Origin of the sequence: Streptomyces sp. NBC_01723 (assembly GCF_036246005.1) — a bacterium.
In the GTDB taxonomy this organism is placed as follows: Bacteria; Actinomycetota; Actinomycetes; order Streptomycetales; family Streptomycetaceae; genus Streptomyces.
In genome coordinates this window covers 2,891,727-2,947,771 of the sequence record NZ_CP109171.1, presented here as the reverse complement: position 1 = coordinate 2,947,771, position 56,045 = coordinate 2,891,727, and the positions used below count along the sequence as shown (strand labels likewise).

Genomic DNA, 56,045 nt, shown 5'->3' with positions numbered 1-56,045 from the left:
CGGGTTCGTGCTCGCGCTGGTGATCGCGTTCGTGCCGTTTCCCGGGGCGCGGGCGGTGTCGCGGTTCATCGACGTCTTCCTGTCCTTCCCGTCCTTCCTGATCACGCTGGCCCTGCTGTTCGTCTACGGCTCCGTCGGCATGGCCAACGGGCTGTGGACGGACGCCACCGGGGCGTCCGAGGGACCCTTCCAGTTCCTCACCACGCCCTGGGGCGTGCTGCTCGCGGAGATCACGTACTTCACGCCGTTCGTGGTGCGCCCGCTGCTCGCCGCGTTCTCGCAGCTGGACACCGCCCAGCTGGAGGCGGCCAGTTCGCTGGGGGCCCGCGCGCCGCGCGTCATCCGCCGGATCGTCCTGCCCGAGGCGCTGCCCGCGCTCGCGGCCGGCGGCAGCCTCGTCCTGGTGCTGTGCCTCAACGAGTTCGGCATCGTGCTCTTCACCGGCGCCAAGGGCGTCACCACCCTGCCGACGCTCGTGTACGGCAAGGCCATGCTGGAGTCCGACTACCCGGGCGCCTGCGTGGTCGCCGTCGTCAACGTCCTGATCTCCGTGGGCCTGTACGGCCTCTACCGGGTGGTGAGCCGCCGTGCTGGTGCATAGCCGCAAGGCGAGGTGGGCCCTGTGGGCGGTCTTCCTCGTCCTCTTCCTGCCCCTCTTCGCCCTCCCCCTGCTCGTCGTCCTGGGCGCGTCCTTCGCCACCCACTGGTCCAGCGTCCTGCCGTCCGGCCTGACGACCGCCAACTACCGGGCGGCGACCCGTGGCGAGGCCCTCCAGGCCCTCACCACCAGCCTGGTCACCGCGCTCGTCGCGAGCCTGCTGGCGCTGGCCGCCAGCACCTGGGCCGCGCTCGCCGCCGCCGCGCTGCGGAAGAGCCACCGCAAGGTCATGGACGCCCTGTTCGTCCTGCCGGTGGCCGTGCCCTCCGTCGTGGTCGGCCTGGCGGTCCTGGTCGCCTTCTCCCAGCCGCCGTTCCTCCTCAACGGCACCCGCTGGATCGTGATCGTCGCCCACACCGTGCTCGTCACCGCCTTCGCCCACCAGTCCGTGTCCGCGGCGATCACCCGTCTCGACCCGGCGTACGAGCAGGCCGCCGCCTCCCTCGGCGCCTCCCCGGCGCGCGTCCTGCTGCGGGTGCGGCTGCCGCTGCTGCTGCCGTCCCTGACCGGCGCCGCCGGCCTCTGCTTCGCCCTGTCCATGGGCGAGCTGAGCGCCACGATGATGCTCTACCCGCCGGACTGGACCCCGCTGCCGGTCCTCGTCTACGCGGCCACCGACCGCGGCGCCCTGTTCACCGGCTCCGCCGTCGCCGTGGTCCTGATGGCGGCCACCCTGCTGGTGCTGCTCGCCGTCTCCCGCATCCGCACCAAGGCCGCCTACCGCTAGCCGACCGTCGTTCGCCCGTCCCTCTTCTCCGGTCTCCCCTCTCCCTTCTCCCGCAAGGAGTTCACCTCGCCATGCCCGGAAAGCCCCTCCTGCCGCTCGCCGCCGTCTGTCTCCTCGCCCTCCCCCTGACCGCCTGCGGCGGCAACTCCGCTGCCTCCGACGAGAACGTCGTCACCGTCTACAGCGCCGACGGCCTCAAGGGCGAGAACGGTGACGGCTGGTACGACCAGGTTTTCGAGGACTTCGAGAACGAGACCGGCATCAAGGTCGAGTACGTGGAGGGCGGCTCGGGCGAGATGGTCCAGCGCGCCACCCGCGAGAAGCGCAACGCGCAGGCCGACGTACTCGTCACCCTCCCGCCCTTCATCCAGCAGGCCGACAGCAAGGGCCTGCTCCAGAAGTACGCCCCCGAGGGGGTCGACCGGGTCAGCGGCGCCGACAAGGCGGCGAACGGCACCTGGACCGCCGTCGTCAACAACTACTTCGGCTTCGTCCACAACACCAAGGAGCTGAAGCAGGCCCCCGCCACCTGGGAGGACCTGCTCGACGGCAGGTACGAGAACAAGCTCCAGTACTCCACCCCCGGCGTCGCCGGCGACGGCACCGCCGTCCTCATCAAGGCCATGCACGACTTCGGCGGCGAGCGGCCCGCCATGGAGTACCTCAAGAAGCTCCAGGCCAACAACGTCGGCCCGTCCGCCTCCACCGGCAAGCTCGCCCCGAAGGTCGACAAGGGTGAGCTGCTGGCCGCCAACGGCGACGTGCAGATGAACTTCGCCCAGTCCAAGTCCATGCCCAACCTCGGCATCTGGTTCCCCGCCCGCGAAGGCGGCAAGCCCACCACGTTCGCCCTGCCGTACGCGGCCGGCCTGGTCTCCGACGCCCCGCACGGCGAGAACGGCAGGAAGCTCCTCGACCACATGCTCGGCCAGAAGGCCCAGCGGCAGGTCAGCGAGATCGGCGGCGGCTTCGCGGCCCGCCAGGACGTCAAGGCCACCGACGCCAACGCCGTCGAACTGGCCAAGCTGATGGACGGCGTCGAGATCTTCGAACCCGACTGGAACGACATCGAGGAGAACCTCACCTCGTACGTCGACGCGTGGAAGTCGGCCACCGGCAGCTGAGCCGTCCCGCGTCGGACCGGTCCTGATTAGGCTGTGGGGCGTCGGTACGCCGTGGTTCCGGCGCCCCCGCCCATGCCCCACCGCACGCCAGGAGTTCGTCGCAATGGCAGACCGCAAGCCCATCGAGTCGTGGCTCACCGACATGGACGGGGTCCTCATCCACGAGGGCGTGCCGATTCCCGGGGCCGACGCCTTCATCAAGAGGCTCCGGGAGTCCGGCAAGCCCTTCCTGGTCCTCACCAACAACTCGATCTACACCCCGCGCGACCTGCACGCCCGGCTGCGGCGGATGGGCCTGGAGGTGCCGATCGAGTCGATCTGGACGTCGGCGCTGGCCACCGCCCAGTTCCTGGACGACCAGCGGCCCGGAGGGTCGGCGTACGTCATCGGCGAGGCCGGTCTGACCACGGCCCTGCACGACATCGGCTACATCCTCACCGACCACGATCCCGACTACGTGGTCCTCGGCGAGACCCGCACGTACTCCTTCGAGGCCATGACCAAGGCGGTCCGGCTGATCAACGCCGGCGCCCGGTTCATCTGCACCAACCCCGACGAGACCGGCCCCTCCACCGAGGGTCCGCTCCCGGCGACGGGCGCGGTCGCCGCGCTGATCACCAAGGCGACCGGCAAGCAGCCCTACTTCGCCGGCAAGCCCAACCCGCTGATGATGCGCACCGGGCTCAACGCGATCGGCGCCCACTCCGAGACCAGCGCGATGATCGGCGACCGCATGGACACCGACGTGCTGGCCGGCATGGAGGCGGGCATGCAGACCTTCCTGGTCCTGACCGGCCTGACCCGGCCCGAGCAGGTCGAGCACTTCCCGTACCGCCCCTCCAAGGTGGTCGACTCCATCGCGGACCTCGTCGAACGGGTCTGACACGACCTTCGGCAAACCCGAGATCGCCCGGTGTAACCCGAACGGAGCAGCCCGACCCTCGCGCAGGATGCGGGGGCGGGCCCCGCGGGGGAGTCTCCAGACAACTGGAGGTACACGATGGGCTCACTGAAGGTCACTCTCTGTGCCGGAGCCGCCCTGGCGGCGGCGCTCGCACCGGTCGCGCCCGCCGCGTACGCGACCGACGGCGGGGGCGTCTCGGTGTCTCCGTCCTCGCCCGTGCCCGGCGGCGACGTCGAGCTGCGCGTGCCCGACTGCACCGAGAAGACGGCCGTCGCCGTGTCCGCGGCGTTCGTCTCCGAGGCACGGCTGACCGTGGCCGCGGAGGACGGCGTCCTCGTCGGCACCGGCACGGTCCGCTCCGGCATGGAGGCCGGCGTCTACGCCGTGCGGGTCACGTGCGGCGCCGACGCCCGCGAGGGCACCGTCAACGTCGAGCGCCGGCGCCCGGCCGCACCCGCCTCTCCCGTCGCCCCCGTCCACGCGGGCGGCGGCGGCAGCGCCCGGCTGGCCGCCGCCGACGGCGGTGACGAGGCCCGCCCCGAGCCCCCCGGCACCGCGCACACCGTGACCGGCCTGGTCCTCGCGGGCATCGCCGCCGTCGCCGTCGCGCTGCGCGGTGTCCGCAGCCGGAGCCGCGGGACGGACTGACCATGTCCGAACAGGACGCGCGAGGCACCACCGCCCCCGGCGGCCGCCTGGTGACCGGCATCGCCTGGACCGTGCTGCTCCTCGGGCTGTGGCTGTGGGGCCGCGAGGCCACCGACGTGCGCGAGGGCATATCCCGGCCCGCCACCGGCGACATGGCGGCGGCCGGCCGGCCCCCCGACGTACCGCTGCCGCCCGCCCACGCACCCCTCGACGACGCCCGCCCGCAGCGGCTCGACGTCCCCGGCCTCGACATCAGCGCCCCGGTCCTGCCCAGCGGACTCGACGCCCAGGGCGCCATCGAACCACCGCCGTTCGAGCGGGCGGGCTCCGTCGGCTGGTACGCGGCCGGGGTCACCCCGGGCGCGGCCGGGACGGCGCTGATGGTGGGCCACGTCGATACCGAGACCCGGCCCGCCGTCTTCTACGAGCTGAGCGCCCTGGAGCCCGGCGAGACGGTCCGGGTGGCCCGCGACGACGGCGGGACCGCCGAGTTCACCGTCGACGACGTCCAGGTCCTCACCCGCACCGGCTTCGACGCCCAGCAGGCCTACGGCCCCCGCACCACGGGCCGCGCCGAACTCCGCCTGATCACCTGCGGCGGCACCTTCGACCGCACCACCGACAGCTACACGGCCAACGTCATCGTCTCCGCCTACCTCACCGGAACCGGCTCCTAGCACAGGAACCGGTGCCCGGTCCCGGAACCGCTCGAGCGCCGGAGGCGTATGTCAGGATTGAGCCTCGCAACGCACCCAGGGGGGTTGGATGTACGGCAGCAGGGGGGCCGCGACGTTGTCCACGAGGCGGACGTCGGCGGCGGTGCTCGGCGCGGCACTGCTGCTCGCGGGCTGCTCCTCCTCCGGCGACGGAGAGGACAAGGGCGGCAGCGCGGGCGCCGGGATCACGCAGCAGCCCAAGGAGGCCGACCCGTTCTGGGTCAACCCCGACGGCACCGCCGCGCAGCAGGTGGCGTCGCTGGCCGAGGCCGGCAAGAAGGACCAGGCCGAGCAGATCCGCAAGATCGCCCAGCAGCCGACCGGCGAGTGGCTCAGCCCGGAGAACCCCGAGGAGCAGGCCCGCGGCTTCACCGAGGCCGCCGACGAGGCCGGGCGTACCGCGCTGCTCGTCCTCTACAACATCCCGCACCGCGACTGCGGCCAGTACTCGGGCGGCGGCGCCGCCGACGGCAACGCCTACCGCGACTTCGTCGACGGCGTGGCCAAGGGCATCGGCGACCGCTCCGCCACGGTCGTCCTGGAACCGGACGCCGTGCTCCACCTGGTGGACGGATGCACCCCGGAGCAGTTCCACGAGGAGCGCTACGCCCTCCTCAACGAGGCCATCGGCAAGCTCGCCGCCCTGAAGAACACCAGGGTGTACCTGGACGCGGGCAACGCCGGCTGGGGCCACCCCGACCAGATCTTCGACCCGCTGAAGCGGGCCGGCATCGACAAGGCGGACGGCTTCGCGGTCAACGTGTCGAACTTCTACACCACCGAGGACTCCATCGCCTACGGCAAGCAGCTCTCCGCCAAGGTCGGCGGCAAGCCCTTCGTCATCGACACCAGCCGCAACGGCAACGGCCCCTACACCGGCGGCAACCCTGACGAACGCTGGTGCAACCCCCCGGGCCGCGCCCTCGGCGAAACCCCCACGACGAAGACGTCCGACCCCCTGGTCGACGCCTACGTCTGGGTCAAGCGCCCCGGAGAGTCGGACGGCGAATGCAAGGGCGGCCCGAAGGCGGGCGAGTGGTACCCGGACTACGCCATGAAACTGGCGCAGGGATAAACGCCGGTGGGGGCGCGGGGAACTGCGCGATCAACCACAGTGCTCCCGCGCCCGACAACGCACCGGCGCTACGGAACTCGCACCCACTCCGCCTTCGAAGGCGTCCCGTCCCCATCGGTCACGAACATCATGTACCACCCCGACTGGACCAGGTTCTTGTCGCTCGGCACCGTCACGGTCAGCTTGTCCCCGTCCGCCGTGAAGTCCAGCGCGATGGACCGCTGATCCACATCAGTGACATGCGTGGACGCACTGGGCCGAATCAACCGCACCTTCTTCACCGTCGACGCCGCCCGTGAGGTGAACGTCCCCGACTCCCCTCGCGCGATGGTCTGCGGTCCCCCGGAGAGGTCCGGCCGCGAGTCCCGGTAGAGATACGGCGGCGTGTAGATCTCGATCCGCTGCTCGAACTTGCCCGGCTTGGTGTTGGCCTTGTCCGCGTAGAGCGAGTCCGACCCGAAGAACATCAGGCGCCCGTCGGGCAGCAGGATCGAACCGGAGTGGTAGTTCCGGCCCACCAGCGGATCGGCCACCCGCTCGAAGTCGTTCGTGCCCGGGTGGTACATCCGGGCCTGGAGGATGTTGGAGTCGCCGCGGCCCCGGTAGTCCTCCGAGCCGCCGGAGACCAGCACGCTGTCGTCCGGCAGGACCGAGGCCTGCGGGTAGCGGGTGCCCTTCTCCATGGCCGGTCCGTCCACGAACCGCGGGTCGTCCGCCTTCAGGTCGATGATCCGGGTCTTCTCGCTGGACAGCTTGGACTCGCCGACCCCGCCACCACCGATCACCATGTACTTCTCGTCCTGCGCCGGCGGCAGCAGCACGGTGTTCGCGGTCTCCAGCATGTTGGCGTCGCTGAGACCGGGCACCTTGGTGAACTTGTTGGTCTCCACGTCCCAGATGCCCGGGTCGCGGCCCACGTCGTCGGGGCCGTAGCCGGCGTTCGCGCCCGAGTAGAAGATCTTGCCGTTCTGCATGAGGAACAGCGCCGGGTACGTGGGGAACTGGCGGACCTTGTCGGTGTAGGTCCACTCCTTGGTCTCCGGGTCGTAGATCTCGTTCTTGCCCGGGACCAGCTGGCCGATGTCGTCGAGGCCGGAGACGCTGAGGATCCTGCCGTCGCTCAGGGTGGTGAGCGTCGGGTACCAGCGGGCCTCGTGCATCGGGTCGACCTTGATGTACTTCTCGGCGACCGGGTCGAACTCGAAGGCGTCCCGGATCCCCTGGAAGTCCTTCTTGTCGAGGGCGAGCTTCTGCGCGATGCCGTAGGTGTTGCGCGCGTCCGTGCCCGACAGGCCCTGGACGCGGTAGTTGTCCTGCGTACCGGTCTCGTACTTGGCGCCGCTGCGCTGCGCCTCGACGTAGATCCGGCCGAGGCCCGGGTCGTTGCGCACGAACGCGCCGGTCTGCGGGTCGAAGACCTTCTTGGCGCGGGGCACCAGGACCGGGTCCTTGGAGACGAAGGTCTTGCCGTTCTCCTTGCCGGTGAACTTGGTGCCCGCCGGAAGGGTGATCGGCTGGTCCGGGTTCTCGTTGTGGACGATCATCAGGCCGCCGGCCTTGGTGACGTCGCCCTTGAGCTTCTCGTACCGCTTGGTGCCGCCCGCGATCAGCAGGTTGCCGTTGGCGAGCTGGGTGTGGCCGGTGCAGAACAGGTCGGCGGGCGTCGGCACCTTCTTGATGGTGCCCTTGACGGGGTCCCAGATCCGGGTGTCGAACTTCTTGTCGTCGAAGTTGTCCTGGTTGTTGCCCGACCCGGCGACGAGCAGCACCTTGCCGGTGCGCAGCAGCGCCGCGTGGATGGTGTTCTGCCGGTACTCCTCGGGAAACTCGACGATCTCCCACCTGCCGTTGGCGGCCTTGTACTCCGGCTGATTGATCTTGTACTGGTGGTATTTCTCGGTTCCGAAGCGGTAGAGCCACGGTCCGTTCATTCCGGCCAGCGCTACTACCACCGCCGTACCTATCGCGAAGCGACGGGCGCGGCGGCGGCCGGCACGGTCTTTCATTCCTTACGTCCCCCAAGTCCACCAAGGGCGATCTGCATGGTCTGGTCGTCGCCCCCGTCGGCGGAGGCTGCCCAGCTGGGCTTCTGCTGCGGCGCGTGCGGCGCGTACGCCTGCTCGGGCGCCATGTGCTGCGGTGGGATCCCCGGCGACGGCTCGGCGGCGGCGGCCGGCGGCCGCTTCTTCGCCTTCCGCAGTTCGTGGCGCCAGGCGAACATCGGCGACGCGGTGATCAGCAGCGCGAACGTCGCCCAGATGATCATGGCGGGGTGGGAGTGCCCGAAGGCGAAGCCCGCGGTGATCGAGCCGGCGAAGATCACGATGAAGTACCAGTGGTACCGGAAGGTCCCGAACAGGGTGTCCGGGCTGGCCGAGTCGCCCTTCGGGGTCACCACGAACTTGCTCTTGCGGCGCAGCACGGAGTCGATGAGCGCCTTGGCGTACAGCGGTGCCGACAGCGCGGACATGATCATGCCGGCCACACCGCCGGAGCCCTCCGGCTCGTGCGGCGAGACGTTGTGGCGGCGGTTCCAGACGTAGAGGCCGATCTGGAGCGCGGAGGCGTTGCCGTAGAGCATCAGCCAGACCGCGGGGTCGATGTTGACGCCCGAGGCGCCGAGACCCAGGAACAGGCAGCAGCTCAGCGCCGCCAGGATCCAGTTCAGGGCCGACATCGGGTAGAAGATGATCATCATCGTGTAGTTGAAGAGCTTGCTCGGCGGCAGCGAGTACCAGCCCTTCCAGTACTGCTTGAGGATCGTCTCGTACGTCCCCCGCGACCAGCGCATCTGCTGGGTGAAGAAGTCCGTCCAGGCGTTCGGGCCCTCGCCCACCGCGAGCACGTCCGGGGTGTAGACCGACCGCCACTTGCGGCCCGTGGCCGGGTTCTTGTGGCGGTGGATCTCGAAGCCGGTCGCCATGTCCTCGGTGATCGAGTCGTACAGCCCGCCGATCTGCTTGAGCGCGCTGATGCGCACCGCGTTCGAGGTGCCCACGAACATGGGGGAGCCGTACCGGTTGCCCGCGCGCTGGATCAGCGCGTGGAAGAGGAACTGCTGCGACTCGGCGGCCTTGGTGATCGGGTTGTCGTAGTTGCCGTAGACCTGCGGGCCGATGACGAAGCCGACGTCCGGGTCGCGGAAGAAGCCGAGCATCCGCTCCAGGTAGTTGGGCAGCGGCACGTGGTCGGTGTCGACCGAGGCGAAGAAGTCGTAGTCGTTGCCGTGCGCGTCCAGCCAGGCGTTGTAGTTGCCGTGCTTGGTCTTGGCGCGGTGCGGGCCCTTCTTCCGGTTCCACTTGGCGACGCCCTTGCGGGAGAAGTGGTGTACTCCCAGGCGCGCGCAGACTTCCTTCACCTCGGCGTCGTCGCCCTCGTCGAGGAGCCAGACGTGCATCAGACCGCGGTGGCGGATCTTCACGGCCGCCTCCAGGGTCTTCGTCACCATCTCCAGCGGCTCCTTGCCGGGCACGAAGGAGGTGAGGAAGGCGACCCGGGTGCCGGTCTCGGGCACCACCGGGACCGGGTCGCGGGCGACCAGGGTGGCGTGCGCGTTCGACAGGACGTTCAGGCAGCGGAAGAGTTCGATCAGGCCGATCGCCACGAGCATCACGATGTCGAGCGTGGGCAGCCAGTCGAAGGCGGGGTAGTCGCGCTCGGTCCAGTGCGTGGGCTGGAGCAGCCAGACCAGCAGCACCACCGACAGCAGCGGGGCGGCGGCCAGCATCAGCGCGACCCGGACGCGGTGCGGCTCCTGGGATATCAGCGAGCGGTACTGGACCTTGTACGGCTGGTGCGGGTCGGGCTGGGTGAGGGGGCCCGCGAGCCGGCTGTAGTGCTCGTAGTCGTACTTCGGCAGGGTCTTGCGTATCCGGCGGAATGAACCGGTGTTCCAGGTCCGATGCCCGGGCACCCTGAGCTGGGTGGTCTGTGACGGGTCGTGGTCCTGCCCGTCGCCCGTCGGCGTCGACGTCATGTGTTGTCCCCCCACACGCGGGTCATGCGTGTTTCGTTGGTCCTTGCCTGCAACGGCCCCCCTCGGCCGACACACACCTTATATAGACATGGAACGAGAGCCCCCGGTTGCATGACGCCCCTCGGCGTCCGGCCCCCCGAACCGGACCAGGTTTCTACGGTGATCGTCATGATCGCAAGGCGTTCGGAACCCGGATACGCCGAAGGCCCCCCGTGTGATACGAGGGGCCTTCGGCCGTCTGTGCGCCGCCAGGGACTCGAACCCCGGACCCGCTGATTAAGAGTCAGCTGCTCTAACCAACTGAGCTAGCGGCGCCTGCTGACCTGCACAACTCTACCCGATGCCGGACGGTGCTCCGCACCACCCGGGAGTCCGCCCCGAGGGAGCCCGTTACATCATTCGGACCGTCAACATGCGAATAAGGAGACCAGTTGAGAAACTGACGGACATGTACCGAAGTGCACCGCCGCGGACATTTCGATCGGGAGTGTGAGGGGAATCGCATGGAGACTCCCGTATTCGAGGAATTCGATGCCGCGAGCGACTGCGACTGCCCCGGTTGCCGTCACCGGACGAGCGTTCCGCCGCATTCCCCGACGGTCCGGCGCACGATGATCGTGGCCACCGCCACCGCTGCCGCGCTGGGGGTGAGCGGTGCCGCCGCGCTCCCGGCCGCCGCCCACGCACCCCTGCGGCCGGGCGTCCCCGCAGATGACGAGCCGGACACCCCGCAGGGTGCCAGGGCCCCGCTGCACGGTCCGGCGGGCCGGCCCGCGCCCGCGCCCGGCGCGGAGCTGGCCACCATCAGCCGTACGGAGATCATCAACCGCGCCAAGACCTGGGTCACCGCGAAGGTGCCGTACAGCATGACCGCCTACTGGTCCGACGGATACCGGCAGGACTGCTCGGGCTATGTCTCGATGGCCTGGAAACTGCCGACGAACGAATGGACCGGAAGCCTCGGCACCGTCGCCGACCGGATCACCAAGAGCGAACTCCAGCCCGGCGACATTCTGCTCTTCCACAACGCGTCCGACCCCCAGAAAGGCTCGCATGTGGTGATCTTCGGCGGCTGGACGGACGGCACGCGCACCGCCTACACGGCCTACGAGCAGACCCCGCCCAACGCCCGGAAGCTCGCCACGCCCTACGCCTACTGGAGCAATTCCGCGAAGTACCTGCCCTACCGCTACAAAGGCGTCGCGGCGAGCCCGGTGAGCACGACGGGCGGGGCGCCGGCCGCGGCCTCCGGCTACCCGGGGGCGTCGTCCTTCGGGCCCGGCGCCAACAACCGGCACGTCACCGAGCTGGGCCGGATGCTCGCCGCGCGCGGCGCCGGACGCTTCTACTCCTCCGGGCCCGGTCCCCGCTGGTCGGAGGCGGACCGCAGGGCGACCGAGGCGTTCCAGCTGGCCCAGGGCTGGCGGGGCCGGGAGGCCGACGGACTGCCGGGTCCGGGTACCTGGCGGCTGCTGACCGAGGGCCGCGGCAAGGACGTCCCGGCCGCGGCCACGGGCCCCGCCTCGCACGGGGTGGCCGGCTACCCGGGCCGGGCGATGTTCCGGCCGGGTGCGGAGAACCCGTACGTCACCCGGCTCGGCGAACGGCTCGTGCGGAAGGGGTTCGGCAGGTACTACACGACCGGACCGGGTCCGCGCTGGGGTGAGGCGGACCGGCGGGCCGTCCAGGCCTTCCAGCGCACCCAGGGCTGGCGCGGTGGCGCGGCGGACGGCTATCCGGGCCCCGAGACCTGGCGGCGGCTCTTCTCGTGACCGCCCGACCCGAGGTGATCACCCGTTCATGAGGCGTCTGGCGCGGAGGCTGGAGCACACATGAGTACGACATCGTCAACGAACCCGCAGAGCCCGGCCCCGGCCGCCGCCGGTCCCTCGCCGGCCGCGGAGACCGGCCACCGGCCCGCCCGGCTGATCCGGAACGAGGCCACCACCGAGATCCCCGTCCACCTGCTGTTCCGCGACGACCCCGATCCGGCGCCGGTGCCGTTGCGGCCCGCGGTCGTCGGCCGTCGCCAGGGCACCGGCGAGCAGCCCCGGACGCGGCGGCCCGAGGCGGCGCGACCGCGTCCGGTACCGCAGGTCGACCCGGAGCTGACGGAGCGTCCGGCCCGGGTGCTGCCCGGCGCCGCGGGGGTGGCCGCCGGGTTCTGCGGGGCGGCCGGGTGCGCGGTCACCTCCTGGTGGGCCGGGGTCGTACCACCCCTCGCGGCCCAGGCGCTGGGGCTGCCGGCGTACGCCGGTGCCGGGCTCGGGCCCGCGCAGTGGGCGGCGTACGCGGCCGCCGGGGCGCTCGGGATGTTCGGGTTCGGCGGGCTGGCCCGGGGCCGGACCGGACGGGCCTGGGTGCTGGGACTGTTCGGCCGCTACCGGGGGACCGTCCGGCGTACCGGCCTGATGTGGGTGAACCCGCTGCTGCTGCGCCGCCGGGTCGACGTGCGGCTGCGGCACTGGCGCAGCGAGCCGATGCCCGCGGCCGACGGCAACGGGGTCGCGCTCCGGGCGGTGACGCTGGTGGTGTGGCGGGTGCGGGACACCGCGAAGGCCACGCTGGGCGTCGAGGACCACGAGACGTATCTGCGCGAGTGCGTCGAGGCCGCGCTGGCCCGGGTCCCGGTGGAGCCGCTGGGCACGGTCCGCAGCTCCGCCGACGTGGCCGGCGACACGCTGACCCGGCTGGTCGCGGCGGACGCGGCGCCGGTCGGTCTGGAGGTGTTCTCGGTGCGGCCGGTCCGGGTGGAGTACGCCCCGGAGGTCGCCGCCGCGATGCACCGGCGCCGGATCGCCGCGCTGGACGCGGCGCAGCGGGCCAGCGTGCTGACCTCGGTCGTGGACTCGGTGGAGGACACGGTGACCCGGCTGACCGTGCGGGGGCTGGTCGAACTGGACGACTACGAGCGCAAGATGCTGGTCAAGGACCTGACGGTGGCGTTCTGCGCGGGGCGTGGGGACGCCGGGCACTGAGGGGCGAGCGGGTTCCGCTATTGGTATGGACATGTTCAACTCACGGCAATAATCTGAGACTTGGTCTAGACCTGCACGGCTCGCTGAACTTCCCCACACGTCACAGGAGCAGCAGTATGCGCACAAGGACCAAGATCTACGCCGCCGCGGTGGGTATGGCGACCACCGGAGCCCTCGTGCTCTCGTCCGGCGGCGCCACCGGTCACGGCTACACCGACCTGCCCGTCAGCCGGCAGAAGGTGTGCCAGAACGGCACCGTCACCGGGTGCGGCTCCATCCAGTGGGAGCCGCAGAGCGTCGAGGGCCCCAAGGGCTTCCCGGCCGCCGGGCCGGCCGACGGGAAGATCTGTTCCGCGGGTGTCGGCTCGTTCGCCCCGCTGGACAGCCCCAAGCAGCCCAACGGCCAGGCGTGGCCCGCCACCAAGGTGAACGGCGGGCAGAGCTACACCTTCCGCTGGCAGTTCACCGCCCGGCACGCCACGACCGACTTCAAGTACTACGTCACCAAGCCGGGCTGGAACCAGAACCACAACCTGGCCCGGTCCGACCTCAACCTGACACCGTTCTTCACGGTGCCCTACAACAACCAGCAGCCGCCGGCCACGCTCTCCCACACCGGCACCCTGCCGTCCGGGCTGAGTGGACGCCACGTGATCGTCGCGGTCTGGACGATCGCCGACACGGGCAACGCGTTCTACGCGTGCTCGGACATCACCTTCTGATCGGGCGGAAACGAGCAAGGTCCCCCTCGCCGGAGCGAGGGGGACCTTGTGCTGTGCGCCGCCAGGGACTCGAACCCCGGACCCGCTGATTAAGAGTCAGCTGCTCTAACCAACTGAGCTAGCGGCGCATGACTCCCGCCGTCCGCTTCCCGCGGTCGGCGACGACGAAAATACTACCCGGTCCCGGGGGGTGCTCCCGACCACCGCGGCGCGAGCTAGATCGTCAGTGACAGCAGCACCGGTGCCGCGTTCCGGTTCAGCTCGTCCGCCGCCTCGCGCAGCCGGTGCGCCTGCTCCACCGGGAGCGACAGGGCCAGACAGCCCACGGAGGAGCCGGCCGTGATCGGGACGGCCGCGCAGACCGTGCCCACCGCGTACTCCTGGAGGTCGAGGACCGGCACGGTGGGCGGCTGGGACTCCAGCCGGGACATCAGGAGCGCGTCGCTGGTGATGGTGCGCGAGGTCAGCCGGGCCATCCTGTGCCGGGCCAGATGGTCGCGGCGGCCCGCGTGGTCCAGCTGGGTCAGCAGGCTCTTGCCGACCGCGGTGGCGTGCGCCGAGACCCGGAAGTCCACCCACTCGTTGACCTTGGGCGTGGTCGGGCTGTCCGCGTAGTGGGTGACGCTGACCTCGCCGTCGACGTACCGGCTGATGTAGACGGCGGCGCCCACCGAGTCGCGCAGCCGGTCCAGGGTGCGCTGGAGCTTGTCCCGCACCGCCTGCTCGCGTCCGTCGGCCGAGCCCAGGCGGGCCAGGGCCTCACCGGTGACGTACGCACCGTCGGCGGTCTGCTCGACGTAGCCCTCGCGGCGCAGCATGCGCAGGAGCGCGGTCAGCCGCTCCTGGTCGAGACCGGAGCCGCGGCCGAGTTCGACGGCGGTGGCCCCGGAGGTGTGCCGCGTCACCGTCTCCAGGACACGCAGGGCGTCCTGGGCCGAGTGGTGCGGCGCGGTCGGCCTGTGCTGCAGCGCCACGGTGGTCTCCCCCTGCGCTCGCTGGTGCATCCCGGCTTTCACGATAGCCGCCAAGAGGCCTCTCGTGAGGGCGTGTTGACCGGATTTCGGGGCCCTCATCTGCGGCGCAGGACCTCTGGCACATGCCAGTGGCCTGCCCCAACGCCCCGACCTCGGACGTTGGGGCAGGCGCACCGTGCAATTACAGGACCGCGCTGAGAAACTCCCGCGTCCGGTCGTGCTCCGGCTCGCTGAAGATCTTCTCCGGCGGGCCGGCCTCTATGACCCGGCCCGAGTCGAACATCAGCACCTGGTCCGAGATGTCCCGGGCGAAGTTCATCTCGTGGGTCACGCACAGCATGGTGATGTCCGTGCTGCGGGCGATGTCCCGGAGCAGGTCGAGGACGCCCGCGACCAGCTCGGGGTCGAGCGCCGAGGTCACCTCGTCGAGGAGCAGCACCTTCGGCCGCATCGCCAGCGCCCGGGCGATCGCCACCCGCTGCTGCTGACCGCCGGAGAGCTGGGCCGGGTGGGCGTCGCACTTGTCGCCGAGGCCCACCATGTCGAGCAGCTCCCTGGCCCGCTCCACCGCCTCGTCCTTGGACAGGCCGAGCACGGTGACCGGCGCCTCGGTGATGTTGCGCAGCACCGTCATGTTCGGGAACAGGTTGAACTGCTGGAACACCATCCCGATCTGCTTGCGCGCCTCCCGACGCTCCTTCTCGGTCGCCGGGAACAGCTTCTGTCCGTCCACGGTGATCGTGCCCTCGTCGGGCTTGAGCAGCGTCATCAGCAGCCGCAGGATCGTCGTCTTGCCCGAGCCGGACGGCCCGATCAGGGTGACGTGCTTGCCCGCGTCCACGGCGAAGTCGAGGTTGTCGAGGACGGTGTTGTCCCCGAACCGCTTGGTGACCCGGTCCAGGCGGATCAGCTCGGAGCCGCCTCGCTCGGGGCTTTTCTCGGGGTTGGGAAGAGTGTCAGTGGACAAGGCGTCGCTCCAGGGCTCGCAGGGCAAGGGAGGCCAGGTAGGAGATGATGATGAAGGCCACACCGATCACCGTGAGGGGCTCGGTGAACTGGAAGTTCTGCTGCGAGAACAGCCGGGCCTCGCCGAGCATCTCCAGCACCGTGATCGCCATCAGCAGCGGCGTGTCCTTGAGCATGGAGATCACGTAGTTGCCGAGGGCGGGCACCACACGGCGGATGGCCTGCGGCAGGATGACCGCCGTCCACGTCCGCCGCAGCGGCAGGTTGAGCGCCGTCGCGGCCTCCCACTGGCCGACCGGCACCGCCTCGATGCCGGCCCGGTAGACCTGCATCGTGTACGTCGAGTAGTGCAGGCCGATGGCGACCACACCGGTGGTGAGCGCCGAGAAGGTGATGTTCCACTCGGGCAGCACGTAGAAGAGGAAGAACAGCTGCACCAGCAGCGGGGTGTTCCGGACGAACTCGGTGACGATGCCGACCGGCCAGGTCACCCAGCGGCTCGGCACCCGCATCAGCAGCGCCCACACCAGGCCCAGGCCGAACGAGACCAGCGAGCCGAGGACCAGGATCTGCAGGGTGACCAGCAGACCGTCCCAGAAGTGCGGCATGAAGTCGGAGACCGCGCTCCAGTCCCAGTTCACGACACACCACTTCCCTCAGGCACGCGCACGGCGGCCGCCGTCTTCTTCGGCGCCTTCCCGACGCCCGCCTTCAGCTTCTTCTCCAGGCCGCGCATCACCCGCGTGAGCAGGAACGCGATCACGAAGTAGATCAGCAGGATGTACGTGTAGATCTCCGCGCTCTCCTGGAGCGCCAGCCGCACCAGGTTGCCGCTGAACGCCAGGTCGCCCATGCCCATGATCGAGACCAGGGCGGTGCCCTTGAGCAGCTCGATCAGCAGGTTGGAGAACGGCGGGATCATCTCCGGCACGGCCTGCGGCAGCATGATCAGCTTCATCCGCTGCCAGGGAGTGAAGCTCAGCGCGATGCCGCCCTCCCGCTGCGCCGGATCGACCGCGGCGAGCGAGCCGCGCACGATCTCGGAGCCGTACGCCCCGTAGGTCAGGCCCAGCGCCAGGGTGCCCGCCCACATCGGCACCAGCTGCCAGCCGAAGGCCGGGGGCAGCACGAAGAACACCCAGAAGATCATCACCAGCGCGGAGGTGCCGCGGAACACCTCGGTGTAGAAGCCCGCGAGGAAGCGGACGACCCACAGCCGGTGGGTGCGCGCGATGCCGACCACGAAGGAGACGGCCGTCGCCAGCAGGGTGCTGAAGAAGAGCAGCTGGATGGTGACCCAGACACCCTGGAGTACGAGTTCCCACAGTCCCGAGGTCATCCGCCGCACAGCTCCTTCGCGGTCAGATCGGTCATCTCGTTCTCGGTGAAACCGAAGGGCTTGAGGATGCGCAGCAGTTCGCCGCTCTTCTTGAGCTTCTGCAGCTCGACGTTGAAGGCGTCCCGCAGGTTGGTCTCGTCCGGACGGAAGGCGAAACCGCCGCCGTCGACGTGCGGCTTGCCGTCGACGAGCGGTGCGAAGGCCTCGGTCGCCTCCGCCTTGCTGGACTTCTTGACCACCTCGCGGACGGTCAGCGCCGTTCCCGCGAAGACGTCCACGCGCCCGGACTCGACGGCGTTGAGGCCGGCCACCTGGTCGGGGACGATCAGGATGTCGTCCTCTTTGTACCCGTGCTCCACCGCGTAGGCGATCTCGGCGTAGCCGGTGCCGGTCGCGAACTTGGCCTTCTTCTCGACGACGTCCTTGTAGTTGCGCAGCCCGAGCGGGTTGCCCTTGCGCACGATGTACGCGTCGAGCATCTGGTAGTCGGGGTCGGAGAAGATGACCTGCTGGCAGCGCTCGGGGTTGATGTACATCCCGGCCGCCACGACGTCGAACTGCTGCGACGCCAGCCCCGGGATGAGCGAACCGAACTCCGTCGGCACCGGCTGCACCCGGTCCACTCCGAGGCGCTTGAAGATGACCTTGGCCAGCTCCGGAGCCTCGCCGGTCAGCTCACCGTTCTTGTCGATGTAGCCGAAGGGGATCTCGCCCGCTATGCCGAGCCGGGCGACGCCCTGTGCCCTGAGCCGGTCGAGAAGGTCACCGCCTTCCACGTCGGACGCGGTGGCCACCCGCGAGCAGCCGGCCGCCCCCAGTGCGCCGAGCGCCGCGACCCCCGCGAGCAGCGACCGGCGTGTGGGCCCGGCTGTCCTGGGCCTTTGGTCGGATATACCCCATGGAGGGGTTCTGTGTGGTGGAGCCATGGGCGCGCAGCTACCCGATGGGGGAAGGGTTATGCCGACTGTTTTCAGTCCGATACCTCGGCCCGGCGCCCTTGACCGCGGGGCCGCGGGGCACTGCCATGGAGGCATGGCTGATCGCTACATCGAAGTCTCGCTGGTCAAGCGCGGAATCACCTGCACGGCCCAACTGCTCGACGACCGGGCCCCGATCACCTGCAAGGCCGTCTGGGACGCCCTCCCTCTCGGCAGCGACGTGTATCACGCCAAATACGCGCGCAACGAGATCTACGCCCTCTTCCCGCCCTTCGCGACATCCGAACCACCACTGGAGAATCCGACGGTAACGCCCATTCCGGGCGATCTGTGCTACTTCGCCTTCGCCGGCGCCGAATTGGGCACCAAGGCGTACGGCTACGACCGGGAGGTCCGCGCGGGCACCACCCTCGTCGACCTCGCCCTCTTCTACGAGCGCAACAACCTCCTGCTCAACGCCGACGTCGGCTGGGTCCCCGGCACCGTCTGGGGCCAGATCGTCGAGGGCCTGCCCGCGATGGCCGAGGCCTGCAACGACCTGTGGCGTACGGGGGCGGCGGGGGAGACCCTCAGCTTCCGCCGCGCGTAGGCCTCCGGCGGTGGGGCGGGGGAGGACGGGGGTCCGTCGCCGGGTGCCCTGGCCTCCTCGCCGGGTGCCCCTGGCCCTCTCGCCGGGTGCACTGGCCTCCCGCTGGGCGCCCCGGCCTCCCGCTGGGCGCCCGGCCCCGCTGGGTGTCCCGGCCTCCCGCCAGGGCCCTCGCCGCCTCGCCGGGTGTCGGTCATCTCGCCCTGCGGCGTGGTTCTGCCGTTGGGCGGGGCGTCGTGTCTTCGTTGGGCGCTGCGTCGTGTCTTGGGCGGGGGCTGTGCGGGCGTGCCGGCGTGCCCTGCGTGCCCTGCGTGCCCTGCGCGGCCGGCCGGCGTCGGCCCTTCGACCGGCGGGGCGTGGTGGCCCGGGTCGAGCGGGTGCCACGCGTGGCGGGGGCCGGGGTTCTCCGCAGGTCGGGCCCCGCTCGGACTGGGCGCCGCTCATGCCGGTCCGCCGCTGCCTGCCGGGCCCTGGATGCGCTGGGCCCAGGGTGCGCCGGGCCCAGGGTGCGCTGGGCCCAGGGTGCGTCGGGCCGGGACGGCGTCGGGCCGGGGTGCCCCCGGCCCCGGATCACCCCCGGCCTCGGATCACCCCCGGCCCAGGCCCACCCGCGGCCCGGACTACGCCGGGTCCGCCCCCTGCAGCGCGTGTGCCGCGCGCAGGACCAGGTCGTCGCGGTGGCGGGCGGCGATCAGTTGGAGGCCGATGGGGAGGCCGTCCGCGTCGGTGCCCGCCGGGACCGATGCCGCCGGCTGCTGGGTGAGGTTGAAGGGGTAGGTGAAGGGCGTCCAGCCCGTCCACCGCCGGTGTCCGGATCGCTTCGGTACCTCGGCGCCCGCCTCGAACGCCGTGATCGGCAGCGTCGGCGTGACCAGCAGGTCGTACTCCTCGTGGAAGCGGCCCATCCGGCGGCCCAACTCCATCCGGACGTCCACCGCGGCCAGGTACTCCAGCGCCGAGTACCGGGCGCCCGCCCCGACGATCTCCCGCAGTCCCGGGTCGAGCAGTTCCCGCTGACCCGCCCGCAGATGCTGCACCACGCGGGCCGCCCCGCTGAACCACAGCGTGTGGAAGGCCTCCACCGGGTCCGAGAAGTCGGGATCCACCTCCGCGACGAACGCGCCCAGTTCCGCCAGCCGCTGCACCGCACGCCGGACCGCCGTCGCCACCGCCGGGCGTACCGCCACCTGCCCGCCGAGCGAGGGCGAGTACGCCACCCGCAGTCCCCGCACACCGCCGGCCAGGGCCTCGGTGTACGACCCGGGCGCCGGCCCCAGCGCCGACCAGTCCCGGGCGTCGGGGACGCCGATGACGTCCAGCAGCAGCGCCGCGTCCGCCGCGTCCCGGGTGATCGGGCCGACGTGCGCGAGGGTGCCGAACGCGCTCGCCGGGTAGAGCGGCACCCGCCCGTACGTCGGTTTCAGGCCGAAGACGCCGCAGAAGGAGGCCGGGATGCGCACGCTCCCGCCGCCGTCCGTGCCGAGCGCCAGCGGCCCCGCCCCGAGCGCCACGGCAGCCGCCGCGCCCCCGCTGGAGCCGCCCGCGGTACGGGCGGGGTCGTGCGGGTTGCGGGTGATGCCGGACAGCGGCGAGTCCGTCACGCCCTTCCAGCCGTACTCGGGCGTGGTCGTCTTGCCGAGGAAGACCGCGCCGTGCTCGCGCAGCCGGGCGACGGAGGGCGCGTCCTCGTCCCAGGGGCCGTCCGGCGAGACGGCCAGGGAGCCGCGCAGGGTGGGCTGACCACGCGTCAGCAGGATGTCCTTCACCGTGACCGGCACCCCGTCCAGGCGCCCGCACGGCTCCCCGCGCCGCCACCGCTCCTCCGCCCGCCGGGCCCGGTCGAGCGCCTCCTCGCCGGTGAGCCGCACGAAGGCGTTCACCTCCGGCTGGATCTGTTCGGCCCGGTCCAGCGCCGCCCGGGTCACCTCGACGGGGCTGAAGTCGCCCTTGCGATAACCGTCGACGAGCTGTACCGCGGTCAGCTCGGTGAGGTCGAGGTCCGTCATGCACCCTCCCGCTTCCTGGGACGTCAGTGTCCGGGCACGTATCCGCGCTTCTTGTCGACCACGTTCGCGAGCGGCCGGCCCGCCGCCCAGCTCTCGAACAAATCCACGAACTGCGCCCCCAGTTCGTCCCGCCAGCCGATCGTGTCCCCGCTCATGTGCGGGGAGATGATCAGATCGGGGACCCGCCACAGCGGACTCTCCGGCGCGAGGGGCTCCCGGCTCAGCACGTCCAGCGCGGCACCCGCGATCCAGCGCCTGGTCAGCGCCTCGGCCAGGTCGTCCTCCACGACCAGCTGACCCCGCCCCACGTTCACGAACCGGGCGGAGGGCTGCATCACCCCGAACCGCCGGGCGTCGAACATGCCGCGCGTGTCGTCGGTGAGCGGCGCCGCCGCGACCACCCAGTCGGCGCGGGCCAGCAGCCGGTCCAGCTCGTCCGGTCCGTGCACACCGGTGCGCGCGGTGCGGCCGACCAGCGCGGTGGTGATGCCGAGCGCCTTGAGCGTCTGCGCGATCGCCCGCCCGATCGGCCCGGAACCGACCACACAGGCGCGCGTTCCGGCCACCCGCATCGACTCGCGGTGCCGCCACGTCCCCTCACCCTGCAACCGCAGTGTCGTCGGCAGGTCCTTCGCCATCGCCAGGACGAGCGCGGCGACGTACTCGGCGATCGGCTGGTCGAAGACGCCGCGCGCGTTGGTCACCACCGTCTCGGAATCGGCCAGCTCCGGACACATCAGATGGTCCACCCCGGCGCTCGCCGTGTGCACCCAGCGCGGCCGCGGGCCGTCGCCGGGCCACGCCTCGCGCACCGCGTGCGAGCTGAAGTCCCACACGAGCAGCACGTCGGCGTGCGGCAACCGCTCGGCGAGGGACCTCGCGTCGGTGTGCTCGATCCGGGCCCGGCCGGTCAGCCGGCCCAGCCGGGGGAGTGGTTCGGCGTCCAGGACGAGAAGCGTGGGCGTGCTCATCGGCAGGCGTGTCTCCGGTACGGGGGCGGTGCGGGGAAAACCGGGGCGGTTCGGGTGTTGACGCGGAAGTTAACCGGCTGTTGACCTGGGAGTGACGCGGGCGGATTGACCACGCTCGCACCGCAACCTACCTTCGTCAACACGGCCGTGCGTAACGGTGCGTTGCCCTCTCCTTCCTCAGTGTGAGGCCGGTGCGTGCCATGGACATCTCCTTTCTCGGCGGACCAGCTCCGCAACGCGGGGTCGGCGTGGTCGCCCCGTTCGACTTCGCACTCGATCGCGAGCTGTGGCGGTGGGTGCCCGACGAGGTCTCGCTGCACATGACGCGAACCCCTTTCGTGCCCGTCGAGGTCAGTCTGGACCTCGCGCGGATGGTCAGCGAGCACCAAACCCTCGGTGAGGCGGTGCGCACCCTCAACGCCATCGCCCCCGAGGTCGTCGCCTACGCCTGCACCTCGGGCAGTTTCGTCGGCGGCGTCGCCGGCGAACGGGCGATGTGCGAGGCGATGACCTGGGCGGGCGCGGTCCCGTCCGTGACGACCTCCGGGGCGTTGCTGGACGCGCTGGCCGAGTTGGGCGTGCGCCGGCTCGCGCTGGTGACGCCGTACACCGTGTCGGTCACCCGGTCGCTGGAGGCGTACATCGCCGAGGCCGGAGTGACGGTCACGGGCTGCGCCTTCATGGGGCTGACCCGGCACATCTGGAAGGTGCCGTACCGCGACGTGGCCGACATGGCGCGCCAGGCGGTACCGGGCGAGGGCGCGGCGGACGCCCTCTTCATCTCCTGCACGAACCTCCCCACCTACGACGTCATCCCGCAACTGGAGGCCGAGCTGCGGATCCCGGTGATCTCGGCCAACCAAGTGACGATGTGGGCGGCGCTGCGCCGACTGGGTACCCGTGCCGTGGGGCCGTACCAGACGCTGACCGATCCGTCGGCGCGCACCGGCCCCGCGGTGCCGGGACCGGCCGGCCCCGCAGTGGCGGACATCCCGGGCGTGACGGACGGCCCGGACACCGAACAGCAGCAGGAAGGGTGGACATGACAGCACTGGGGTTCCTGTACCCGGGCCACTCCGGCGAGGACGACTATCCACGCATCGAGCAGCTGCTGGGCAGCGACGTCCGGGTGGACCTGGTGCACACGGACATCGGCGAGGACGCGCACCGGGTGGACGCCCTGCTGGAGATGGGCTCGCCGCAGCGGCTCGCGGCCGGCGTCGAGGAGCTGCGGCTGGCCGGCGCCGACGCCGTGGTGTGGGCCTGCACCAGTGGCAGTTTCGTGCACGGCTGGGAGGGTGCGCAGGAACAGGTGCGCGGCCTGGCCCAGACGGCCGGACTGCCGGCCTCGTCGACCTCGTTCGCCTTCGTGCACGCGGTGCGCGAGGTCGGGGCGCGGCGGGTCGCGATCGGCGCGACCTATCCGCAGGACGTGGCACAGCTCTTCGCGGAGTTCCTCGGAGCCGCCGGCATCGAGGTGGTCGACGTGGTCGGCTCGGGCATCATCACGGCCGCGGAGGTCGGCACCTGGACCGAGGCGGAGGTGCTGGCGCTGGCCCGCGCCGCCGACCGCCCGGACGCGGAGGCGGTGCTCCTGCCGGACACCGCCCTCCACACGGCGGCCCACATCCCGGCCCTGGAGAAGGAGCTGGGCAAGCCGGTCCTGACGGCGAACCAGGTCACCATCTGGGAGGGCCTGCGCCTGGCGGACCGCCGGGTCAACGCTCCGGAACTGGGTGCGCTCTTCACCCGGGAGCCGGTGGTGCAGGCCTGAAGGCCCTGTCAGGGGTCGTGAAACGCGAGAACCCCGGTCCCGCTGCTGCGGGGCCGGGGTTCTCCATGGAGCGCTGGGCAGGCCTTGCACCTGCATTTCCCCACGGGAAGTGGGGCGTCTTTCCTTGGACCACCAACGCACTGCCGGTTCTTGGGGGTTGACCCCGTGATCAGGCAGCTTGAGCGTACCGCAGCTCCGCCCGGGGTGCACATCGACCCCAGTGCGATTCATGTACATGTCTACCGTCCCATCATCTGAAGATACCTGAACCCTTGTCAGGTCCCGGACTGGACCCTATTCTCACGGCGAGAAAGCGCTTTCCCAACTGTCGTATTGACATGATCACGACAGTCAGTTCGTTCCGGCATGTGAAGACGAAGGGGAGACCGAGGATGAGACGACCCGTCGCGCTGCGACTCCAGGCGGCGCTGGGGACACTGGCCCTCGCCGCCGCGACCGGGGTGGTGCTGGCCATGCCCGAGGCGGCGGCAGCGGCCGGTGGCGCCACCGGCTACGCGACCCAGAACGGCGGCACGACCGGCGGCGCGGGCGGGCAGACGGTCCGGGCCACCACCGGCACCGCGATCCACCAGGCCCTGTGCGGCCGGGCGGACAGCGCCACCCCGATCACCATCGAGGTCGAGGGCACCATCAACCACGGCAACACCAGCAAGGTGTCGGGCGACAGTTGCAGCACCGCAGCCGACAAGATCGAGCTGAAGCAGATCAGCAACGTCACGATCGTCGGGGTCGGCAGCGGTGCCGTCTTCGACCAGCTGGGCATCCACATCCGGGAGTCCAGCAACATCATCATCCAGAACGTGACGGTCCGGAACGTCAAGAAGTCGGGCTCGCCCACGTCCAACGGCGGCGACGCCATCGGCATGGAGAGCGACGTCCGCAACGTCTGGGTCGACCACACCACCCTGGAGGCCTCGGGCGGCGAGTCGGCGGGCTTCGACGGCCTCTTCGACATGAAGGACAACACCCAGTACGTGACCCTGTCCTACAGCGTCCTGCGCAACTCCGGCCGCGGCGGACTGATCGGCTCCAGCGAGAGCGACGTGTCCAACGGGTACGTCACCTTCCACCACAACAAGTACGAGAACATCGACTCCCGCACCCCCCTGCTGCGCGGCGGCACCTCGCACATCTACAACAACCACTACGTGAGCCTCAACGAGTCCGGCATCAACTCCCGGGCCGGCGCCAAGGCCAAGGTGGACAACAACTACTTCGAGGACTCCAAGGACGTCCTCGGCACCTTCTACACCGACCAGGCCGGCTACTGGCAGGTCAGCGGCAACATCTTCGACAACGTGACCTGGTCCGAGCCCGGCGAGGACACCAACCCGGCCGGACCCGACCCGCGGTCCAACACCACGGTCTCCATCCCGTACTCCTACGGCCTGGACGCCGCCTCCTGCGTACCCGCGGTGGTGAGCGCCACGGCGGGCGCGAACAAGGGCCTCAAGGTGTCCGACGGCAGCTGCACACCGCAGAACCCCGACCCGTCCCCGGACCCCACAGACCCGGACCCCACCGACCCGACCGAGCCCTCCCCGGACCCGACCGACCCGCCGAGCGGCACCAACCTCAGCGTCGGGGCCGGCGCCGACGGCTCGTCCAAGGCGAGCGGCACCAGCTACGGCAACGTGCGCGACGGTGACATGGGTACGTACTGGTCACCGGCCGGGACGACCGGCTCGGTCTCCGTGAAGTGGTCGTCCCCCACCACGGTCTCCAAGGTCGCCATCCGGGAGGCGGCCGGCTCCGAGGGCGCCATCGGCTCCTACCGGCTCGTCGACCACGGCACCGGAGCCGTGCTGGCCACCGGCAGCGGGGCGGGCCTGATCAGCTTCCCGGCGGTCTCCCTGACGAAGATCACCTTCGAGATCACCGGCGCCTCGGGCACCCCGAAGATCGCCGAGTTCGAGACGTACGCGGGCTAGCGAGCCGCGTGGTCCCGCCCCGGAGGGCGGGGTGTGTCCGGGCGCCGCGCCGGGCACGCCCCGCCCTCTTGCGCGGGCGCGGGACAATGGACGGTGGCCCACTCCGACGGAGTGCCCCCGCGTGCGGGGGAGGGTCGTCGTGACGTACGAGGAGGAGAAGACATGGCGGAGCCCACGCCGCGTCGGAACGAACCGCGGCTACGCCCCGCGCCCCTGCTCTTCGAGCCGGCGGAGGCGGCCGCCGATCCCGAGCACTTCTTCGACCTCGAGTCGATCGACGACCCCCGGGCGCTGCTGGAGCGCGCCACCGAGCTGACGCAGGCCTTCCGCGCGGCGGCGGACCGCGCGATGGAGTACCAGGCGATCGCGGCCGCGCAGCTGGCCGACCCGCGACGGTTCGACCGGCTCACCGCCGCGGACATCGCCGAGCGCGCCGAGTGGACCGAGGACTACGCCAAGAAGATGGTGGAGTTCGGACGCGATCTGATGCGCGGCGAACCGGCGGAGTAACCCGAGCGCATATGCCAGGAGGGTGGGCAAGATACTCCCTTCCCTTCCGTCCTGTCCCCATTTCCCGCAACCCAGCGGAGCGACTCCCTCACGCCCGGTAGATGTGTGCGGCATGAGCAGCACACGCAACGCCACCCCCCACGTCTCGGACGTCACCTCGGACGGCGCCGCCTGGCTGGCCTCGGCGAGCACGTATCCGCGCAGCACGCTGGCGCTGTGGGAGGAGCGGCCCGAGGCCCCGGTCGTCCTGCCCTGCGGTTCCGCCTTCGACGTGGTGAGCGCCCCCGCGATCTTCGGGCGCCGGATGCTGGACCGGATGTGGGACGACGGCCCGGGGTCCGGCCCGGTGGCGGAGTTCCGGGGCCGGATGCTGCTTTTCGCCGCGCCGGGCACCGCCCAGCGGCTGCCGTCGCTCCTCGAGTGGGAGGAGTGGAGCGCCCGCGGCAGGGGCGACGGGCGTACGGGGGCGGTGCCGCCGCTGCTGTGCCACGGCGCCGGGGACGCGGTGACCGTACCGGCCCCCGCGGGCGGGCCCGCCCGTTCCGGGGCGCGGTGGCTGGTGGCGCCGGACACCCGCATGCCGTGGCTGCCGGGCCCGGAAATCCTGCTCTGGGCGGCCGTAAGGGCGGCCCGATCCGCGGTGCGGATTTCGATTTTTCCCTCCGCCGAACAGGATGCTAAGGTCTACGACGTCAGCAGGCGCCGCTAGCTCAGTTGGTTAGAGCAGCTGACTCTTAATCAGCGGGTCCGGGGTTCGAGTCCCTGGCGGCGCACGTTGGCGATGGCGAGGCATGTTCGCGGAAAACGCGAACCGGTCTCGCCATCGTTGTTTCTGCGCGGCTTCGCCGCGCGTGGCGGGGGCTTCGCCACCCGCACCCCCTTTCGACGCGCCCCGCGGCTCCTCGCGCCCCCCTTGCCCTCACCCGGGTGTGATCCGTACGGTCCACGCCCCGGACTCCGAGCGTCCCTCCACCGCCACCTGGACGCCCTCGCCCGGGACCGTGAAGCTCTCGCCCAGGCCCACCGGGGCGTCGGCGAGGGGTGGGTAGACCGAGTCGGCCCAGCAGGACTCGGTGTCCGGGTGGGCGTCGATCACCTCGATCGGCCCGTCCCCGGACTCCGACCCGCTGTGCACCCGGTACACCAGCACCCCCGCCCGGCAGGCGGAGGCGTCGTTGCCGACGGGGGTCCGCACCTCGAAGGCGAGCACGGTGTCCGCGCCCGTGCGCACCACGGCCAGCTTCGTCCCCCGCCCGAGACCGAAGGCCGGCGCCCCGGCCGCGCCGGTCACCATGACCCCCGGCCCCGCCGCCAGCGGCTCCAGCGTCAGCCGGGTCGGACCGCTGCCCCGCACGCAGGTCACCTGCCGGGGCTCCAGCCAGCCCAGCTTCCACTTGTGCCAGCCGAACAGGTCCGGGGCGAGTCCGAACTGGCTGCCCATCAGGTCCCAGTCGCCGACGTGGGTGTCCCAGTCGCCCTCGCCGTCGACGGGCCGGTGGTAGAGGTCGGGCAGGTCGAAGACGTGCCCCGTCTCGTGGGCCAGGACCAGCCGGTCGGGCGGATGGTTCTCGAAGACCGTGACGACCCGCCGCAGGGCGGTGCCGTCGGCCCGCATCGGCCGCTCCAGGTTGACGACCTTCGTGGCGTCGGAGTCCACGCCCGGCGCGTCCGGGTCCGCGACGAAGTAGACGACGTCGTAGCGGGAGAAGTCGACGTGCCGGTCGGCTGCCCGCAGCGCGTCGCGCAGGTAGGCGGCCCGGTGCTCGGGGCGCCAGTCGCGCCGTATGGCGTACGACGTCGACGGGCTCGGCATCGGGATCCAGTCCCGCATCGGGTGCGGGCGCAGGCTGAAGGCGCCGTACGAGGCCTGCTGGAAGAAGCGGCTGGTGGCCGGGAAGTGGTCGGCGGTGAGTTCGGCCGGCGACGTCAGCGGCTGGGAGTCGGGAAAGGACAGGAAGATCATCACCGCGTCGAGGGCGCGGGCGGGCCGCGGATAGGCGGCGTTCCAGGTGTCCAGGCCCTCGGAGTGGTGCACCTCGGTGCGCTTGAGGGCGCAGGGCTCCGGCGAGAACGGCTCGGCGACCGAGGGGGCGGTGATCAGGGAGGTCGCCGCGAGGGCCGACATGGTGGTGCACACCGCCGCCGTGGTGCGCAGGCGTGGCACATGAACCTCCGGGAGCGGTCGACGGGACACCGCACCCAGCTTGTGCATGATTGTCGTATTGCGCCCTGTTCGCCTGCACCGGATGGGTGAGCCGTGCGCGGCCTCACCGTCGGCCTCCTGGTCGACACCCCGGCAGCACTCACGGAACGTCACAACTGGTCGGAGGCGCGAAGAACCCGTCCAGGTGTGAGCAGAAACGATCTCTCAGAGTGGCCGCTCGGTCCGGAACGCGGAAAGGCGGCTGGAAGGGCCCGGTGTCAGCCTCTATGATCGGCACACTTTCCTGCGCGAACAGAGCACGAACAGAGATCGAGGCACTGCGGGAGCGAGCGGTGAACGGAACCTCCGAAGGGCCGGCGTCCGCGGCAGACCTCGACCGGTCGGCCGTCACAGAGAGTGACCAAGGTCTGGCTCCTCGTACGGCACGCGAGAGACCCGCGGCCTATCGCTCGGTGTTCACCGCCGCCCCCCTCGCCATGGCCGTCGTCGACATCGAGGGCCTGGTCGTCAGCGCCAACGACACCCTCGGAACCCTGCTCGGCAACGACCCCGACGCGCTGGTGGGCTGCGCGGCGGCCGACCTCGTCGACCTCGCCTCCGACGCCGGTGTCTGGCACGCGTACCGCGAGGTGCTGCGCGGCCGGCAGCCCCGGCTGCGCTGCACCCGGCGGCTGAAGCGGGCCGACGGGCACTCCCTGTGGGCGCAGGTGACGGTCGAGCCGCTGGCCGACGCCGGGGACACCCCGGGCCTCCTGCTGTCCGTCGCCGACGTCAGCGCGCGGCGCGAACTCCAGGCGCGGCTGCGCCACCTCCAGATGCACGACCCGGTGACCCGGCTGCCCAACCGCGCCCTGTTCTTCGAACGGCTGACCGCCGCCCTGGAGGCGGAGACGTACGAGCACGGCGGCACCGGCAGGATCGGTGTCTGCTACCTGGACCTGGACGGCTTCAAGGCCGTCAACGACACCCACGGCCACCGTGTCGGCGACCGCCTGCTGGCCGCCGTGGCCGAGCGGCTGACGCGTTGCGCGGAGGAGGCCGCCGACGCCCGTTCGGGCAGCGCCCCGCTGGTGGCCCGGCTCGGCGGCGACGAGTTCGCCCTGCTCGTGGAGGACTCCACCGGGACCGAACAGGTCGCCGACCTGGCCGAAGCCGTCCTGGCGGCCCTCCAGCCGCCGTTCGAGCTGTCCGAGCGCCGCCTCTCGGTCACCGCCTCGGTCGGCGTCGTCGAACGCCACACCGCCGGCACCACCCCCACCGCCCTGATGCAGGCGGCCGACACGACCCTGTACTGGGCCAAGGCGGACGGCCGGGCCCGCTGGACGCTCTTCGACCCGGAGCGCAACGCCAACCGCATGACCCGTCAGGCGCTCGCGGCCACGCTCCGTCCGGCCATCGAGCGTGGCGAGTTCGCGCTGGAGTACCAGCCGCTGGTCGGCATGGAGGACGGCCGGGTGCGGGGCGTCGAGGCGCTCATCCGCTGGAATCATCCTCAGTTCGGCGTACTGGCGCCGAATCGGTTCATCGCACTGGCGGAGGAGGATGGCTCGATCGTTCCGCTCGGCCGCTGGATCCTGCGCACGGCCTGCCACCAGGCGCGCCGCTGGCAGCTGGCCCACCCGGACGATCCGCCGATCTTCGTCAGCGTCAACGTGGCGGTCCGCCAGGTCTGGGACTCCGACCTGGTGGCGGACGTGGCCCGCACCCTGGAGGAGACCGGCCTCCCCCCGCACCTGCTCCAGCTGGAGCTGACCGAGTCGGCGGTCATGGGCTCGGCGGGCCGCCCGCTCCAGGTCCTCAAGGCGCTCAGCGACATGGGCGTCCACATCGCCATCGACGACTTCGGCACCGGTTACTCGAACCTGGCCTACCTCAGCCGGCTGCCGGTCTCCGTCCTGAAGCTGGACGGCGCCTTCGTGCGGGGCTTCCAGTACGACGCGGTACCGGACGGCGACGCGGACGGCGGCCCCCGCGCGGGCGCCGGCGCCGCCAACCCGGCCGACGAGGTCATCGTCGAGGCGATGGTCCAGCTCGCCCACCGGCTCGGCCTGACCGTCACCGCCGAGTGCGTGGAGACCTCCGACCAGGCGACCCGCCTGCGCCGCATCGGCTGCGACACCGGTCAGGGCTGGCTGTACTCCCGACCGGTGGCACCGGACCGCATCTCCGCGCTGCTGGGCTCCGCCGGGCCCGGCGCCGCCGGCGTTCAGGCGGCCGGCAAGCCGTAGGCGTCGGCGATCAGCTCATAGGAACGCAGACGCACGTCGCCGCCGTGGGCGTTGGCGGTGAGCATCAGCTCGTCGGCGCCGGTGCGCTTGCGCAGGTCGTCCAGGCCGGTCCGCACCTCGTCGGCGGTGCCGTGGATGACGTTGGCGTTCCAGGACCGCACGAACTCCTCCTCCATCGGGCTGAAGTCGTACGCCTCGGCCTCCTCGGGCGTCGGCACGAGCCCCGGCCGGCCCGTGCGCAGCCGCACCATGTTCAGCGCGGCCGCCTGCACCTGCCGGCGGGCCTCCTTCTCGTCGTCGGTGGCGAGCGCGGAGACGCCGATGAGGGCGTACGGGGCGTCCAGGACGGCGGACGGCCGGAAGGAGTCCCGGTACAGGTCGAGCGCCGGGACGGTGTTCTGCGCGGAGAAGTGGTGCGCGAAGGCGAACGGCAGCCCGAGGGTGCCGGCCAGCCGCGCGCTGAACCCGGAGGAGCCGAGGAGCCACACCGGCGGCCGGTGGGCCGACTGCACGCCCCCGGGCGAGGTCGCCTGCACGGGCCCCGGCACGGCGTGGATACGCCCGTACGGGTGCCCGTCGGGGAAGTCGTCGTCCAGGAACCGGATCAGCTCGGCGAGCTGCTGCGGGAAGTCGTCGGCGCCCTCGTTGAGCCGGTCCGTGCGGCGCAGGGCGGCGGCGGTGGCCCCGTCCGTGCCGGGCGCCCGGCCGAGGCCCAGATCCACCCGCCCCGGTGCCATGGCCTCCAGCGTGCCGAACTGCTCCGCGATCACCAGCGGCGCGTGGTTCGGCAGCATGACGCCGCCCGAACCGAGCCGGATGCGGTCCGTGTGGGCGGCGAGGTGAGCCAGGATCACCGCGGGGGAGGAGGAGGCGACGCCGGGCATGGAGTGGTGCTCGGCGACCCAGTACCGGTGGAAGCCGCGCCGCTCGGCCAGGCGCGCGATGTCCACGCTGGTCCGCAGGGCGTCGGTGGCGGTCCGGCCGGCGCCGACGGTCACCAGGTCCAGCACGGAGAGGGGGACGGGGGCGGTGCCCTGGGCGGTGCCCCGGATCTCCTCGGCGGCGTCTGCGGCGTCTGCGGACATGGCGGGGTGCCTCCTGTTGCGTGTGGCGTGGCGGGGTCGCTGCGCGACGTAACAGGAGGGGGTCTCCGGTTATTCCCGGGTGGGTTTCCGGAGGGTGTCGAGGAAGGCGGCGAAGGAGGCGGCCGGGAAGGTGAGCACGGCGCGGGTGGGGGCCTTGGAGTCGCGGACGGCCGTGTGGGGGTGGCGGTGGGCGACTTCCACGCAGGCGTTGCCGTCGCCGCTGCCGGAGTGGGAGGACTTCCGCCAGTTGTCGGGAGTGGTCACCAGGGCCTCACAGTTCCTTCGCCAGCCTGTGGATGAAGTCACGGGAACGCTCGGGGGTGAGCGATACCTCCTTCACTCTACGGAAGAGTGTTCGAAAGACGCCAAGCTGTGATTCCGAATCGATGAAGAGTGTGCCGTGGGGGCCGTCGCGTACCACGGTGTCCAGTCGCGGGACGGCGCCGCCGGCGTAGACCATCGCGGCTGTGACGTCGGCGAACTCCTCCAGTTCGAACGGGATGACGCGCACCGTCACATGCTCTGCCTCGGAAAGCTCCAGGATGTGGGTCAGCTGGGTGCGCGAGGTGGCGCGGCCTCCGACCCGGATGCGCAACGCCGCTTCGTGGATCAGTGCCTCGTAAGGGATCGGCCGCTCGCCTTCGATGACAACGCGCCGCTGCATCCGATGCCGCACGCGCAACCCAAGCTCTTCCTCGGGGAGTCCGGGTACGCGTCGGGAAAAGAGCGCTCGCGCGTAGCTGTCGACCTGGAGAAGCCCTGGGATGTGCAGGAAGTCCACGTCCCAGCGGAAGGTGGCATGGTGCTCCAGCTCGGAGAGGTCCAGGAAGGACGTGGGCAGGAGGGTCCGGTACTCCTCCCACCAGCCGCGGGTCCGATCGGTCGCCAGGACGACCAGGGCGTCGATCAACTCATCGTCCGTGCAGGCGTAATGGGCGGCGAGCCGACGTAGTCGTTGCTCGCTCACGCCGGTGATCCCGGACTCGATCTGGCTGATCTGCACAGAGTTCACGCCGAGCAGTGCCGCTGCCTCGCGGGCGCTGAGTGCGGACGCCTCGCGCAGCCTGCGGAGTTCGACCGCCAAGCGCAACTGCCGTGCCGTTGGTTCGCGCTTGGTCCCCATCACTGCCCTCTCGCTCAACGCACCTGCTGGCGCGACTCGTTCGGGTGTCAGATTACGTGACGGGCTTGCGGTACCTTAAATCTAATGTCTACCGTCGGTGATGTGAAGCGCACCCTGCGCGATAGTCGGGTGCTGGAAGCGCACCGCTTCGTCCTGCCGTGACGACGCGGCAATGACACCGGCCCCGCATCCCCTCCCCATCCCCGAAGGGAACCGACATGCCCGAAAACGATCCGTGGGAGTACTCCCTCTACATCCCGAACGACCCCCGCGCAGTCACCGTCTGCCGCCGTACCCTCCGGCTGATCCTGACGATGCACGGCCTGATCCGCCTGGTCGACCTCGCCGAACTGCTGGCGACGGAGCTGGTCTCCAACGCCGTACGGCACACCAAGGGGCCCGCCGCCCTCCGGGTGCGCTGGTCCGGGACCGGAGTCCTCCGCCTCGGCGCCTGGGACGCGGATCCCTCGCCGCCGGAGCCGCCGCAGCCCTTCGACCGGGCCCTGGACCGTGAGGACGGGCGGGGGCTGGCGATGGTGCGGGCCTGCGCGGACGTGTGGGGTTGGCAGCCGCTGGCCCGCGAGGGCAACCGGGGCAAGTACGTCTGGTGCGAGCTGGGTACGGCCACTGCTCGCGAGGCGCGGACGGCGTGAGGGGCACGGCGGCATCCCGGCGGAATCGCCCGGACACCGGGGCCGGGTGATCCGGTCCGCCGCCCCGAGGGTGGTAGGTGTCGGCCATGGACCGAGCAGGCACGGCAGTCGGCGATGGTGGGCGAGGGCGGCGGCGAGGTGCGACGGCCGTGCTGCTCGCCGCCACGTTCATGGGCATCCTCGACGTACTGATCGTCAACGTCGCCGCCCCCTCCATTCAGCGCGATCTGAACGCGGGGTTCGCCGATCTCCAGCTTGTCATCAGCGGGTATGTGCTGGCGTACGCCGTCGCCCTGACCACCGGAGGGCGGCTGGGCGGCACGTACGGGCACAAGCGGGTGTTCGTGACGGGCCTGGTGGCGTTCGTGGTGATGTCGACGGCGTGCGCGGCGGCGCCGACGGCCGGGGCGCTCATCGTGCTGCGCATCGGGCAGGGGCTGGCGGCGGCTCTGATGCTGCCTCAGGTCCTGGCGCTGATCCAGACCGTCTTCTCGCCGCAGGAACGGCCCCGCGCCCTGGCGCTGTACGGGGCGACGTTGGGGATGGGGGCGATCGCGGGGCAGATTCTCGGCGGGCTGCTGCTCGAACTCGACGTGTTCGGCCTGGGCCGGCGTTCCGTCTTCCTGGTCAACGTGCCGATCGGGCTGGTCGCGGCGGCGTGTGCTGCCGCCCTGCTCCCCGGGTCACGGCCCGGGGACCGGCACGAACTCGACATTCCCGGGCTGCTGTTGACCGCGATCGCCATGACCCTGCTCATCTATCCGCTCATCCGGGGCCAGGCGGGCGGGTGGCCGCCGTGGATCTGGGCGATGTTCGGCGGCTCGGCGCTGGCGCTGTCCGCGCTGTGGCGGGTGGAGCAGCGAAGTGCCCGTTCGGGAGGTACGCCGCTCGTGCGGCCCTCCCTCCTGCGCAAGCGCGGATTCAGTCTGGGACTGGCCGTCGTCGTCTTCTTCTACAGCGGCAACTACGGGCTGTTCCTGCTGCTCGCCTACGTCTTTCAGGACGGGCTGCACCTGTCGCCGCTCGGTTCGGGCATCGCGTTCCTGCCGCTCGGCGTCGGGTTCGCCGGTGCCTCGATGGTGGGCCGGAGACTGGCGGCGCGGTACGGGAAGGCCGTGCTCGTCGCCGGAGCCGGAGCCATGGCGGTCGGATACCTCGTCCTCATCGTCACTCTGCTGCCCGGCCCCGCACCGGACGCGCCTCTCGCCGCGCTCACCATGGCTCCGGCGCTGCTCGTCGCCGGTGCGGGCGGGGGACTGGTGGCGGCACCGCTGGTCGGCAGCATCCTGGCCACCGTCCCGGCGGAGGACGCCGGTGCGGGCTCCGCCATCCTGCTCACCGTCAACCAGGCCGCCATCTCGCTGGGGGTGGCCGTGTTCGGCACGCTCTTCGTCGCCCTGCTCGGCGCCGACCCGCAGGAGACGGCGGCTTCCCTGTCGGCCACCGACTTCACGCGGGCGCTGATCGACTGCTCGTGGCTGCTGGTGGCCCTGGCAGCGGTCACCGGCCTGCTGATCCGGCGGCTGCCGCGGCGGTAGGAGGAGACCCCCGAGTGCTGCCCGGCTCGCTGGTGCTGTGACGCGAACGTTCACCGGTTCGGGGCGATGTCCCTCGATCGCCGGGCGGTTGGATACCCCAGCGTGTCCAGCGATTGAGCCCTCCTCAGGTCCCTCCTCAGCGGGTGCGCCCTCATCCGCAGGGCGGAGGAGGTTCGCCGTAGCGGACGAAGCGCTGCTGACATGCCCAGGGCCAGCATGTACGTCATGACGACAGCGACCGTTCCTCTCCTCGGCTCCGCACCTGCGCCTGTCTGGGCTCGCCGCGCCGCCCACGCCATCGCTCTGTGTGCAGTCCCGTCCGGCCTGTGGCGCATCGCCATGGCATCCGGTGTCTATGTGGGCTACAGCGACCAGGTGCTGCGCGACGTCTTCGACATCCCAGGCTGGGGGATCGCCTACGTCGTCGGCCTCTCCGTCTTTGCCGAGCTGGCCGCTCTGTTACCGCTGCTGCTCGTCAGCAACCGGTGGCGGCCGCTGCGCCCCGCGGTCCTCGCCCCGCTGGCCTGGACCGCATCGGGTGTCCTGGTCCTGATGGCACTGTGGCAACTCGTGGTCGCTTTCACCGTTGAGAGTCAGACGTACATGTCGAGTGGTACAGCACAGACCGTCTGGGGCTTCGCTTTCGCCCCTCTGTTCGCCATCCCGGCCCTGATGACCGCGGTGACCTGGTCGTACGCAAAACGGCACCGGGCACGGGGACAGGCATAGCGACCACGGCCTTGACATCGGCTACCCCTGTCCCACCGCTTCCCGGCCCCACAAGCGTGGCCCGTACCAGCTGCGCGATCACCGGCACGCGGTTTCCGCCGGCTGAGGCCAGCAGCATCATCGCCCGCCCAACCGCTTCAACCCCCAATCCGGCGAACCTATGCGGTCACAGCACTGGGGCCTGTCTCCCCGATCACGGGTCCTGTGATGAATATCGGGAGGACGTCGGACGGGTTAGCCGGACACAATGCGGCCATGGTTGGTCACGTTCGAAGTGCTTCACGCCCGGACTTCCTCAGCAAGCCGTCGCTGAGCGGTGAACAGGTGCGGCTCCGGCCGGTCACACTGGATGACGTGTCTGCGCTGATGCCGATGTTCCTGGATGCAGAGGCATCACGGCTGACCGGCAGCCATGACGACGGGGCACTCGATGAGGGGCGCATACGTACCTGGTACGACAGCCGCTGGGAGCAAGACGACCGGCTGGACCTTGCCGTGGTCGAGCTGGCGACGGGGCACGTCGTCGGCGAGGCGGTCCTCAACGAGTGGGACCCGGGCAACGAAAGTTGCAGCTTCCGGATCTGCCTGGTGCCCGGCACTTATGGATCGGGGCTGGGGACGGAGGCGACCCGTTTGATCGTCGGGTATGGCTTCGAGGAGCTGGGTCTGCACCGCATCTCGCTGGAGGTCTACGCGTTCAATCCGCGAGCCCGCCGCGCTTACGAGAAGGTGGGGTTCGTCGCCGAGGGCGTGCTGCGTGACGCACTGCTCTGGGAGGGCGAGCGGGTGGACGCGACGGTGATGTCGATCCTGGCTCCGGAGTGGTTCCAGCACGGTGGACGTCCGGAAGGAGCTGGTCACGCATCAGCCTGACGGTGCCGCTGGAGTCAGTTCGCTCGTTCTCCAGGCCGTCGCCGTCGCCGTCGCCGTCGCCGTCGCCGTCGCGGTGAGCGACATCGACTGGGACATCAACGTCGACTCGACCTCGATGCGCGCACATCAGCACGCGGCCGGTGCACCGAGGAAGCCGCCACCGGCCCTGCCGGCTGGGGAATGGGGGCCGCGCGAAGATCAGTTCACGTGCGCGCGCACATGTGCCACAGCCGCCGGGAGGCGGTGGCGCGCCCGGTGAGGCCCTGGGCCGCCCACGTTGCGGGCTGACCACGAAGGTGCACTTGGCCTCGGACGGGCGGTGTCGTTGACATCCTCATCCGGCTCCGCTCGTGATCGGGGAGACAGGCCCTAGTCGACCGGCGACACCCGGATCAGGTTGCCGTCCGGGTCCGCGATCACGAAGGTGCGGCCGAAGACCTCGTCGTGGGGTTCCTCGACCACCGTGACGCCCTTGGCCACCCACGCGGCGTGGATCTCGTCGATGGCCGCCGAGGATCCCGGGACCATAAGGCCGACCTCCGAGGTGCGCGGCGTCCCCGGGGCGACCTGGTCCGCGCGGCCGCTCCAGAGCGCGAACAGCACGCCCGGGGCGACCTCGAACGGAACGTAGCGGGGTGTGGTCATCACCGGCTTGATGTCGAACAGGTCGGAGTAGAAGGCGGTCGCGCGCTCGACGTCGGTGACGTAGACGAGGAAGAGATTCGGTGCGGACATGGCTGGCGGGCTCCTTCCGGGCGGGCCGGTTCCGGCCCTCGCCGTACAGCCTCGCGTGAGAACATGACAGGGATTGTCGTGTTCCGACGAGGAGATCCGGCGGAGTGAGTCCTGCGAGGGAGCTGTCGCCATGAGCCGGCCCCAACGCCTGATCGAGCTGCTCGCCGCGTTGCAGGCACATCCGCGGACCACCGCCGAGGCGCTGGCCGAGGAGCTGGGAGTCTCGGCGAGGACGGTGCTGCGCGACGTGCGGGCGCTGGTCGACGCGGGCATCCCCGTCTTCACCGAGCGGGGCAAGTACGGCGGCATCAGCCTGCTGCCCGGCGACCAGGTGGACCTGGCGAAGCTGACGACCGGTGAGGCGGACTTGCTGCGGGCGGTCGGGCTCGATCTCGACCGGGCCCGCCAGCTCGGCGGCGAGGCGGCCGCCCGGTCGGCGCTGCGCAAGCTCACCTCGCGCCGGTCACCGCCGCCCGCCCGGGACGACCTGCCGCTGGCCCTCACCGACGTGATCGCGATCGACAACCGGCCCTGGTTCGAGGAAGCCGCGCCCCTGCCCGACGTGGCGGGCCTGGTCCGCGACGTGCGTACGGCAAGGCGGCTGCGGGTCCTGTACCGGCGCAGCGGCGCCACGGACGCGCGGGACCTCGTGGTCGACCCGTACGGGCTCGCGCAGCGCGGCGGGCGCTGGTACCTGGTCGCCGACCGCGACGGGCGGCCCCGCATGTTCGCGCTCTCCCGCCTCCAGCGCTGGACCGTACTGGACGACGCCCGCCGGCTGCGGCCCGGTGCCGACCTCGTGGGCACGGCGCGGGAGCTGGGCGAGGCGCTGGAGAGCGAGGGACGGGTCATGGTCACCGCCCGCGTCGACGCCGCCAGCCTCGACCTCGCCCGCCGGATCCTGGGCGCCAGGCTCAGGACGGCGGGCGAACCGGGGGCGGACGGGCGGGTCGAGGTCACCGTGGCGTACGACCGGATCGACGCGGTACGCCAGTTGTTGCAGTTCAGCGAGCACATCGAGGTCGTCGCCCCGCAGGAGGCCAGGGAGCTGGTGCGCCGCCTCGCGGCGGGCGTCGCGCGCACGCACGCGGGGTGAGCGCCGGTTACGACGCCATGTCCTCCAGCGTGCGGCCGCTGGTCTCCTCGGCCCAGGCCGCCGCGACGAGGGAGCCCGCGACGAGCCCACTCCGGAGAGCCGGTCAGGGGTGCCAGGCCACGCGGTGCTCCGCCAGGTGCGCCAGCACCGCGTGGTTCGCCTCCCACCCGTCCGGGAACTTCACCAGCGTGCCCAGTTGGACCGGCTCCGTGGACGGGTAGTCGTCCAGGAGCCCGTCGACTCCCTCGCGGCAGACCACGATGCAGGCGTGCCGGTGGCGAGAGGTCAGGACGCAGAGGCGGCCCGTCTCCAGGTGGAAGGCGGTGGCGTCGGGGCGGCCGGAGAGGGGGTGCAGGACGACCGTGACGTCGTACTCCCGGCCCTGGAGCCGGTTCGCCGTGTCCACGGTCACGTCGCTCACCCCGAGGTCGGCCAGCGCGGCCCGCACCGCGGCGGCCTGGTCCCGGTGCGCGGTGCCGACGGCGATGCGGGCGGCGGTCAACGGGACCGGATCGGGGGAGCGTTCCGACATCGCCGCGCCCTCCCGGTCCAGCAGCCGCCGGACCACCGACGCCACCGCACGCACCGCCTCCGGGTCGGTGCGCGGGGTGTGCCGGGCGGGCAGCTCCAGCAGGCCCCAGCCGGAGACCGCGGCCTCGTCGATCACCCGGTCGGGGCCCGAGCCGTCCGACGGCACCGCGAAGGCCAGGCTCCGGTCGCCGTGGCCGGTGCCGCTGCGGAACGGCGTGTACGGGTAGAACGCGTCCGAGACCAGGCGGGCCGCCGAGGCCGGGAGGCGCCAGGAGACCGGAAGACGGTGCTGGGGGAGGCCGGGGTTGTGGGCGAGGAGGGTCGTCACGGCGGAGGCCGACGGGTCGTACGCCAGGCCCGCCCACTGCTCGCTGCCCACCGTCGCGAACGGGTCCAGCTGGCCGGGGTCGCCCACGAACAGCGCCCGTTCGAAGAGCCCGGCGACCGCCAGCAGCGAGTCCGAGCGCATCTGGTACGCCTCGTCCACGATCGCGTGCCGCCACGGCTCGTCCACCTTGACGTGCGCCCACTTCGCGGCCGTGGACAGGACGACCGCAAGGCCCGCGAGGTCGGCGGCCTTCGCCGAGGTGCGTACGTTCGCCAGGTCGTCGAGCGCCTTGTCGTACGCGTCGGTGTCGCTGCTGTGCAGCCGGCCCACCGGCAGCTCGGGGTTCTTCTCGGCGAGGCGCAGGACCAGGTCGTCCACCTGGGCGTTGGTCTGCGCCACCACCATCAGGGCGCGGCCGGCCTCGGCCAGCTCCAGCGCCGCCCGGACGACCAGCGTGGACTTGCCGGCGCCCGGCGGGGAATCCACGACGACCCCGCGCTCCGTGCCGTGCAGCGTGTCGTGAAGGATCGCCGCGGTGGCGCGCGCGGCCTCGGCGCCCGGGTCGAAGGCCGGGGCGCCAGCGGCGGTGACGGGGGTGGTGACGGGGGTCGTGGTTGCCTCGGCGGTCACAGGACGTCCTCCTCCGTCTGGGCGTCGGCGGCCTCGGGCACGGCGGCCGCCTCACCGGGCGGGCCCCCGTGCGTCCACGGGGTCTCCTCCGGGTCGGGGAGCTTCGCGCCGCCCCGCTGCTCGTGCTCGAAGAGCGTGAAGCAGACCCGGTCGCCCTTCTCCGGCACCGACCCCGCCTCCGGCTCCTTGCCGCGGCCCATCTTGTCCATGATCCGCAGGACCAGCGTCCCGTCTCCGGGATCGCCCGCCGGACCGGCGTACTCCGCCGCCTGCGGCTTGCCGCCCAGCGACCGGTACACCCGCACCCGCTCGCCCAGGTGCGGCCGGTCGTCCGTGCGGACCGTGACCAGCGGGCGCGGACTGGGCCGCTTGCTCTCGCTGTACGCCATCACCACGTCGGTGACCTCGCCCGCGAACGCCTCCCCGGCCAGCCGCCGCCCGGCCATCACCAGTGGATCGTCCAGCGCCTCCTGGGCCTCCAGCCGGGCCTGTTCGCGCTCGCGCGTGGCCAGCTTGTTCGCCGCCGTCACCGCGTCGTCGCGGCGCGGCTGCGGGGGCTCCCCGGCCAGCACGCGGTCCCGGTGCGAGGTGAACGACCAGCGGTCGCGGGTCCAGCGGTCGTCGACGTGCGCGCCGGGCGGCAGCTCCCGCAGCAGGTCCAGGCCCCGCCACACCGACTCCCAGGTGGGCCGCGTACGGCTCTCGACCAGGGCGCGGATCTCCCGCTCCGCGGCGGTCAGCGCGCCGAGCCGGTCGTCGGCCTCCAGACCGTCCTCGGCGGCGGCGAACGCGGTGCGCGCGCGGTCGTAGCGCTCGATGGCGGGGGCGAGCAGCCGGTTGTCGAAGGCCGGGTCGGTCGCCGGTCCGGCGGGCGGGCACAGCAACTGGCCCTCCGCGTCGCGCGCCAGCTCGGCCCGGCGCGCGGCCTCCGCGCCGGTCAGGCCCTCGCCCCCGGGGGCGATCCACGCCAGCAGCGCGCCGAGATGCTGGTCCTCCAGCGTGGACTGGCCGGTCGCCCAGTGCCGGCCCAGCAGGTCGGTCATGGCCAGGAGCAGGGACGATCCCGGGACCCGGGCCCGCTCGCCGTAGTGGGTGAGCCACCGGCCGAGCAGCGGCACCCTCGGCGGCGCGGGGTGCGGGGTCTGCGGATCCTGCTCCGCCGTACGACGGAAGCGCATGGAGCGGCCCAGCAGCCGGACGAAGTCGATGCCCGCGCGGCTTGGCACGATCAGCTGCGCGGCGTCCGCGCACAGGTCCACCTCGACCTTGACACGCTTGCCCGTCTCCGGGTCGGTCTCGGTGCGCTCGGCGGCCTCCACGGCGTCGGCGCACGCCTCGATGTGCGGGAGCACGATGTCCGCCAGCTCGGCCAGGAACGCGAAGCGCAGGTCGCGGTCGCGGGGCTGTGGCACGACCAGCAGGCGCGGCGCGTCCCGGTCGGTGCCGACCAGCGCGCCGAGCGGGGCACCTGCCTCACCGGCGGTGATCAGCGGGACGAAGACCAGCGGACGGTCGGACAGGTGCCGGTGCCGGACGGTGGCGGCGGGCTGCGCGGCGCCGGAGCGCACGGCCTCCAGCCGGGCGAGCGTGGTGATCAGTGACACCCGGCCACCCCGCCGTCCCCGGCACCGGCCGCCACCAGTGCCTCCGCGCGCAGCCGGGCCGCCCGGCGCAGCGCGGCCACCGCCGGGTCGTCCGGGTCGCCGGCCTCCCCGTGGGCCGCGGCCAGCACGTCCTCGACCGTGGCCAGCCCGCCCAGTTCGGCCCGGACCGGGCGGCCCAGGCAGGTCACGGCGCCGGCCTCCCGGGACCGGGCGCGGCAGTGGAAGGCCAGCTCACAGGCGGACAGGCACTCGGGCGCGTAGGTCGCCGGGACCGCCTCGACCGCCGCCGTCAGCTCCTCCGTCGGCAGCTCGGGGGAGAAACAGACGCCCTCGGGGAGCTCGTCGGCGATCTCCTCGATCCGGGTCAGCCGGGCCAGCTGGCGGTCGGTGACCGCACGCTGCTTGCGCACGTCGACCGCGGACGCGGTGGGCAGGTTGGAGAAGTCCTTGGGGCAGACCAGCAGGACGCGGTGGCGCACGCGCGGGGCGGGGTCCAGGTGCGCGGCGACCCGCTCCAGGGCCAGGACGTACACGGCGGCCTGCCGCGCGGCGGCGCCGACCTTCGCCGGGTCGGCGGCGCCGTCCAGCATGGGGAAGGACTTGATCTCCACGACCGTCCAGCTGCCGTCCGGGTGCACCACCACGGCGTCCGGCTCCAGGAAGGCGGGGGAACCCGCGACCTCCAGGGCGAGCATCGGATGGTCGAGCAGCGTCCAGGCGCCCGGTGTGCCGGTGGCCTCGCGCAGGGCGAGCGACGTCCGGGCCGCGCGCCCCTCGGGGCCGTTCGCGGAGAGGTCGGGCACCCGCGCACCGGCGGGCGGTTCGGCGCCCCGGTCGAGCTTCTCGTGGACCAGACGCAGCAGTTCGGCGCCGCCGTCCGCCTTGACCCGGGCCTCGAAGGCGTTGCCCCGCATGAACGCGAACTGCGACTGCCCGAAGACCGACGGCGATCCCAGCGCGCTCGCGAGCGCGGCCTTGTCCACCCCGGCGCCGTCGAGGATCGCGCGCCTGCGGCACCCCGGGTTGGCGGCGAGGGCGGCCAGGGCGCGCGCGTCCAGCGCCTTGGCGGGTACGTCGGGCCCGCGCAGCTCAGCGAGCCGGTGCCGGAGTCTCGTCCCCCGCGTCCGAGGGGGCGGGGTCCGGCTCGGCTCCTGCTTCGAACCGCTGCTCGCGCTGCCGTGGGAATCGCTCACCCGCGGAAGTCTGGCATCCGGCACTGACAATCGGGGAACCCGCGCCGTCGGGGACCGGTGCGGCAGATGTGCCGCCGGAGGCGAAACGGGCCATGAGCCGGGTCCGCGCCCGGTGGGAGATCCGCAGCACGACGGGCGTCAGCAGCAGTCCCGCGCCCATCACGGCCGCGCCCGCGACCGCGTCGAGGAAGTAGTGGTTCGCGGTGCCCATCACCACGATGGTGGTCACCAACGGGTAGACGACGCCGAGCACCTTCGTCAGGCGGCTGCCGCCGTAACGCCAGAGGATCACGCCGCACCACAGGGCCCAGCCCACGTGCAGACTCGGCATGGCCGCGTACTGGTTGGTCATCCCGCCCAGTCCGCGCGGCGCGCTGGCCTCGCCGCCCCACCAGCCGTACGAGCTGTACTGGGCCATCGTGTCGACGAAGCCGTGGCTCTTGTCCAGCAGCCGGGGCGGGCAGGTCGGCAGCAGCGTGAAGCCTATGAGGCCGATGAACGTGGACGTCATCAGCCAGGTGCGCGCGGCCCGGTAGCGCACCGCGCGGGAGCGGAAGAGCCAGATCAGGATCGCCGGGGTGACCAGGTAGTGCAGTGACGCGTACCAGAAGTCGGCGGGTATGCCTATCCAGGGCTCGCTGGTGAAGAGCCGGTTGAGAGGGTGCTCCGCGTTGAGGAAGAGCGCCTTCTCCACGCGCAGGATCGCGAGGCCGTGGTCGACGGCGTCGGCGACGTCGCCCCGCACGAGCAGGCGGCCGGCGGAGTAGCAGGCGTACACGAGGACGATGAGCGGCAGCTCGGTCCACCAGCGCAGCCGAGTCGTGGGGGCCGCCTCGCTGCCCGGTATCTCGGTGTGCGGCAATCCGATCGCCCTCCCCCTTCTCTCGTTGCTCGCGCGCCTCGATTGACACGGACGTGCCACTCTACGGCCTCCCTGAGCCCGCCTCGCGGGGCGCCCTCGGACCGGATAGACGCCGGGATCGCCCCCCGGGTTGCCCGCGCCCGCCGTGCGGGATGATGGAGGGGCCCCCTCAGACATTTCTCCCGGAAAGGCCTCTTCATGGCACCGCGCATCCTGCTGGCCCGGCACGGACAGACGCAGTGGTCGCTGTCCGGCAGACACACCGGCAGGACCGACGTACCGCTCCTCGAGGAGGGCCGGCAGGGCGCCAAGCTGCTCGGCGAGCGGCTGCACCGGGCGCCCCTGGAGGGGCTGCCCGGCGTCGAGGTGCGGACCAGTCCGCTGGCCCGCGCGCGGGAGACCTGCGCCCTCGCGGGCTTCGGCGAGCGCGCCCGCGCGTGGGACACGCTGATGGAGTGGGACTACGGGGCGTACGAGGGCATGACCCCGGACGAGATCCAGGCCGTCCGGCCCGGTTGGCTGATCTGGCGGGACGGGGTGCCCGACGGGGAGGGCGTGGCGGACGTCACCGCGCGTGCGGACGAGGTCGTGGCGTGGGCGCGGGAGGCGGACCGGGATGTGCTGGTCTTCGCCCACGGGCACATTCTGCGGTCGATCGGGGCGCGGTGGCTGGGGCTGCCGCTGGACTTCGCGGCGCGGATACGGCTGAACCCGACGTCGCTGTCGGTCCTGGGATGGGCCTACGGGGAGCCGGCGCTGGAGAGCTGGAACGACCTGGGGCACCTGGTGGGCTGACGGGGCGGGTGTCACCCGCTGGGGTACCTCTCCGGCCGTTCAGGCACGGCGGAGGCACGACTGCCCGCGGCCGGGGCGAGGGAGCGGGTCTCAGGCCGGGCGTGGCAGCGTGGCGTGGCGGTCCAGGAACGTCGAGACTTCCCGGTTGCGGCGGTGGGGCAGCAGGACTCGGGCCGTCCCGGCCAGCATGGTGTGGACGCGGGAGGACTGGACCTCGCCCAGCAGCTCCAGGACCCGCAGGCCGGCGTCCGCCGCCTCGTCGGGGTGGCCGCCGCGTGCCAGGTCGTCCGCCAGCTCCGCCGAGTACAGCGCGAGGTTCCGCGTGAAGTGCGGGTCCTGCAACTCTGCGGCCCGTCGTGCGTGCCGGGCGGCCCGGTGCCAGTCGCCCAGCGCGGACCAGCACTGCGCCTCGAGACCTTCCAGCTCGGCGCGGCCGTAGAAGCTCATCCACTCGGGGTCGGCGTCCGAGGGGCCCCGCTCGTAGAAGGCCTGCGAGCGTGCCAGTGCCTGTTCGCAGCCGACCCGGTCGGCGAGCCCCGCCCAGCCGCCCGCCTCGCGCAGCGCCAGCAGCGACATCAGCCGGTCCGAGCCCAGCGGTCGGGCGGCGCGCTGCGCGGCCTGGGCCGCCCGCACCGCCTCGCGCGGCCGCCCGGCGTCGCGGGCGAGGAACGCCATGTTGCAGAAGGCGTGCGCCTCCAGACCCGCGTCGGCGGTCATCCGGGAGGTGGCCAGCGCCTCCGCGTAGTGGGAGCGCGCGTCGTCGAAGCGCCCGGAGTCGTGTGCCAGCCAGCCCACGGAGATCGCCAGTTCACCGGCGCCCGTGTAGAGCCGGTCCGCCGTCGCCCGGCCGGACGCCCCGGCGTCCAGCAGCGCGTACGCGGTGCGCAACGGGGCCGCCGCGCGCCGGTAGAGGCCGTCCGCACCGTGCCGGTCGTCCAGCAGCCGGATCCGGCGGACGGCTTCTTCGAGGGCGCAGGCCTCGCCGGACCCCGCGCGGCGCACGGGACGTCCGGCCGCCGCGGCGTCGAGGGCGAGCCCCAGGGGGCCCAGTGAGGCGGCGGCCACGGTGGCCCCGCTCGTCATGAATGCGCGACGCAGCACGTCGCTCTCCTCATTGTTGTCGTGCTTTTCGTACGGGCCCTGCGTGTCACGCGTCTCATACGGTTCACCCGCCCCCCGCGTCTCACCCGAGGCGCGTTCGGACGGGCGGGTGGGCGCCGGGAGCGCGTCCTCGTCGGTACGCACCCGGCGTCCGCGTACCGACGAGCGGGGCGCGAACCCCAGGTCGGTGAGCGTGTGACCGGGGAACATGTGCAGGAACACCCGCTCGTAGGCGTAGTTGGGACAGCGGATCTCGCCCGCCTCGACCCGGCCGACGTACCGCGCGTCACAGCTCACCCGCTCGCCGATCTCGCGCGCGGCCCGGCGGACCGCCGCCGCGAACTCGGCCGGCGAGCGCTTGCCGCGCAACCGCCGGAAGGCGAGGTTCGGCCGCGACGGCCGTTCAGGCTGGGCGGAGGTCACCATTGACGACGCCATGGCCGGGTCCTCTCGTGCGAACCGTCGAACCATGCCGGAAAAGAGATGAGTTGCGGAAATCATCCGCCTGCCATCACCTGGCATCCCTGTTTCCGGCGAGCAAGAACGTACCGGCTGTGACGGAGCCGCCACGCACTGTTTGCCTACAAACCGGATATCTCATCCACGATCTGCCATGAAGTGCCATCCTTTGCGGCGGACTTGTGCCGTAGCCGTTGACGGCCCGCCGCGTTGGACAGGGTGACCGGGAGGCCCTCGACTCCCGACCCGCTCGTCCGAGGAGGACTTCCGTGGTGAAGGCCGGGATGGATACCAGCCGGATCAGCGATCCGCCCTGCGAGGCCTGCGATGTCGTCACCGTGCCGACCCGGCAGGGTCTGGAGGCGGTCGACATCCTCAGGCGGGGGGCCGGCGAGGCGGTGGGTCCCGTGATCCACGACGACGGGTGCGACACCCTGGGGTTCCTGGTGCCGCCGGGCACCGCCGCCGCCTGGGACGTGCCGGGCAGCACCTGTACGGAGACGGACGGCCGCGGGCTGAGTCTCGACCTGCCGTCCGAGCCGCCCGTGGAGGGCTCCGACTGGCTGCTGCCGCCCGGTGAGGCGGACCCCGCGACCGACCCCGCGGTGCTGCGCGAGGCGCTGGGCGAGGCGGCCCGGCTGATCAGAGCGGCCGACAGCTGCCGCTGAGCCCTCCCGGCCACGCGCGGCGCCATCGCGCGGTGCGCCGATAATGGCCCGATGGGAAAGTCCAGGAACGCCCGCCGCGGGCGCGCTGCCGCCGAGAGGGTCGTCGAGGACGTCGACGGCGGACGCGCCGAGCTGATCCCCGACCGGGACCGGACCCGGGCCTGGACCCTGCTGATCGACGGGGCCCCGCAGTCGCACGTCGACCTCGACGACCCGACCCACCTGTCCTTCGAGTACCAGCGCCGTCTCGGGCACGTCATCGACCTCGCCGCCCCGCCGGGCAGGCCCGTCCAGGCCGTGCACCTCGGCGGCGGCGCCTTCACCCTCGCCCGCTATCTCGCCGCCACCCGCCCCCGCTCCACCCAGCAGGTCGTCGAGCGGGACGCCGCCCTCGTCCAACTGGTCCGCCGGGAGCTGCCCCTGGACCCCGGCGCGCGGATCCGGGTGCGCTCCACCGACGCCCGCGCCGGACTGGCCAAGGTGCCCGACGGCTGGGCGGACCTGATCGTCGCGGACGTCTTCAGCGGCGCCCGCACCCCGGCCCACCTGACGTCCGCCGAGTTCCTGGACGAGGTCCGGCGCGCGCTCGCGCCCGGCGGGGTCTACGCCGCCAACCTCGCCGACGGCCCGCCCCTCGCCCACCTGCGCGGCCAGATCGCCACCGCCGCGGCCCGGTTCGCGGAACTCGCCCTCGTCGCCGACCCCGCGGTGCTGCGCGGCAAGCGCTTCGGCAACGCCGTCCTCGCCGCCTCCGACCGCCCGTTGCCGGTCGCCGAACTCACCCGCCGCGCCGCCTCCGACCCGCAGCCCGCCCGGGTGGAACACGGCCGCGCGCTGGCCGACTTCACGGGCGGCGCGACACCGGTGACGGACGCGGCGGCGGTGGACTCGCCCGCGCCACCGCCCTCCGTCTTCCGCTGACGCAGACGCAGAGGCAGACGCAGAGGCAGGGGTCCGGCGAGGCGCGTCGGCTCAGTAGCTGCCGATCTCCACGCGCGGCGGCCCGTCGTGCCAGGTGCAGAACACCGACACCCGGTCCGCCCCCGAGCTGAACTCCACCCGGATCCACGACTCCGTCTTCCACACCTGCATCGACCAGCCCGCACCCGGCGTCGCCGACACCAGGGAGGCGGACGACGTGTCGAGGTCGAAGACCGCGCGGCCGCCGTCGGTGTCGTAGCTCCTGACCTCGCCGGAGGTGGCGGGGGAGGGGCTCGCCGGGCGCTCGGGCGGGCTGGAAGGGGCGGTCCGCGACGGGGTGGGGTCGGGCGCGGGGCGGGTCTCGCTCGGCGACGGCGAAGGACTGCCCGACGGCGACGGACGGCTGGTGGACGACGCCCGCGAACCCTCTCCGCCGGAGGCGTCCTGCGCGTCCCGTACCGACGTGTCGGCTGCGGTGATGGGCAGCGCGCGGGGCGCGTCGTAGGCCGTGCCCGTCATCACCGTGTGGACGCCCCACCACGACAGCGTGACCGCCGCGCCGGTGGCGAGCAGCCAGGCAAGTACGTGGACGAGTCCTCTGCGCATCGCGGCCATACTGCCTCACCCGCCCCACCCGTGTCGCCCGAACGGAGTGTGACGGTGGCCCCCGGCAGAGTTGTGCACAGGGCCGCACCGGAGTTGTCCACAGGCCCGCACCGGGTTGGTCCGCATGGCGTACGGTGCCGCCCATGGCAAGTGTGCTCGTGGTCGAGGACGACCAGTTCGTACGCTCGGCGCTCATCCGGCACCTGACCGACGCCTCGCACACCGTGCGCAGTGTCGGTACGGCGCTGGAGGCGCTGCGCGAGGTCGCCCATCTCCGTTTCGACGTGGTGATCCTCGACCTCGGACTGCCCGACCTGGACGGCTCCGAGGCACTGAAGATGCTGCGCGGCATCACCGACGTACCCGTGATCGTCGCCACCGCCCGGGACGACGAGGCGGAGGTCGTACGGCTGTTGAACGCGGGCGCGGACGACTACCTCACCAAGCCGTTCTCCGTGGAGCACCTGTCGGCCCGCATGGCCGCCGTCCTGCGCCGGGTCCGGACCGGACCGGCGGAGGCGGCGCCCTCGCCCGTCATCCGGGTCGGCGGCCTCACCGTCGACCCCCTGCGCCGCCAGGCCGACCTGGACGGCGTGCGCCTCGACCTCACCCGCCGCGAGTTCGACCTGCTCGCCTTCCTGGCCGGCCGGCCAGGGGTCGTCGTCCCCCGCAAGGAACTGCTCGCCGAGGTCTGGCAGCAGTCCTACGGCGACGACCAGACCATCGACGTCCATCTGTCCTGGCTGCGGCGCAAGCTGGGCGAGACCGCGGCGCGGCCGCGCTACCTGCACACCCTGCGCGGTGTCGGCGTGAAGCTGGAGCCTCCCCTGCAGGACCCGGCGCAGGGCCCGGGGCTGCCCGGAGCGGAGCCGCCGCGATGAGGTGGGCCCTGGTCAAGGTGTCGCTGGCGGTCACCGCGATGGTCGTGGTCGCCTTCGCCGTCCCCCTGGGACTCGTCATCCGGGAGATGGCCCGGGACCGCGCCTTCTCCAACGCCGAACGGGAGGCGGCCGCGGTCGCCCCCGCGCTGTCCATCACCACCGACCGCGACCAGTTGGAGCGCGTCGTCGCCTCCGCCGGCTCGGACGCCGGAATGGCCGTGCACATACCGGCGTCCGGCGAGCCCACCGACGGCGCGGGGCAGCGGGCCGCCGACATCGGCCGGCAGCGCGCCACCGACGAGGACATCGCCGCCGTGCGCGAGATGGGCCGTGCCTCCACCACCGAGGTGGACGGCGGTTCCACGCTGCTCCAGCCGGTCGCGCTCAGCTCCGGCGAGATCGCCGTGGTCGAGGTGTACGTCCCCGAGTCCGAGGTCACCAACGGGGTCGCGACGGCCTGGGCGGTGCTCGCCGCGGTCGGCGCCGCCCTGATCGTCGGCTCCGTCGCGGTCGCCGACCGGCTGGGCGTGCGGATGGTGCGGCCCGCGCAGCGCCTGGTCGAGGGCGCGCACCAGTTGGGGGAGGGACGGCTGGGCTCGCGGGTGCCCGTGGAGGGGCCGACCGAACTGCGGCTCGCGGCCGTCGCGTTCAACTCCATGGCCGACCAGGTGGTCCAGCTCCTCGCCAACGAACGCGAGCTGGCCGCCGACCTGTCCCACCGCCTCCGTACGCCGCTGACCGTGCTGCGGCTCAACGCGGCCTCGCTCGGCGACGGGCCGGCCGCCGAGCAGACCCGGTCCGCCGTCGAGCAGTTGGAGCGCGAGGTCGACACCATCATCCGCACCGCCCGGGACGCCAAGCCGCAGACGGCCGCCGCCGGTCCGGGCGCCGGGTGCGACGCGGCCGAGGTGGTGCGCGAGCGGATGGGGTTCTGGTCCGCGCTCGCCGAGGACGAGGGCCGCAAGTGGCGGGTGGCCGGCGCCGACCGGCCGGTGCGCATCCCCGTGGCCCGCGCCGACCTGGCCGCCTCCCTCGACGCCCTGCTCGGCAACGTCTTCCGGCACACCGCCGAGGGCACCGCCTTCGCGGTCGACCTGCACAACGGCGAGGACGCGGTGATCGTGCTCGTGTCGGACGCGGGCGCCGGCATACCCGACCCGGAGGCGGCGATGGCCCGCGGCCGGGGTTCGGGCAGCGACGGCTCGACCGGGCTCGGCCTGGACATCGTGCGCCGCATGGCCGAGTCGACCGGCGGCGACGTCCGCATCGGCTCCTCCGTGCTGGGCGGCACCGAGGTGCGCATCTGGGTGCAGCTCGACGGGCGGACGGCGCCCGAGCGGCGCGGCCACCGGGGAGCGGTGCGGCGCCGCCGGCAGCCCCGGCGGACGGCCGGCATTAATCGGCCCCGATCTCTTCCTTAAGCGCACCCTAAGATCGCCGAACCCCGCCCGGATCAGGCTCTTTGCCCGTTTCCGGCTCGCTAGCGTGCTGCCGCACCCCCATCCCCGGACGTTCCCCGCCGGGGGCACCGTGAACAGCGAAGGCAGGCACATGACGCGCACGCACCGACGCAGGGTCAGTGGCAGGAACAAGGCGATCGGCACCGTCGTCGCGGCGGCCGTGGCCGGCGGCGGCGCGCTGCTGTTCACCAGTACCGCCCAGGCGGCCCCGGTGGGCGCCGTCTACACGAAGACCAGTGCGTGGTCGAACGGCTACACCGCCCAGTACGTCGTCACCAACGGCAGCGGCGAGGCGAAGCCGGACTGGACACTGGAGTTCGACCTGCCCGGCGGGACGAAGCTGGGCTCGCTGTGGAACGCCGAGTCGAAGGTGAGCGGGCAGCACGTCACCGTGACCCCGCCGAAGTGGGACACGGACGGCCTGAAGGCCGGCGAGTCCGTCACCGTCGGCTTCGTCGTCAACGGCACGGACGAGCCGACCGGTTGCCTCGTCGACGACGCCGAGTGCGCGGCGGACGACGGCGCCACCCCCGAGCCCAGCGGTCGCCCCACCGAGCCCCCGGCCCCGACCTCCACCCCGGCCCCCACGGCCACCGACTCCGCCGAGCCCGACCCCACCGGCACCGCCACCACCCCGGCGCCCACCTCGACACCGGGCAACGGCACCGCGGCCGGCGCCGGCTTCGCGCCGTACGTCGACACCTCCCTCTACCCGTCCTACGACCTCCTCGCCAACGCCGAGGCCACCGGGGTGAAGGACTACACCCTCGCCTTCGTCACCGACGGCGGCGGCTGCACCCCCAAGTGGGGCGGCGTCACCGACCTCGCGAGCGACGCGGTGGCCAAGCAGATAGGTGCCCTGCGCGCCGAGGGCGGCGACGTCCGTGTCTCCTTCGGCGGCGCCTCCGGCTCCGAACTGGGCACCACCTGTACGTCCGTGGACGCGCTGGCGGCGGCGTACGGCAAGGTCGTCGACGCCTACGACCTCACCAAGGTCGACTTCGACGTCGAGGGCGGCGCGCTGCCCGACACCGCCGCCAACACCCGCCGCGCCCAGGCCATCGCCGCCCTCCAGAAGGAACACCCCGGCCTGGACGTCTCCTTCACCCTCCCCGTCATGCCCGAGGGCCTGACCCAGGCGGGCGTCGACCTCCTCGCCGACGCGAAGGAGAACGGCGTGGACATCGGCACCGTCAACATCATGGCGATGGACTACGGGCCCGCGTACAGCGACGACATGGGCACCTACGCCGAGCAGGCCGCCACCGCCACCCAGGCGCAGGTCAAGGGCGTCCTCGGCCGCTCCGACGACGAAGCCTGGAAGACGGTCGCCGTCACCCCGATGATCGGCGTCAACGACGTCGTCTCCGAGGTCTTCACCGTCGAGGACGCCGGCCAGCTCGTGAAGTTCGCCGAGTCCAAGGGCCTGGGCGGACTGTCCATGTGGTCCGCGACCCGCGACAAGGCGTGCCCCGGCGGCCCCAAGCCCGCGGCCGACGCGACGTGCAGCTCGATCGACCAGGAGGCGAACGCCTTCGCGAAGGCCTTCGCCGCCTTCAAGTAGGGCCGGGCTTCCCCCCACACCGGCCCCACGAGCGGGGCGCGGCACCCACGTGGGGTGCCGCGCCCCGCATCGGCCGTGCCGTCCCCGGGCGGGCGCCTACTCGGCGGAGTCCACCGGCGGGAGCGAGCCCGAGCGGGCCGCCCGGCCGTACCACAGGGCGCTCGACTTGGGGGTGCGCTGCTGGGAGACGTAGTCGACGTAGACCGCGCCGAACCGCTTCTCGTAGCCGTAGGCCCACTCGAAGTTGTCCATCAGGGACCACAGGTAGTAGCCGCGGACGTCGGCGCCGTCGGTGATGGCCCGGCGCACCGCCGTGAGGTGGCCGTGCAGGTAGGCGACGCGCTCCGGGTCGTGCACCGTGCCGTCGGCACCCGGCTTGTCGTCGTAGGCGGCACCGTTCTCGCTGATGTACAGCGGCAGGCCGGGCGCCTCGCGGTGGTAGCGCATGATCAGCTCGTGCAGGCCGGTCGGGTCGACGCTCCAGCCCATCTCCGTGCGCTCGCCCGGCGGCTGGTGGAAGGCCACGTCGTCGGCGGCCGGCCACGGCGAGTGGTCGCTCGCGCCGTGACCGTCGGCGCGCGGCGCCCGGGAGTCGGCGTCCGCCGCCGAGACCACGGTCGGCGTGTAGTAGTTGAGGCAGATCGCGTCGATCGGCTGGCGGATCTGCCCCAGGTCGCCGTCCTGGACGAACGACCAGTCCGTCACCGGCGCCGTCGCCTCCAGCAGGGACTGCGGGTAGGCGCCGTGCAGGATCGGGCCGTGGAAGATCCCGCCGGACAGGTCGTCGATCCTGCGGGCCGCCGCCAGGTCCTCCGGCTTCTGCGACAGCGGGCGGACGACCGAGGTGTTGAGGCTGATCGCCACCGAGTTGCGGGCCGGCATCACCGACCGCAGGGCCACCGTGCTCAGACCGTGCGCCAGGTTCAGGTGGTGCGCGGCGCGCAGTGAGGCCGCGGGGTCGGTGCGGCCGGGCGCGTGCACCCCGGAGGCGTAGCCCAGGAAGGCCGCGCACCAGGGCTCGTTGAGCGTGATCCACTGCTCCACGCGGTCGCCAAGCGCCTCGCCCACGATCTGCGCGTACTCCGCGAACCGGTACGCGGTGTCCCGCTCCGGCCAGCCGCCCGCGTCCTCCAGCTCCTGCGGCAGGTCCCAGTGGTAGAGGGTGACGGCCGGTTTGATCCCGGCGGCCAGCAGCTCGTCCACCAGGCGGCGGTAGAAGTCCAGGCCGCGCTGGACGGCAGGGCCGCGGCCGGTCGGCTGCACCCGGGGCCAGGAGATGGAGAAGCGGTACGCGCCGAGCCCCAGGTCCTTCATCAGCGCCACGTCGTCGCGGTAGCGGTGGTAGTGGTCGACAGCGATGTCACCGGTGTCCCCGCCGGCCGTCTTTCCGGGGGTGTGGCTGAAGGTGTCCCAGATCGAGGGCGTACGGCCGTCCTCGCGCACCGCGCCCTCGATCTGGTACGCCGAGGTCGCGGCGCCCCAGAGGAAGGCAGGGGGGAAGGTCACCGGGGTCACCGGCGTTGCGGACTCAAGCATGGAAGCGCTCCCAAGCGGGTCGTGTGACGACCGGCGCGTAGTAAGGACGAGGGGGGAATGCGGGCCGGGGCGGCGGCGACCCGGCCCACCGGGTGAGGTGTCGGCCCTTGGTGTCTGCCCTTCTCGGCAGCCTGTCAGCCCTTGACGGCTCCCTGCATGATGCCGCCCACGATCTGCTTGCCGAAGATCGCGAAGACCAGCAGCAGCGGCAGCGTGCCGAGCAGCGCGCCACCCATGATCAGGGCCTGGTCCGGGGTGAAGCCGCGGCCGAGGCCGGCCACGGCGACCTGCACGGTCGGGTTGCCGTTCTGCGTCAGCACCAGGAACGGCCACAGGAAGTCGTTCCACACCTGGACGAACATCAGCATGCCGAGGACGGCCATCGCGGGCCGGGCCGTCGGGAACACCACGTGCCAGATGACGCGCCAGCTGCTCGCGCCGTCCACCCGGGCGGCCTCGATGATCTCGTCCGGCAGCGCCTGCAGCAGGTACTGCCGCATGAAGAACACGCCGAACGCGCTGACGAGCGACGGGAAGATCACCGCCTGGAGCTGGTCGGTCCAGTCCAGCTTGGCCACCATCATGTACAGCGGGATGATGCTCAGCTGCGGCGGGATCATCATGGTGCCGACCACGATCAGCATCAGCGCGTTGCGGCCCCGGAACTTCAGCTTGGCGAAGGCGAAGCCGGCGATCGTCGACAGGAACACGACGGTGACCGCCGAGATCCCCGCCACGATCGTGGTGTTGAGGATCGCCTCGCCCATGTTGGCGTCGGTCCAGGCGATCTCGATCTTGTCGAAGAGGTTGCCGCCGAACCAGAACGGCGGCGGCGTCTGGGCCAGGCGCTGGTTGTCGCGTGAGGCGGCGATCGCCGTCCACACCAGCGGGAACAGCGAACCGAGGGTGAACAGGGCGAGGATGATGTACGCGACGGGTCCTGCGTGCATCTGTCCGCCGGCCCGGGCCGACTTGGACCGGAGCCGGCCCCGCCGGGGCGGTTGGGGCACCGGATCGGCCGGGGGTTTGGTCAGGGTCGTCGTCACGGCCGGTTCTCCTTAACTACTGGCGCGCAGCCGGCGCGAGATGACGTAGTTGACGATCCCGATCACGATGAGGATCAGGAACATCGTCCAGGCGATCGCCGAGGCGCGGCCCAGGTGCTGGTTGATCCAGCCCTGCTCGTACAGGTACAGGCCGAGTGTCTGGAACTGGTGCTGGGAGCCGCCCGACGCGCCCTTGTTGGCGTCGAACAGCAACGGCTCGCCGAACAGCTGGGAGGCGCCGATGGTCGACACGACGACGGTGAAGAGGATCGTCGGACGCAGCTGGGGCAGCGTGACGTGGATGAACTGCCGCCACCGGCTGGCACCGTCCAGCGCCGCCGACTCGTACAGGTCCTGGGGGATCGCCTGCATCGCCGCCAGGTAGATCAGCGCGTTGTAGCCGGTCCAGCGCCAGATGACGATCGACGAGACGGCGATCTGGGACGGCCACTTGTCGCTCTGCCAGTCGACCTTGTCGAAGCCGACCAGGTCGAGCGCCCAGTTGATCATGCCGTAGTCGCGGCCGAAGAGGAGCACGAAGACCAGCGAGGCGGCGGCGATCGACGTCGCGTACGGCGCGAGCATCACCACGCGGTAGAAGGTGGAGCCGCGGAGCTTGTAGTTGAGGATGTGCGCGAGGCCCATCGCCATGAGCAGTTGCGGCACCGTGGAGATGATGCCGATGGTCAGCGTGTTCTGCGCCGCGTTCCAGAAGAACTCGTCGTCGAAGATCCTGGTGAAGTTGTCCAGGCCGACCCACGTCATGTCGGTGGGCGCCGTCAGCTCCACCGTGTGCAGCGAGGCCCAGCCGGTGTAGAGCAGCGGGAACAGGCCGAAGGCGGCGAACAGCAGAAAGAACGGGGAGACGAAGGCGTACGGGCTCCAGCGCAGGTCCCGCTGCCAGCGGCGGGAGAGCCGGGCCCGCTTCCTCGCCTCCTCGGGGGAGACCGCGTCACCGGGCGGTCGGCCCGGGGCCGCGCCCCCCTTGGAGGGGGGCGCGGCGGTGTCGTGCCGGGTGGTCATTCCGGTCACTTCTCCAGGTTGTTGTCGATGGTCTTGGTGGCGTTCTCCCAGGCCTCCTTGGGCGACTTGCCCTGGGTGACGAGGATGACGCCGTTGTCGGTCAGGCCCTGCTGGATGATCTGGTCCTTCGGGCCGATCACCTGCGCCGGGATGGACTCGGCGGCCTTGGCGAACAGCTCACCGATCGGCGCTTCGCCCGTCATCTCGTTCTTCGCGTCCTTCACCTCCGGCAGCTCGTAGGCGGCCGTGGCGCTCGGGAAGCTGCCCTGCACGGCGAACAGCTTGGCCTGCTGCTTCGGCGCGGTCAGCCAGGCGACGAGCTTCTGCGCCTCCTCGACGTTCTTGCCGCTCTTGGGCACACCCAGGAAGGAACCGCCCCAGTTGCCGGACGTCGGCGCCGCGGCCACGTCCCACTGGCCGGCCGCCTCGGGCTGCGACTTGCCCTTGATGGTGCCGAGCATCCAGGGCGGGCAGGCCACGGTGGCGAACAGGTTGTTGGCGATGGTCTGCTCCCAGGCCGGCTGGAACTGGGTCTGCGCCTGGACCAGGTCCTTCTCGGCGGCCTCCGCGGTCAGGTCGAAGGCCTCCTTGACGGCGGGGTTGGTCTTGTAGACGACCTCGCCGGCGGCGTTGTAGAACTTCTCCTCCTCGCCGCCGAGGATGGCGTTGATCAGACCGCCGGGCGAGTCCATGAAGTACGTGTCCTTGCCGGCACCCTTCTTGTACTTCTCGCCGGCCTCGATGAACTTCTTCCAGTCACCCGCCCACAGCGCGCCGACCTCGTCGCGGTCGGTCGGCAGGCCCGCCTTCTCGAAGAGGTCCTTGCGGTAGCAGATGGCCATCGGGCCGATGTCGGTGCCGAGCCCGACCGCCTGGCCGTCCTTGGTGACTCCCTGCTTCCACTTCCAGTCCACCCAGCTGTCGGCCTTCACGCCCTCGACCTTGGACATGTCGACGAACTTGTCCGCCTGGGTCTCGACGACCTCGGCGATGTTGCCGACCTCGATGGCCTGGACGTCCTGCAGGCCGCTCCCGGTGGTGAGGTGGTTGACCAGAGCGGGGTAGTAGT

General features: G+C 71.8%; 52 protein-coding genes, 3 tRNA genes and 1 pseudogene (2 of these 56 cut by a window edge). 30 read left to right on the top strand and 26 right to left on the bottom strand.

Annotated elements, in window-relative coordinates; all coding sequences use genetic code 11:
• The 7 genes from OIE75_RS13690 to OIE75_RS13660 all read left to right on the top strand — a co-directional run.
• Positions 1–601, top strand: partial view of a 2-aminoethylphosphonate ABC transporter permease subunit gene (locus OIE75_RS13690; protein WP_307012389.1) — the 3' portion only. 305 nt of this gene lie to the left of the window's left edge; the window shows 601 of its 906 coding nt (coding positions 306–906); the start codon falls outside the window, past its left edge; it ends in the stop codon at positions 599–601.
• Positions 588–1,385 carry an ABC transporter permease gene (locus OIE75_RS13685; RefSeq protein ID WP_329471054.1) on the top strand — a complete coding sequence of 266 codons (798 nt, stop codon included), beginning with the start codon at positions 588–590 and terminating at the stop codon, positions 1,383–1,385. Before OIE75_RS13690 ends, OIE75_RS13685 begins: the two co-directional genes overlap by 14 nt.
• 71 nt (positions 1,386–1,456) lie before the next feature.
• A complete protein-coding gene (locus OIE75_RS13680; protein WP_329471052.1) occupies positions 1,457–2,509 on the top strand; it encodes a 2-aminoethylphosphonate ABC transporter substrate-binding protein in 1,053 nt (350 codons plus the stop codon).
• Positions 2,510–2,612: 103 nt separating this feature from the next.
• Positions 2,613–3,392: an HAD-IIA family hydrolase gene (locus tag OIE75_RS13675; RefSeq protein ID WP_125493642.1), complete on the top strand. Its 780-nt coding sequence runs from the start codon at positions 2,613–2,615 to the stop codon at positions 3,390–3,392.
• A 117-nt stretch (positions 3,393–3,509) separates the two neighbouring features.
• Positions 3,510–4,061 (top strand): hypothetical protein, encoded by a 552-nt coding sequence (locus OIE75_RS13670; RefSeq protein WP_329471051.1) that lies wholly within the window; start codon positions 3,510–3,512, stop codon positions 4,059–4,061.
• Between the two features lie 2 nt (positions 4,062–4,063).
• Positions 4,064–4,738 (top strand): class F sortase, encoded by a 675-nt coding sequence (locus tag OIE75_RS13665; RefSeq protein WP_307012380.1) that lies wholly within the window; start codon positions 4,064–4,066, stop codon positions 4,736–4,738.
• 88 nt (positions 4,739–4,826) lie between these two features.
• Positions 4,827–5,852: a glycoside hydrolase family 6 protein gene (locus OIE75_RS13660; RefSeq protein WP_329471049.1), complete on the top strand. Its 1,026-nt coding sequence runs from the start codon at positions 4,827–4,829 to the stop codon at positions 5,850–5,852.
• 68 nt (positions 5,853–5,920) lie between these two features.
• Here the strand turns inward: OIE75_RS13660 and OIE75_RS13655 are convergent, their stop codons facing one another.
• The 3 genes from OIE75_RS13655 to OIE75_RS13645 all read right to left on the bottom strand — a co-directional run bounded on the left by OIE75_RS13655 (position 5,921) and on the right by OIE75_RS13645 (position 10,143).
• Complete coding sequence (locus OIE75_RS13655) at positions 5,921–7,858, bottom strand: kelch motif-containing protein (RefSeq protein WP_307012377.1); 1,938 nt, start codon at positions 7,856–7,858, stop codon at positions 5,921–5,923.
• Positions 7,855–9,828 (bottom strand): glycosyltransferase family 2 protein, encoded by a 1,974-nt coding sequence (locus OIE75_RS13650; RefSeq protein ID WP_329471047.1) that lies wholly within the window; start codon positions 9,826–9,828, stop codon positions 7,855–7,857. Before OIE75_RS13650 ends, OIE75_RS13655 begins: the two co-directional genes overlap by 4 nt.
• A 241-nt stretch (positions 9,829–10,069) precedes the next feature.
• Positions 10,070–10,143, bottom strand: a tRNA-Lys gene (locus tag OIE75_RS13645).
• 188 nt (positions 10,144–10,331) lie between these two features.
• Between OIE75_RS13645 and OIE75_RS13640 the strand changes: the two genes are divergently transcribed.
• The 3 genes from OIE75_RS13640 to OIE75_RS13630 all read left to right on the top strand — a co-directional run bounded on the left by OIE75_RS13640 (position 10,332) and on the right by OIE75_RS13630 (position 13,528).
• A complete protein-coding gene (locus OIE75_RS13640; RefSeq protein WP_329471045.1) occupies positions 10,332–11,600 on the top strand; it encodes a peptidoglycan-binding protein in 1,269 nt (422 codons plus the stop codon).
• Positions 11,601–11,660: 60 nt separating this feature from the next.
• The gene (locus OIE75_RS13635) at positions 11,661–12,806 is read left to right on the top strand and encodes an SPFH domain-containing protein (protein ID WP_307012372.1); all 1,146 of its coding nucleotides are present in this window, start codon (positions 11,661–11,663) and stop codon (positions 12,804–12,806) included.
• Positions 12,807–12,922: 116 nt separating this feature from the next.
• A complete protein-coding gene (locus OIE75_RS13630) occupies positions 12,923–13,528 on the top strand; it encodes a lytic polysaccharide monooxygenase auxiliary activity family 9 protein (RefSeq protein WP_329471044.1) in 606 nt (201 codons plus the stop codon).
• 54 nt (positions 13,529–13,582) lie between these two features.
• On the opposite strand, the gene OIE75_RS13625 is transcribed toward OIE75_RS13630, so the two are convergent.
• The 6 genes from OIE75_RS13625 to ehuB form a co-directional block, all read right to left on the bottom strand.
• Positions 13,583–13,656: transfer RNA gene (locus tag OIE75_RS13625), tRNA-Lys, on the bottom strand.
• An 87-nt stretch (positions 13,657–13,743) separates the two neighbouring features.
• Positions 13,744–14,502, bottom strand: coding sequence for an IclR family transcriptional regulator (locus OIE75_RS13620; RefSeq protein ID WP_329471042.1), 759 nt, complete (start codon positions 14,500–14,502; stop codon positions 13,744–13,746).
• A gap of 181 nt (positions 14,503–14,683) precedes the next feature.
• A complete protein-coding gene (ehuA, locus tag OIE75_RS13615; RefSeq protein WP_307012368.1) occupies positions 14,684–15,469 on the bottom strand; it encodes an ectoine/hydroxyectoine ABC transporter ATP-binding protein EhuA in 786 nt (261 codons plus the stop codon).
• Positions 15,459–16,109 carry an ectoine/hydroxyectoine ABC transporter permease subunit EhuD gene (ehuD, locus tag OIE75_RS13610; RefSeq protein WP_329471041.1) on the bottom strand — a complete coding sequence of 217 codons (651 nt, stop codon included), beginning with the start codon at positions 16,107–16,109 and terminating at the stop codon, positions 15,459–15,461. Before ehuD ends, ehuA begins: the two co-directional genes overlap by 11 nt.
• Complete coding sequence (gene ehuC / locus OIE75_RS13605) at positions 16,106–16,807, bottom strand: ectoine/hydroxyectoine ABC transporter permease subunit EhuC (protein WP_307012364.1); 702 nt, start codon at positions 16,805–16,807, stop codon at positions 16,106–16,108. Before ehuC ends, ehuD begins: the two co-directional genes overlap by 4 nt.
• Positions 16,804–17,733: an ectoine/hydroxyectoine ABC transporter substrate-binding protein EhuB gene (gene ehuB / locus OIE75_RS13600; protein ID WP_307012362.1), complete on the bottom strand. Its 930-nt coding sequence runs from the start codon at positions 17,731–17,733 to the stop codon at positions 16,804–16,806. The genes ehuC and ehuB overlap by 4 nt, the downstream gene beginning before the upstream one ends.
• Before the next feature lie 106 nt (positions 17,734–17,839).
• On the opposite strand from ehuB, the gene OIE75_RS13595 reads away from it, so the two are divergent.
• The gene (locus OIE75_RS13595) at positions 17,840–18,334 is read left to right on the top strand and encodes a DUF3830 family protein (RefSeq protein ID WP_122619917.1); all 495 of its coding nucleotides are present in this window, start codon (positions 17,840–17,842) and stop codon (positions 18,332–18,334) included.
• Between the two features lie 617 nt (positions 18,335–18,951).
• Here the strand turns inward: OIE75_RS13595 and OIE75_RS13590 are convergent.
• Positions 18,952–20,337 carry an amidase gene (locus OIE75_RS13590; protein ID WP_329471038.1) on the bottom strand — a complete coding sequence of 462 codons (1,386 nt, stop codon included), beginning with the start codon at positions 20,335–20,337 and terminating at the stop codon, positions 18,952–18,954.
• A 23-nt stretch (positions 20,338–20,360) separates the two neighbouring features.
• Positions 20,361–21,308, bottom strand: a complete 948-nt coding sequence (locus OIE75_RS13585; RefSeq protein ID WP_329471036.1) for a D-2-hydroxyacid dehydrogenase — start codon at positions 21,306–21,308, stop codon at positions 20,361–20,363.
• 200 nt (positions 21,309–21,508) lie between these two features.
• Between OIE75_RS13585 and OIE75_RS13580 the strand changes: the two genes are divergently transcribed.
• The 6 genes from OIE75_RS13580 to OIE75_RS13555 all read left to right on the top strand — a co-directional run bounded on the left by OIE75_RS13580 (position 21,509) and on the right by OIE75_RS13555 (position 26,317).
• Positions 21,509–22,354 (top strand): maleate cis-trans isomerase family protein, encoded by an 846-nt coding sequence (locus OIE75_RS13580; RefSeq protein ID WP_307012356.1) that lies wholly within the window; start codon positions 21,509–21,511, stop codon positions 22,352–22,354.
• Positions 22,351–23,082: a maleate cis-trans isomerase family protein gene (locus OIE75_RS13575; protein ID WP_329471035.1), complete on the top strand. Its 732-nt coding sequence runs from the start codon at positions 22,351–22,353 to the stop codon at positions 23,080–23,082. Before OIE75_RS13580 ends, OIE75_RS13575 begins: the two co-directional genes overlap by 4 nt.
• 392 nt (positions 23,083–23,474) lie before the next feature.
• The gene (locus OIE75_RS13570) at positions 23,475–25,034 is read left to right on the top strand and encodes a pectate lyase family protein (RefSeq protein ID WP_329471034.1); all 1,560 of its coding nucleotides are present in this window, start codon (positions 23,475–23,477) and stop codon (positions 25,032–25,034) included.
• A gap of 162 nt (positions 25,035–25,196) precedes the next feature.
• Positions 25,197–25,544, top strand: a complete 348-nt coding sequence (locus tag OIE75_RS13565) for a hypothetical protein (RefSeq protein WP_122619922.1) — start codon at positions 25,197–25,199, stop codon at positions 25,542–25,544.
• A gap of 112 nt (positions 25,545–25,656) precedes the next feature.
• A complete protein-coding gene (locus tag OIE75_RS13560) occupies positions 25,657–26,253 on the top strand; it encodes a bifunctional DNA primase/polymerase (protein WP_329471033.1) in 597 nt (198 codons plus the stop codon).
• Positions 26,244–26,317: transfer RNA gene (locus OIE75_RS13555), tRNA-Lys, on the top strand. The genes OIE75_RS13560 and OIE75_RS13555 overlap by 10 nt, the downstream gene beginning before the upstream one ends.
• A gap of 146 nt (positions 26,318–26,463) precedes the next feature.
• Here OIE75_RS13555 and OIE75_RS13550 read toward each other — a convergent pair.
• The gene (locus OIE75_RS13550) at positions 26,464–27,756 is read right to left on the bottom strand and encodes a M6 family metalloprotease domain-containing protein (RefSeq protein ID WP_329471031.1); all 1,293 of its coding nucleotides are present in this window, start codon (positions 27,754–27,756) and stop codon (positions 26,464–26,466) included.
• A 284-nt stretch (positions 27,757–28,040) separates the two neighbouring features.
• Between OIE75_RS13550 and OIE75_RS13545 the strand changes: the two genes are divergently transcribed.
• Positions 28,041–29,936, top strand: coding sequence for a putative bifunctional diguanylate cyclase/phosphodiesterase (locus OIE75_RS13545; RefSeq protein ID WP_329471030.1), 1,896 nt, complete (start codon positions 28,041–28,043; stop codon positions 29,934–29,936).
• Here the strand turns inward: OIE75_RS13545 and OIE75_RS13540 are convergent.
• From OIE75_RS13540 to OIE75_RS13530, 3 genes are all read right to left on the bottom strand, one after another.
• Positions 29,915–31,021 (bottom strand): LLM class flavin-dependent oxidoreductase, encoded by a 1,107-nt coding sequence (locus tag OIE75_RS13540; protein ID WP_329471028.1) that lies wholly within the window; start codon positions 31,019–31,021, stop codon positions 29,915–29,917. The genes OIE75_RS13545 and OIE75_RS13540 overlap by 22 nt on opposite strands.
• A gap of 69 nt (positions 31,022–31,090) precedes the next feature.
• A complete protein-coding gene (locus OIE75_RS13535; protein WP_307012345.1) occupies positions 31,091–31,285 on the bottom strand; it encodes a DUF397 domain-containing protein in 195 nt (64 codons plus the stop codon).
• Between the two features lie 7 nt (positions 31,286–31,292).
• Positions 31,293–32,144 (bottom strand): helix-turn-helix domain-containing protein, encoded by an 852-nt coding sequence (locus OIE75_RS13530; RefSeq protein WP_329471026.1) that lies wholly within the window; start codon positions 32,142–32,144, stop codon positions 31,293–31,295.
• A gap of 218 nt (positions 32,145–32,362) precedes the next feature.
• Between OIE75_RS13530 and OIE75_RS13525 the strand changes: the two genes are divergently transcribed.
• From OIE75_RS13525 to OIE75_RS13505, 5 genes and pseudogenes are all read left to right on the top strand, one after another.
• A complete protein-coding gene (locus OIE75_RS13525) occupies positions 32,363–32,797 on the top strand; it encodes an ATP-binding protein (protein WP_234959640.1) in 435 nt (144 codons plus the stop codon).
• A gap of 149 nt (positions 32,798–32,946) precedes the next feature.
• A complete protein-coding gene (locus OIE75_RS13520; RefSeq protein ID WP_307012340.1) occupies positions 32,947–34,335 on the top strand; it encodes an MFS transporter in 1,389 nt (462 codons plus the stop codon).
• 216 nt (positions 34,336–34,551) lie between these two features.
• The gene (locus OIE75_RS13515) at positions 34,552–35,064 is read left to right on the top strand and encodes a hypothetical protein (protein ID WP_307017924.1); all 513 of its coding nucleotides are present in this window, start codon (positions 34,552–34,554) and stop codon (positions 35,062–35,064) included.
• Positions 35,065–35,319: 255 nt separating this feature from the next.
• Positions 35,320–35,937 carry a GNAT family N-acetyltransferase gene (locus OIE75_RS13510; RefSeq protein WP_329471024.1) on the top strand — a complete coding sequence of 206 codons (618 nt, stop codon included), beginning with the start codon at positions 35,320–35,322 and terminating at the stop codon, positions 35,935–35,937.
• A 70-nt stretch (positions 35,938–36,007) separates the two neighbouring features.
• Positions 36,008–36,263: pseudogene (locus OIE75_RS13505) on the top strand (hypothetical protein); the annotation flags it as partial.
• Between the two features lie 43 nt (positions 36,264–36,306).
• Here the strand turns inward: OIE75_RS13505 and OIE75_RS13500 are convergent.
• A complete protein-coding gene (locus tag OIE75_RS13500; protein ID WP_329471023.1) occupies positions 36,307–36,672 on the bottom strand; it encodes a VOC family protein in 366 nt (121 codons plus the stop codon).
• Positions 36,673–36,802: 130 nt separating this feature from the next.
• Between OIE75_RS13500 and OIE75_RS13495 the strand changes: the two genes are divergently transcribed.
• A complete protein-coding gene (locus tag OIE75_RS13495) occupies positions 36,803–37,768 on the top strand; it encodes a helix-turn-helix transcriptional regulator (RefSeq protein ID WP_329471022.1) in 966 nt (321 codons plus the stop codon).
• 103 nt (positions 37,769–37,871) lie between these two features.
• Here the strand turns inward: OIE75_RS13495 and OIE75_RS13490 are convergent, their stop codons facing one another.
• From OIE75_RS13490 to OIE75_RS13475, 4 genes are all read right to left on the bottom strand, one after another.
• Complete coding sequence (locus tag OIE75_RS13490; RefSeq protein WP_329473983.1) at positions 37,872–39,155, bottom strand: AAA domain-containing protein; 1,284 nt, start codon at positions 39,153–39,155, stop codon at positions 37,872–37,874.
• 98 nt (positions 39,156–39,253) lie between these two features.
• The gene (locus OIE75_RS13485) at positions 39,254–40,861 is read right to left on the bottom strand and encodes a hypothetical protein (RefSeq protein WP_329471021.1); all 1,608 of its coding nucleotides are present in this window, start codon (positions 40,859–40,861) and stop codon (positions 39,254–39,256) included.
• Positions 40,852–42,054, bottom strand: a complete 1,203-nt coding sequence (locus tag OIE75_RS13480; RefSeq protein WP_443078351.1) for a hypothetical protein — start codon at positions 42,052–42,054, stop codon at positions 40,852–40,854. Before OIE75_RS13480 ends, OIE75_RS13485 begins: the two co-directional genes overlap by 10 nt.
• Complete coding sequence (locus tag OIE75_RS13475) at positions 41,951–42,916, bottom strand: phosphatase PAP2 family protein (protein WP_329471020.1); 966 nt, start codon at positions 42,914–42,916, stop codon at positions 41,951–41,953. The genes OIE75_RS13480 and OIE75_RS13475 overlap by 104 nt, the downstream gene beginning before the upstream one ends.
• A gap of 198 nt (positions 42,917–43,114) precedes the next feature.
• Between OIE75_RS13475 and OIE75_RS13470 the strand changes: the two genes are divergently transcribed.
• Entirely contained in the window at positions 43,115–43,711 is a 597-nt protein-coding gene (locus OIE75_RS13470; protein ID WP_122619944.1) for a histidine phosphatase family protein, read from the top strand.
• Positions 43,712–43,801: 90 nt separating this feature from the next.
• On the opposite strand, the gene OIE75_RS13465 is transcribed toward OIE75_RS13470, so the two are convergent.
• Positions 43,802–45,250, bottom strand: a complete 1,449-nt coding sequence (locus tag OIE75_RS13465; protein WP_329471018.1) for a hypothetical protein — start codon at positions 45,248–45,250, stop codon at positions 43,802–43,804.
• Between the two features lie 290 nt (positions 45,251–45,540).
• On the opposite strand from OIE75_RS13465, the gene OIE75_RS13460 reads away from it, so the two are divergent.
• A complete protein-coding gene (locus tag OIE75_RS13460; protein ID WP_443078350.1) occupies positions 45,541–45,939 on the top strand; it encodes a hypothetical protein in 399 nt (132 codons plus the stop codon).
• 51 nt (positions 45,940–45,990) lie between these two features.
• Positions 45,991–46,860, top strand: a complete 870-nt coding sequence (locus OIE75_RS13455) for a spermidine synthase (protein WP_329471015.1) — start codon at positions 45,991–45,993, stop codon at positions 46,858–46,860.
• Positions 46,861–46,911: 51 nt separating this feature from the next.
• Here OIE75_RS13455 and OIE75_RS13450 read toward each other — a convergent pair whose 3' ends face one another.
• A complete protein-coding gene (locus tag OIE75_RS13450; protein ID WP_329471013.1) occupies positions 46,912–47,466 on the bottom strand; it encodes a hypothetical protein in 555 nt (184 codons plus the stop codon).
• A gap of 143 nt (positions 47,467–47,609) precedes the next feature.
• Here OIE75_RS13450 and OIE75_RS13445 point away from each other — a divergent pair, with 143 nt between their 5' ends.
• From OIE75_RS13445 to OIE75_RS13435, 3 genes are all read left to right on the top strand, one after another.
• Entirely contained in the window at positions 47,610–48,347 is a 738-nt protein-coding gene (locus OIE75_RS13445; protein WP_307012323.1) for a response regulator transcription factor, read from the top strand.
• Positions 48,344–49,768, top strand: a complete 1,425-nt coding sequence (locus OIE75_RS13440) for a sensor histidine kinase (RefSeq protein WP_307012322.1) — start codon at positions 48,344–48,346, stop codon at positions 49,766–49,768. Before OIE75_RS13445 ends, OIE75_RS13440 begins: the two co-directional genes overlap by 4 nt.
• Before the next feature lie 130 nt (positions 49,769–49,898).
• Positions 49,899–51,371 (top strand): glycoside hydrolase family 18 protein, encoded by a 1,473-nt coding sequence (locus OIE75_RS13435; RefSeq protein WP_329471011.1) that lies wholly within the window; start codon positions 49,899–49,901, stop codon positions 51,369–51,371.
• Between the two features lie 96 nt (positions 51,372–51,467).
• Here the strand turns inward: OIE75_RS13435 and OIE75_RS13430 are convergent, their stop codons facing one another.
• The 4 genes from OIE75_RS13430 to OIE75_RS13415 all read right to left on the bottom strand — a co-directional run.
• On the bottom strand, positions 51,468–52,907 hold the full coding sequence (locus OIE75_RS13430; protein WP_307012320.1) for a GH1 family beta-glucosidase: 1,440 nt from the start codon (positions 52,905–52,907) through the stop codon (positions 51,468–51,470).
• A gap of 134 nt (positions 52,908–53,041) precedes the next feature.
• Positions 53,042–53,953 carry a carbohydrate ABC transporter permease gene (locus OIE75_RS13425; RefSeq protein ID WP_122619952.1) on the bottom strand — a complete coding sequence of 304 codons (912 nt, stop codon included), beginning with the start codon at positions 53,951–53,953 and terminating at the stop codon, positions 53,042–53,044.
• 12 nt (positions 53,954–53,965) lie between these two features.
• Complete coding sequence (locus OIE75_RS13420; protein WP_307017918.1) at positions 53,966–54,976, bottom strand: carbohydrate ABC transporter permease; 1,011 nt, start codon at positions 54,974–54,976, stop codon at positions 53,966–53,968.
• Positions 54,977–54,981: 5 nt separating this feature from the next.
• Positions 54,982–56,045, bottom strand: the 3' portion of a protein-coding gene (locus tag OIE75_RS13415) for an ABC transporter substrate-binding protein (RefSeq protein ID WP_307012319.1). 262 nt of this gene lie beyond the right edge of the window; the window shows 1,064 of its 1,326 coding nt (coding positions 263–1,326); its start codon lies off the right edge, out of view; it ends in the stop codon at positions 54,982–54,984.

Coding starts and splice junctions, on each gene's coding strand:
- OIE75_RS13515 (WP_307017924.1), top strand. CDS start 34,552: ATGTACGTCATGACGACAGCGACCGTTCCTCTCCTCGGCTCCGCACCT.
- OIE75_RS13675 (WP_125493642.1), top strand. CDS start 2,613: ATGGCAGACCGCAAGCCCATCGAGTCGTGGCTCACCGACATGGACGGG.
- OIE75_RS13510 (WP_329471024.1), top strand. CDS start 35,320: ATGGTTGGTCACGTTCGAAGTGCTTCACGCCCGGACTTCCTCAGCAAG.
- OIE75_RS13650 (WP_329471047.1), bottom strand. CDS start 9,828: ATGACGTCGACGCCGACGGGCGACGGGCAGGACCACGACCCGTCACAG.
- OIE75_RS13465 (WP_329471018.1), bottom strand. CDS start 45,250: ATGGCGTCGTCAATGGTGACCTCCGCCCAGCCTGAACGGCCGTCGCGG.
- OIE75_RS13525 (WP_234959640.1), top strand. CDS start 32,363: ATGCCCGAAAACGATCCGTGGGAGTACTCCCTCTACATCCCGAACGAC.
- OIE75_RS13660 (WP_329471049.1), top strand. CDS start 4,827: ATGTACGGCAGCAGGGGGGCCGCGACGTTGTCCACGAGGCGGACGTCG.
- OIE75_RS13680 (WP_329471052.1), top strand. CDS start 1,457: ATGCCCGGAAAGCCCCTCCTGCCGCTCGCCGCCGTCTGTCTCCTCGCC.
- OIE75_RS13665 (WP_307012380.1), top strand. CDS start 4,064: ATGTCCGAACAGGACGCGCGAGGCACCACCGCCCCCGGCGGCCGCCTG.
- OIE75_RS13440 (WP_307012322.1), top strand. CDS start 48,344: ATGAGGTGGGCCCTGGTCAAGGTGTCGCTGGCGGTCACCGCGATGGTC.
- OIE75_RS13470 (WP_122619944.1), top strand. CDS start 43,115: ATGGCACCGCGCATCCTGCTGGCCCGGCACGGACAGACGCAGTGGTCG.
- OIE75_RS13595 (WP_122619917.1), top strand. CDS start 17,840: ATGGCTGATCGCTACATCGAAGTCTCGCTGGTCAAGCGCGGAATCACC.
- OIE75_RS13585 (WP_329471036.1), bottom strand. CDS start 21,308: ATGAGCACGCCCACGCTTCTCGTCCTGGACGCCGAACCACTCCCCCGG.
- OIE75_RS13640 (WP_329471045.1), top strand. CDS start 10,332: ATGGAGACTCCCGTATTCGAGGAATTCGATGCCGCGAGCGACTGCGAC.
- OIE75_RS13420 (WP_307017918.1), bottom strand. CDS start 54,976: ATGACCACCCGGCACGACACCGCCGCGCCCCCCTCCAAGGGGGGCGCG.
- OIE75_RS13495 (WP_329471022.1), top strand. CDS start 36,803: ATGAGCCGGCCCCAACGCCTGATCGAGCTGCTCGCCGCGTTGCAGGCA.
- OIE75_RS13655 (WP_307012377.1), bottom strand. CDS start 7,858: ATGAAAGACCGTGCCGGCCGCCGCCGCGCCCGTCGCTTCGCGATAGGT.
- OIE75_RS13500 (WP_329471023.1), bottom strand. CDS start 36,672: ATGTCCGCACCGAATCTCTTCCTCGTCTACGTCACCGACGTCGAGCGC.
- OIE75_RS13565 (WP_122619922.1), top strand. CDS start 25,197: ATGGCGGAGCCCACGCCGCGTCGGAACGAACCGCGGCTACGCCCCGCG.
- OIE75_RS13550 (WP_329471031.1), bottom strand. CDS start 27,756: ATGCACAAGCTGGGTGCGGTGTCCCGTCGACCGCTCCCGGAGGTTCAT.
- OIE75_RS13430 (WP_307012320.1), bottom strand. CDS start 52,907: ATGCTTGAGTCCGCAACGCCGGTGACCCCGGTGACCTTCCCCCCTGCC.
- ehuC (WP_307012364.1), bottom strand. CDS start 16,807: ATGACCTCGGGACTGTGGGAACTCGTACTCCAGGGTGTCTGGGTCACC.
- OIE75_RS13450 (WP_329471013.1), bottom strand. CDS start 47,466: ATGCGCAGAGGACTCGTCCACGTACTTGCCTGGCTGCTCGCCACCGGC.
- OIE75_RS13540 (WP_329471028.1), bottom strand. CDS start 31,021: ATGTCCGCAGACGCCGCAGACGCCGCCGAGGAGATCCGGGGCACCGCC.
- OIE75_RS13630 (WP_329471044.1), top strand. CDS start 12,923: ATGCGCACAAGGACCAAGATCTACGCCGCCGCGGTGGGTATGGCGACC.
- OIE75_RS13530 (WP_329471026.1), bottom strand. CDS start 32,144: ATGGGGACCAAGCGCGAACCAACGGCACGGCAGTTGCGCTTGGCGGTC.
- OIE75_RS13590 (WP_329471038.1), bottom strand. CDS start 20,337: ATGACGGACCTCGACCTCACCGAGCTGACCGCGGTACAGCTCGTCGAC.
- OIE75_RS13560 (WP_329471033.1), top strand. CDS start 25,657: ATGAGCAGCACACGCAACGCCACCCCCCACGTCTCGGACGTCACCTCG.
- ehuB (WP_307012362.1), bottom strand. CDS start 17,733: ATGGCTCCACCACACAGAACCCCTCCATGGGGTATATCCGACCAAAGG.
- OIE75_RS13670 (WP_329471051.1), top strand. CDS start 3,510: ATGGGCTCACTGAAGGTCACTCTCTGTGCCGGAGCCGCCCTGGCGGCG.
- OIE75_RS13570 (WP_329471034.1), top strand. CDS start 23,475: ATGAGACGACCCGTCGCGCTGCGACTCCAGGCGGCGCTGGGGACACTG.
- OIE75_RS13575 (WP_329471035.1), top strand. CDS start 22,351: ATGACAGCACTGGGGTTCCTGTACCCGGGCCACTCCGGCGAGGACGAC.
- OIE75_RS13445 (WP_307012323.1), top strand. CDS start 47,610: ATGGCAAGTGTGCTCGTGGTCGAGGACGACCAGTTCGTACGCTCGGCG.
- OIE75_RS13580 (WP_307012356.1), top strand. CDS start 21,509: ATGGACATCTCCTTTCTCGGCGGACCAGCTCCGCAACGCGGGGTCGGC.
- OIE75_RS13635 (WP_307012372.1), top strand. CDS start 11,661: ATGAGTACGACATCGTCAACGAACCCGCAGAGCCCGGCCCCGGCCGCC.
- OIE75_RS13435 (WP_329471011.1), top strand. CDS start 49,899: ATGACGCGCACGCACCGACGCAGGGTCAGTGGCAGGAACAAGGCGATC.
- OIE75_RS13455 (WP_329471015.1), top strand. CDS start 45,991: ATGGGAAAGTCCAGGAACGCCCGCCGCGGGCGCGCTGCCGCCGAGAGG.